Source organism: Streptomyces mayonensis (assembly GCF_018982965.1).
Classification (GTDB): Bacteria; Actinomycetota; Actinomycetes; order Streptomycetales; family Streptomycetaceae; genus Streptomyces; species Streptomyces mayonensis.
In genome coordinates, this window is record NZ_JACBYP010000068.1 from 1 (window position 1) to 43,475 (window position 43,475).

Annotated in this window: 31 protein-coding genes and 2 pseudogenes; 12 read left to right on the plus strand and 21 right to left on the minus strand. The window is 71.1% G+C overall.

The window, feature by feature from the left end; genetic code table 11:
• Together HZS56_RS23585 and HZS56_RS23590 are read left to right on the plus strand one after the other, a co-directional pair.
• On the plus strand, nt 1-1,662 hold a 1,662-nt coding region (locus HZS56_RS23585), incomplete at its 5' end, for a DUF4832 domain-containing protein (RefSeq protein ID WP_253914742.1).
• A 99-nt stretch (nt 1,663-1,761) separates the two neighbouring features.
• Nucleotides 1,762-2,157 (plus strand): GNAT family N-acetyltransferase, encoded by a 396-nt coding sequence (locus HZS56_RS23590; RefSeq protein ID WP_216722770.1) that lies wholly within the window; start codon nt 1,762-1,764, stop codon nt 2,155-2,157.
• Between the two features lie 129 nt (nt 2,158-2,286).
• Here the strand turns inward: HZS56_RS23590 and HZS56_RS23595 are convergent, their stop codons facing one another.
• The gene (locus HZS56_RS23595; RefSeq protein ID WP_216722771.1) at nt 2,287-3,243 is read right to left on the minus strand and encodes a MerR family transcriptional regulator; all 957 of its coding nucleotides are present in this window, start codon (nt 3,241-3,243) and stop codon (nt 2,287-2,289) included.
• A gap of 209 nt (nt 3,244-3,452) precedes the next feature.
• On the opposite strand from HZS56_RS23595, the gene HZS56_RS23600 reads away from it, so the two are divergent.
• On the plus strand, nt 3,453-3,827 hold the full coding sequence (locus HZS56_RS23600) for a VOC family protein (protein WP_216722772.1): 375 nt from the start codon (nt 3,453-3,455) through the stop codon (nt 3,825-3,827).
• 102 nt (nt 3,828-3,929) lie between these two features.
• Here the strand turns inward: HZS56_RS23600 and HZS56_RS23605 are convergent, their stop codons facing one another.
• The 9 genes from HZS56_RS23605 to HZS56_RS23645 form a co-directional block, all read right to left on the minus strand.
• Entirely contained in the window at nt 3,930-7,430 is a 3,501-nt protein-coding gene (locus HZS56_RS23605; RefSeq protein WP_216722773.1) for a glycoside hydrolase family 38 N-terminal domain-containing protein, read from the minus strand.
• 82 nt (nt 7,431-7,512) lie between these two features.
• On the minus strand, nt 7,513-10,560 hold the full coding sequence (locus tag HZS56_RS23610; protein WP_216722774.1) for an alpha-mannosidase: 3,048 nt from the start codon (nt 10,558-10,560) through the stop codon (nt 7,513-7,515).
• 89 nt (nt 10,561-10,649) lie between these two features.
• Complete coding sequence (locus HZS56_RS23615; RefSeq protein WP_216722775.1) at nt 10,650-11,471, minus strand: carbohydrate ABC transporter permease; 822 nt, start codon at nt 11,469-11,471, stop codon at nt 10,650-10,652.
• The gene (locus HZS56_RS23620; RefSeq protein ID WP_216722776.1) at nt 11,468-12,418 is read right to left on the minus strand and encodes a carbohydrate ABC transporter permease; all 951 of its coding nucleotides are present in this window, start codon (nt 12,416-12,418) and stop codon (nt 11,468-11,470) included. The genes HZS56_RS23615 and HZS56_RS23620 overlap by 4 nt, the downstream gene beginning before the upstream one ends.
• Complete coding sequence (locus tag HZS56_RS23625) at nt 12,415-13,731, minus strand: ABC transporter substrate-binding protein (protein WP_216722777.1); 1,317 nt, start codon at nt 13,729-13,731, stop codon at nt 12,415-12,417. The genes HZS56_RS23620 and HZS56_RS23625 overlap by 4 nt, the downstream gene beginning before the upstream one ends.
• 376 nt (nt 13,732-14,107) lie before the next feature.
• Nucleotides 14,108-15,091: a LacI family DNA-binding transcriptional regulator gene (locus HZS56_RS23630; RefSeq protein ID WP_216722795.1), complete on the minus strand. Its 984-nt coding sequence runs from the start codon at nt 15,089-15,091 to the stop codon at nt 14,108-14,110.
• 105 nt (nt 15,092-15,196) lie between these two features.
• A complete protein-coding gene (locus HZS56_RS23635) occupies nt 15,197-16,117 on the minus strand; it encodes an ROK family protein (RefSeq protein WP_216722778.1) in 921 nt (306 codons plus the stop codon).
• On the minus strand, nt 16,117-17,835 hold the full coding sequence (locus tag HZS56_RS23640; protein ID WP_216722779.1) for a class I mannose-6-phosphate isomerase: 1,719 nt from the start codon (nt 17,833-17,835) through the stop codon (nt 16,117-16,119). Before HZS56_RS23640 ends, HZS56_RS23635 begins: the two co-directional genes overlap by 1 nt.
• 191 nt (nt 17,836-18,026) lie before the next feature.
• Nucleotides 18,027-19,409, minus strand: a complete 1,383-nt coding sequence (locus HZS56_RS23645; protein WP_216722780.1) for a sugar porter family MFS transporter — start codon at nt 19,407-19,409, stop codon at nt 18,027-18,029.
• Nucleotides 19,410-19,698: 289 nt separating this feature from the next.
• Between HZS56_RS23645 and HZS56_RS23650 the strand changes: the two genes are divergently transcribed.
• Nucleotides 19,699-23,526: a glycoside hydrolase domain-containing protein gene (locus HZS56_RS23650; RefSeq protein WP_216722781.1), complete on the plus strand. Its 3,828-nt coding sequence runs from the start codon at nt 19,699-19,701 to the stop codon at nt 23,524-23,526.
• An 80-nt stretch (nt 23,527-23,606) separates the two neighbouring features.
• Here the strand turns inward: HZS56_RS23650 and HZS56_RS23655 are convergent, their stop codons facing one another.
• Both HZS56_RS23655 and HZS56_RS23660 read right to left on the minus strand, forming a co-directional pair.
• Complete coding sequence (locus HZS56_RS23655) at nt 23,607-24,968, minus strand: DUF3100 domain-containing protein (RefSeq protein WP_216722782.1); 1,362 nt, start codon at nt 24,966-24,968, stop codon at nt 23,607-23,609.
• A gap of 10 nt (nt 24,969-24,978) precedes the next feature.
• The gene (locus HZS56_RS23660; protein ID WP_216722783.1) at nt 24,979-25,185 is read right to left on the minus strand and encodes an aldehyde dehydrogenase family protein; all 207 of its coding nucleotides are present in this window, start codon (nt 25,183-25,185) and stop codon (nt 24,979-24,981) included.
• Between the two features lie 513 nt (nt 25,186-25,698).
• Here HZS56_RS23660 and HZS56_RS23665 point away from each other — a divergent pair.
• The 3 genes from HZS56_RS23665 (at nt 25,699) to HZS56_RS23675 (ending at nt 28,032) form a co-directional block, all read left to right on the plus strand.
• The gene (locus HZS56_RS23665; protein ID WP_216722784.1) at nt 25,699-26,700 is read left to right on the plus strand and encodes a DUF6192 family protein; all 1,002 of its coding nucleotides are present in this window, start codon (nt 25,699-25,701) and stop codon (nt 26,698-26,700) included.
• A 2-nt stretch (nt 26,701-26,702) separates the two neighbouring features.
• Nucleotides 26,703-27,122 carry a hypothetical protein gene (locus tag HZS56_RS23670; protein WP_019359427.1) on the plus strand — a complete coding sequence of 140 codons (420 nt, stop codon included), beginning with the start codon at nt 26,703-26,705 and terminating at the stop codon, nt 27,120-27,122.
• Nucleotides 27,123-27,186: 64 nt separating this feature from the next.
• On the plus strand, nt 27,187-28,032 hold the full coding sequence (locus tag HZS56_RS23675; RefSeq protein WP_308408141.1) for an IS5 family transposase: 846 nt from the start codon (nt 27,187-27,189) through the stop codon (nt 28,030-28,032).
• Nucleotides 28,033-28,738: 706 nt separating this feature from the next.
• Here HZS56_RS23675 and HZS56_RS23680 read toward each other — a convergent pair.
• Both HZS56_RS23680 and HZS56_RS23685 read right to left on the minus strand, forming a co-directional pair.
• Nucleotides 28,739-29,932, minus strand: a complete 1,194-nt coding sequence (locus HZS56_RS23680; RefSeq protein ID WP_150193614.1) for an alcohol dehydrogenase catalytic domain-containing protein — start codon at nt 29,930-29,932, stop codon at nt 28,739-28,741.
• A gap of 190 nt (nt 29,933-30,122) precedes the next feature.
• A complete protein-coding gene (locus HZS56_RS23685) occupies nt 30,123-30,680 on the minus strand; it encodes a type 1 glutamine amidotransferase domain-containing protein (RefSeq protein WP_216722786.1) in 558 nt (185 codons plus the stop codon).
• A 218-nt stretch (nt 30,681-30,898) separates the two neighbouring features.
• Here HZS56_RS23685 and HZS56_RS23690 point away from each other — a divergent pair.
• A pseudogene (locus tag HZS56_RS23690) lies at nt 30,899-31,336 on the plus strand (hypothetical protein); the annotation flags it as partial.
• A gap of 300 nt (nt 31,337-31,636) precedes the next feature.
• On the opposite strand, the gene HZS56_RS23695 reads toward HZS56_RS23690, so the two are convergent.
• From HZS56_RS23695 to HZS56_RS23725, 7 genes are all read right to left on the minus strand, one after another.
• Complete coding sequence (locus HZS56_RS23695) at nt 31,637-31,945, minus strand: putative quinol monooxygenase (RefSeq protein WP_007389165.1); 309 nt, start codon at nt 31,943-31,945, stop codon at nt 31,637-31,639.
• A gap of 307 nt (nt 31,946-32,252) precedes the next feature.
• Nucleotides 32,253-32,663, minus strand: coding sequence for a GlcG/HbpS family heme-binding protein (locus HZS56_RS23700; RefSeq protein WP_037766100.1), 411 nt, complete (start codon nt 32,661-32,663; stop codon nt 32,253-32,255).
• Between the two features lie 704 nt (nt 32,664-33,367).
• Nucleotides 33,368-34,201 carry an aldo/keto reductase gene (locus HZS56_RS23705; RefSeq protein ID WP_216722787.1) on the minus strand — a complete coding sequence of 278 codons (834 nt, stop codon included), beginning with the start codon at nt 34,199-34,201 and terminating at the stop codon, nt 33,368-33,370.
• A gap of 134 nt (nt 34,202-34,335) precedes the next feature.
• On the minus strand, nt 34,336-35,433 hold the full coding sequence (locus HZS56_RS23710; protein ID WP_216722788.1) for an NAD(P)/FAD-dependent oxidoreductase: 1,098 nt from the start codon (nt 35,431-35,433) through the stop codon (nt 34,336-34,338).
• Nucleotides 35,434-36,214: 781 nt separating this feature from the next.
• Nucleotides 36,215-37,615, minus strand: coding sequence for an aldehyde dehydrogenase family protein (locus HZS56_RS23715; RefSeq protein WP_216722789.1), 1,401 nt, complete (start codon nt 37,613-37,615; stop codon nt 36,215-36,217).
• A gap of 13 nt (nt 37,616-37,628) precedes the next feature.
• Nucleotides 37,629-38,486, minus strand: coding sequence for an NAD(P)-dependent oxidoreductase (locus HZS56_RS23720; RefSeq protein ID WP_216722790.1), 858 nt, complete (start codon nt 38,484-38,486; stop codon nt 37,629-37,631).
• A 131-nt stretch (nt 38,487-38,617) separates the two neighbouring features.
• The gene (locus HZS56_RS23725; protein ID WP_216722791.1) at nt 38,618-39,505 is read right to left on the minus strand and encodes a MurR/RpiR family transcriptional regulator; all 888 of its coding nucleotides are present in this window, start codon (nt 39,503-39,505) and stop codon (nt 38,618-38,620) included.
• Between the two features lie 244 nt (nt 39,506-39,749).
• On the opposite strand from HZS56_RS23725, the gene HZS56_RS23730 reads away from it, so the two are divergent.
• The 4 genes and pseudogenes from HZS56_RS23730 to HZS56_RS23740 all read left to right on the plus strand — a co-directional run.
• Nucleotides 39,750-40,676: an SDR family oxidoreductase gene (locus HZS56_RS23730; RefSeq protein ID WP_308408142.1), complete on the plus strand. Its 927-nt coding sequence runs from the start codon at nt 39,750-39,752 to the stop codon at nt 40,674-40,676.
• Between the two features lie 9 nt (nt 40,677-40,685).
• Nucleotides 40,686-40,921: pseudogene (locus HZS56_RS38425) on the plus strand (MFS transporter); the annotation flags it as partial.
• A 223-nt stretch (nt 40,922-41,144) separates the two neighbouring features.
• Entirely contained in the window at nt 41,145-42,278 is a 1,134-nt protein-coding gene (locus tag HZS56_RS23735) for a PQQ-dependent sugar dehydrogenase (RefSeq protein WP_216722792.1), read from the plus strand.
• 192 nt (nt 42,279-42,470) lie between these two features.
• On the plus strand, nt 42,471-43,475 hold a 1,005-nt coding region (locus tag HZS56_RS23740), incomplete at its 3' end, for a serine/threonine-protein kinase (RefSeq protein ID WP_216722793.1).

Below are 43,475 nucleotides of genomic sequence, written 5' to 3' on the forward strand. Positions count from 1 at the left end.
TGCGTCGGCGCGCTCCAGCGGGTGTGCCGGGAGGTTGTCAGGATGCGCACCTTCGCACGACGACGCCGCAGAAACATGCTGGTCGGCATCGGTTCGGCCGCCGCCGCGCTGGCCGCGGCCGTGCTGCCGGTCACCGCCCAGGCAGACCAGGGCCCCGGCCCGGTCGCCGGTACGACCGCCGGTACGACCGCCGCGGGCGCCCCCGAGCGCCCCGAGCCCGGCCCGGACCCCGATCCCTCCCTCCCGGCACACCCGCTGGAGCGCGCCGACGCACCGCTGGACAACCCGCTCAAGGGCTTCGCCCGCTTCTACGCGCCGGGCGCCGACCAGAACACGGGCTACCCGCACTCCCTCACCTGGACCTACTTCGGCCTGTCCGAGGTCATGACCGACGCCGCCGACTGCGGGGCGTACGACTGGGACCTCGTCGACGCCGTCCTCGACGAGGTCGCCTCCTACGGCAACCAGGCCGCCATCCGCTTCTACATGGAGTACCCGGACGACGCCGGCGGCCACCCCACCAACGCCATCCCGCACTGCTTCGACGGGCACGTCGACTACCGCCACAACGGTGAGTGGGACACCACCAGCCCGGACTACGACAACCGCTACCTGCTCGACGGCCTGAAGGACTTCGTGGCCGCCTTCGGCGCCCGCTACGACGGCGACCCGCGCCTCGGCTACATCCACATGGGCCTGATCGGGCTGTGGGGCGAGTGGCACACCTGGCCGTACGACACCGACACCGCCGACGGCTACCCGAACCTCATGCCCACCGACGCCCACGGCGCCGAGATCATCGAGGCGTTCAACGAGGCCTTCACGCACACCAGGGTCGAGGTGCGGGCGCCGGACAACGCCGGCGGTGCGGCCGACGCCCTGCCCGCCGTCGGCTACCACGACGACTCCTTCTGCTTCCGCGAGGGCGACCCCCCGGAGGGCGTCACCCTGCCGCAGTCGATGGGCGGCGCCTCCTGGTCCCAACTTCAGAAGGCCCTCGACCACGGCGTGGAGAACCGGTGGATCACCGCCTCCATGGGCGGCGAGGTACGTCCCGAGATCCAGGACCGGGCCTTCGACCACTGGCCGGGCGGCTCCGGCGACGTGGACGACATGCGGGCGTGCATCGAGCTGGAGCACACCACCTGGAAGATCAACGAGAAGAGCGCGGGCTACGCCGCCGACGATCCGAACGTGGCCGCCGCCGTCCGCACCATGGGCTACGACCTCACGGTCGACCACGCCTACTTCCACGACACCGCGCAGGACACCACGACCGTCGGCGTACGGATCACCAACGACGGCGTCGCGCCCTTCTACTACCCGTGGACCGTGAGCCTCGGCCTGAAGGACTCCACCGGCCGTGTCGTCAGGACCTGGGACACCTCCTGGGACCTGCGCAGGGTCATGCCGCAGAAGATCCGCGCCTTCCCCGACTGGAACGTGGGCCCCGACCCCGCCCACCTCGACTTCGGCCACCCCGAGTACTTCGACGCCGACCTCGACCTGTCCGGTGTCACCGCCGGTGACTACCAGCTGGTCATGAAGGCGAAGAACCCGCTGGAGGACATCAACCCCGACGCCAAGAAGCTCCGCTTCGCCAACGCGACCCAGAACAACGACGGTTGGCTCGGCCTCGGCGACCTGACCGTCGGAGGCTGAGCCGGGAGCCGCGGGCGCCGTGCCACGACGGCCCCGCGGCTGCCCGCCCCGGCACACACGCCGGCCACGGGCCCGGCGCCCCAGCCATACCATCACCGCATGGCGATCACTTATGAATGGCGAGGCGACGTCGACAGCGCGTCTGTCGAGGCCCTGCACGCCGAGGGCTTCGGCCACCCGCCCCAGGACGTCGACTGGCTCGCCCAACTGCGCCGGCACAGCCTGGGCTGGGTCTGCGCACGCGACGAGGGCCGGCTCGTGGGCTTCGTCAACGTCGCCTGGGACGGAGGCGCCCACGCCTTCGTGCTGGACACGACGGTGGCCCGGGACCGCCGCGGGCACGGAGTAGGAAGGGCACTCGTCGCGGCCGCGGCGGAAGGTGCCCGCTCCGCCCGCTGCGAATGGCTGCACGTCGACTTCGACGAGGGCCTCGAATCCTTCTACTTCGACGCCTGCGGATTCCGGCGGACCCCCGCGGGACTGATCGCCCTCTGACAGCGCGCCCCGGCCCGCCGCGCCCCGGCCCACCGCACCCCGGCCCACCGCTCGCCGGCGTACGCATGCCGCGAGCGCCACCACCCACCATTGCCGCCCGTTGCCTGGGCGCCGGTGCCCCGCGACGGGTCAGCGTCCGGTCGGCTCCGGTTCCGGCCGGGCGAGGGCCTCGGCCATCCACGGCTGGAACGGCAGGTGCCCGTCGACGATCCGCCAGTCGTTGACGGTCCACACCAGGCGCCAGTACCGCTCGACGAGCGGGTCGTGCGCCGCCTCGAACCGACTCGCCATCCACCGCCGCAGCTCCGGTCCGGCGGGGCGGCCGAGCGCGGCGGCGAAGCGTTCCACCACGGAGTCGACCACGGGCCGGGCGGCGGCGCTGTCCGGTTCGACGCCCGCCCGCCTCGCGTCGGCGACCGCCTCCCGGACGAAGGCCAGGAGAGCCGCCGCCGTCCCGGGAGCCACACCCGGCAGAGCGTCCGCGTCGACGGGCGGGAAGGGCGCGCGAACCATGCGCGCACGAAAGCCGTCGTCGGCCATCAGCCCGGCCAGCTCGGTCCACGCGGCGAGCTGGGCCTCGGACGGATCGTCGGGGAGGACGGGCAGAGCCGTGCGCAGCACGGCGGCCGCGTCGCGGGACCCGGGGTTTTCGGAGGCGAGGCCGGAGACGAAGTCGCCCACCAGGGCCTTCCGTTCGCCGGACGTGAGTCGGGTGAGGCGGTGCATGAGAACGGTCTCCTCGGGGCCGAGACCGCGCCGGGCGACGAGACGCAGCAGGCTCTGCCGCATCCGCAGCGTGCGGATCCGCAGGGCGGTGGCATCGGCGTGAGCGGCCGCGACGCCCGCGACGGAGAGGTCGCCGTCCAGGACGCGACGGATCGTGGTGAGACCGACGTCCAGGTCGCGCAGGACGCCGATCAGGTGGAGGCGCCCCAGGGCCGCGGCGCCGTAGCGGCGGTAGCCCGCCGGGGTACGGTCGGTGGGCGGCAGCAGCCCGGTGTCCGAATAGAAGCGGATGGTCCGTACCGGGACGCCGGTGAGGGCCGACAGGTCACCGATCGAGTGCAGGTGCTTCGCGCCGTTCATGTCGTCCACTCTCCGGTCTCCAGCCACTGGAGAGTCAAGCCGTGGTGCACAGGGCCCGCCCCCGCCCGCGCCGTCGCGGCACCTCGGCGGCCGAGTGGGCACGCGGGGCACGCCCGGCGTGTCGCCGCGCATGGCCCCCGTGGTGCCGGGTACCACCGTTGCGTACGGGACGCCGCGGGAGCGTCCGGGAGAGACGAAGGGTGCCGGAAGTGATTCGAAAGCTGCAGGCGGTCGCACTGGACTGCGCCGATCCGGTCCGGCTCGCCGAGTTCTACGCGCACCTCCTGGGCGGCCGGGTGGTCGCGGACCCCGACGACGCCGACTGGGTCGAGGTCCGGGGCTTCGAGGGAACCCCGCTGGCCTGCCAGCGGGTCGACGGCTACCGGGCACCGGAGTGGCCCGGCCAGGAGCGCCCGCAACAGCTTCACCTGGACTTCGACGTGGACGACCTCGACGGAGAGGAACAGCGGGCACTGGCCCTCGGCGCGACCGTGCTGGAACGGACCGACCAGCTCCGCCCCGAGGCCAACTGGCGGGTCTACGCCGACCCGGAGGGCCACCCCTTCTGCCTCTGCTTCCACTGACCTCCCGGCAGACCTCCCGGAGGCCTGGTCCTTGCCCGCGCGCGGCGGCCGGCGCCCGCACCCCGACCGCCACGCGCGCCGGCCCACCCCTGCCGTCCGGAACTACCGGGTCCCGCCGCCGCGGCGCAGGAACAGCTCCGTCATGCCGAAGCCGCTCAGGCGGGGCCTGATCCTGCCGTCGGCGGACGGCACCGCCCCGGCTGACTCCACCACCCGGAAACCGTCCGGAACACGCAGGGCGACGTCACGGTTCTCCCCGGCCCGCAGATTGGCGATGCGGACCGTGAGTCCGTCCTCGTCGCCGGACAGGAAGACCCTGCAGTCGGGCACGTCTCCCAGGTCGAGCAGCGCACCCCGCGCGAAGCCGGGCCGCCGGGTCCCGGTGAAGCGGTCCAGCGGGGTCACTTCCTGGGCCAGCGCACCGAGCCGGGCCTGCGCCCCGAACCGCGACGCCGCAGCGGGCTCGTGCCGGCCGACGGCGGCGAAGACGTACCGGAACCGCACCCGGCCCGGCTGCGCCGGCGGAGTGTTGCACGGCCAGAAGTTGTTCATCACGTACGCGTACAGGTAGCCGTTCTGCTCCGAGAAGCGCTCGGGCCACACCCCCCTGACCAGGTCCGAGGAGGAGAACAGCGGGCTGTCGGGGGCCGCCCAGACCACACCGGGCCCGTCCTGCGCCGTGACCGTCACGGCAGAGGTGGCGGACAGCCACTCGTTGGACGAACCGGGACCGTGGTCGGCCCGCGGCTCCACCCAGCCCAGCTGCCTGTCGTAACGCACCGTCGGTGTGTCCACGAGGAAGGGGAAGGCGATGGACACCGACTCCATGTCCAGCACCGCCAGTTTCGTCGCCTCCACGGCCAGCTCGCACTGGTCGGCGCCGTCGCGCAGCAGCAGTTCCACGGTGATGTCGGCGAGGCCCGCGCCCTCGCCGGCCCACCGCAGCCGGATGCCGTCCGGGGTGCGGCGCGCGCCGAGCAGCCGCATCAGGGGGCGCTCCTCGGCCAGCTCGGTGGGGGCGCCGGGGTGGAGCCGCGAATCGAGCTGCTTGATCATGGTCCGGTCGTGGGCGGCGCTCTCCCCGGCCCCGGCGGCGCTCAGCCGGATCAGCTCACCCAGCGCGAACGGCGCCCGAGGGTCGAGGAGTTCACGGCCGGTGGGCAGATGGCGCAGGCCGGCCGGGAGTCCGTCGCCCTCCCGGAGCCGGATCTCCCACCCTTCGCTCGTGATCGTCTCCCCGGCCGCGGCACTCCCCACCGGGGTCCGTTCGTCGTCGGGGTGCGACGGGGGCACAGCCGCGGCCGCCGGGGCCTGTTCCCCCGCGGGAACGGTGTCGTTGCGGTCACTCAGCGGGAAGGAGCGGTAGCCGAAGGCTTCCATCTCCTCGAGGACCAGCCGGACCCGGAGCATGCCGGCGCAGTCGCTCAGCACTTCCATCGGCACCGGCTCCCCCGACGCGTCCAGCGGTGTGCTGCCCCGCGGCAGATCGGCCTCGACGGTCAGCGAGGCCGGCCAGGGGTGCGGGTTGTGCACCAGGAGGCAGGGGCCGTCCAGTCCGAGGGACTCGGCCACCTGACCGAGCACCCGGCGGCTCTCGTCCAGGGAGATCCGCGCCGCGTCGTCGATGGCGCGGCGCTTCCAGTGGAGCTGGTCGTCGATCTGCGGAGCGTGCGGATGGGACACGGCACGGGCCCAGTTCCAGGTGTGCTCGCCGCCGGTGATCAGACCGTCCCAGGCACGGTCCAGGGCCGCACGGTTCGGGCGGTAGCGCCCGTCCATCAACTGCGAGACGGCACCGAGCGTCTCGGCCGCCGGCAGTACGGCCTGCGCCCGCCGGTAGGCGGCGGCGTCCGCGGCGGAGGCGGCGGGCCCGTCCTCCCAGAAGCTCCCGCCCTCCGCCCTGTGCAGCGGCAGCCGGTCCCGCAGCGGTGCGACGGCACTCAGGTAGTCGCCGAACGTGGAGACCCGCACCCTGGGATACGCGAACACCTCGTTCCACCGGTCGGCGAACCCGGCGTCACCGTCACCGAGGTCCTCGTTGTCGGCGTGGGTGCCGATCACCGCGAGGTCGGTGGGCAGGTAGTCGGTGCGTTCGTAGCGTTCGAGATAGCGTTCCAGGCCGTTGACCGCCCCGGCGACGGACTGCGGGTCGGCGGCGACGAACCGCAACTGCGAGTAGTGGTCGGCGAAGTGGGCCAGGACCTCGCTGCCGTCGGGCGCCCGCCAGCGCACCGGCGAGGCCAGGTGCACCTCGTCGCTGCCGGTGGTGGCCGCACGATGGTGGTTGGACATGCCCACGAAGGCGTCCACACCGGCCGTCCGGAGCACCGACGGCAGGACCCCCGTCCACGTGGGCACGTCGGTGATGTTGGCGTACCGGGGAACGGCTCCGGGCCCGGCGGGCAGACCGGCGCCGAAGTCCAGGGCGCGGCGCAGTTCCTCCAGGCTCGTGATGCCCGTGAGCAGGTTGCTGTGGAAGGTGTTGACGCCGATCACCCCGGCCGCGACGGCCTCCGTCAGACGGGCGCCGCGCTCCGGGGAGCGGGTGTCCAGGTACTCCCGCACCACCAGCGACCCGTCCACGCTGTAGCGGAACGAGGGGTCGGCCTCGTACCGGTCCAGGGCCTTGTCGATGTTGCGGCAGTGCAGCTCAAGGGACTTCGGCTGGGTGTCGGTGAAGCCGAGGTCCAGGTGCACGTGCGGAATCAGGTGCAGGGTCCAGCGGCGGGCCGGGGTCAGCCCGGCACGGTGCAGCAGGGTCTCACCGGTGTGGACGGCGAACTCGGCCGGCGCGTCGAAGCCGGGCGCGGGCAGCCGCCAGCGGACCATGCCGAAGTCCCGCGCCGGGGCCGCCGGAACGCGCAGGACCCGGCCCTGGTATCGCAGGGACAGGTCACCGGGAAGGGCGGCGCCCGCGGGAACCCGGGCCGTCAGCTCGACCAGCGGCACGGGCTCCGGGGCGCCGTGCAGGTGGAGGGGCGTGGCCCGAAGGGACCACGCGGGCGCCTCGGGCGGCGGCGTACTGCTCGACTCCAGCCGGACGGCGTTCCACCGCAGGTACGAACCGAACCACTTCCCGTAGTGGGCCCGTGCCGGAGGCAGCTCTTCCCCGGGACGGCGGGCGGGCGGACCGTCCTCGGCCCGGGGCGCGCCGGTGGCCGCCGGCTCGTCCAGCACGGTGGTGACGCTCAGTTCGTGGCGGCCCGGCGCGAGCCACGCCGCGGGCAGCGCGATCCGCAGCGTGCCGTGCCCGGAGGTGGGGCCCGGGTCTCCGGTACGGGAGCGGTCGGCGCGCTCGACGGCGAGGTGGTGCAGCGAGTGGCGCGCGCCGTCCAGGACCACCTCGAGATCGGGGCAGGGGCCGCGCTCCGCGGCGTACGCGAGGTGCAGGACGGCGTCCTCGGCGCGTTCCAGGGTGAACGACGCCACGACGCGGTGCGCGCGGTGGCCGCCGTCGGCGTCGTGGATGCCGGGGTGCACCTCGGGCCACACGGCGTCGGGGCGGTCGAGGTCGACGTGCAGGGTGGGCGTGCCGTCCACGACCGGCCAGGAGCCGGCGTGCGGGGCAGGAGTCGCTGTCCACAGGGAGCGGTCGGAGGTCATGCGGAGTGTTCCTCTGGAGGCCGGGCGGCGACAGGGCCGCGGGCGTGCGGGATGGGCGGGCGGCGCCGGGGCACTCGGCCCGTCAGACGTGGTCCTTCCTGGCGAACCGCAGGGTCACGATCTGGAACGGCCGCAGGGTCAGGCGAACGGAGTTCCCCTCGGCCGTCATGTGCGCGGGCGCGTCCACGGGCCGTTCGAGGAGGTCGACCGCCGTGACGCCGGCGACGTCGAAGCCCGCGGTGACCGTGGCCGAGGCCCGTCCCCCGAGCGCCTCGTGGAAACGTACGACCACGTCGCCGGTGGCGTCGTCGGCGAGTTTCACCGCGGTGACGACGACCTGCCCGGTGTCGACGGAGACCAGGGGCACGGCGCCCACGGAATCCGGGGCGCCCGTCACCCGGCGCTCGGGAAGGTTGATGCGGTGCCCCTCGCGGACGGCGTCGGCCAGCCGCGCGCCGGGGACGAGCGAGTAGCGGAAGCGGTGCGTGCCCTGGTCGGTCTCCGGGTCCGGGAAGCGGGGCGCACGCAGCAGGGACAGACGGACCGTGGTGGTGGTCCCGCGCTCCGCACCACCGCGTACCGCACGGGTCACCTCGTGACCGTACGTCGAGTCGTTGACGAGCGCCGCACCCCAGCCCGGCTCCTCCAGGTGCACGAAACGGTGCGCGCACGCCTCGAACTTCGCCGCCTCCCAACTGGTGTTGGTGTGGGTGGGCCGGTACAGGTGCCCGAACTGCGTCTCCGCGGCGTACCGTTCGGCGTGGACGTCGAGCGGGAAGGCCACCTTCAGGAACTTCTCCGTCTCGTGCCAGTCCACCTCCGTCTCCAGGCCGATCCGGCGCTGCCCGCGTGCCAGCGTCAGGGACTGGACGGCCCGCGAACTCCCGAAGGAACGCACGACCCGCACCGTCGCCGCCTCGCCGCCGTCCTGTTCCAGGGTCAGCTCCCGCACGTCGTCGAGGTCCGTGACGACATTGCGGTAGAAGGCGTCGACGTCCCAGGCGTCCCACCGGTTGGGGAGGTCCGGATGGATCTGCAGGAGGTTCCCCGCCGCGTCCGGGGCGATCGCCTCCCGGCCCGTCTCCCTGTCGAGGACCGAGACCACCAGGCCCCGGGCGTCGACGCGTACCCGCAGCAGCCCGTTGTCGAGGACGTGGCCGCCTTCGGCGTCGGCCTCCGCGGTGACATCCGCGCCGTCGACCGAGGGCGCGCCCAGCGCACCCGCCGCCACCCCGTCCCGCGCGTGGGGAGCCGAGTTGGCCAGCAGCGCGGTGTCTCCGGAAGCGGTCAGCGCCCCCAGCGCCGCGCCGATGACGCCCTCCAGTTCACGAGCGACTCCGGCATAGGTCTCACGTGCCTCGCGGTGCACCCAGGCGATGGAGGAGCCGGGCAGGATGTCGTGGAACTGGTGCAGCAGTACCGTCTTCCAGATCCGGTCCAGAGCGTCGTACGGGTAGGGGAACCCGGCCCGCACCGCCGCCGTGGCCGCCCACAACTCCGCTTCCCGCAGCAGGTGTTCACTGCGCCGGTTGCCCTGCTTGGTCTGGGCCTGGCTGGTGAGGGTCCCCCGGTGGAGCTCGAGGTAGAGCTCGCCGACCCACACGGACGGATCGGGGTACTCGGCCTCGGCCTTCTCGAAGAACGCCTCCGGCGACTCCCAGGTGACGCTGGGAGACCCCTCCAGGTCGTGCGTCCGGGCCGCCTTGGCGACCATCTCGCGCGTCGTGCCGCCCCCGCCGTCCCCCCAGCCGGTCGGTGCGAGCGAGTGACTCGCGGCGCCCTGCTCCTTGAAGGAGCGCGCGGCGTGCGCGAGTTCACGGCCCAGCATCGAGCAGTTGTAGGTGTCGACCGGCGGGAAGTGCGTGTAGATCCGCGTCCCGTCAATCCCCTCCCACCAGAAGGTGTGGTGCGGAAAGGAGTTGGTCCGGCTCCACGAGATCTTCTGCGTGAGCAGACGCCTGGCGCCGGCCGCCGCGATGATCTGCGGAAGGCCCGCCGCGAAACCGAAGGTGTCGGGCAGCCACACCTCGTCGCTCTCGACACCGAACTCGTCGAGGAAGAACCGCTTCCCGTGCACGAACTGCCGGGCCATCGCCTCCGAGCCGGGCATGTTCGTGTCGGACTCGACCCACATCCCGCCGGTGGGCACCAGGCGCCCCTCACGGACCGCGTCCTTGACCCTGCTGTACACCTCCGGCCGGTGCTCCTTGATCCAGGCGAACTGCTGCGCCTGGGACATGGCGAACACGAACTCGGGGGAGTCCTCCAGCAGCGCCGTCATGTTGGCCGCCGTGCGCGCGACCTTGCGCACGGTCTCGCGCAGCGGCCACAGCCACGCCGAGTCGATGTGCGCGTGCCCGACGGCGCTGATGCGGTGCGCCGACGCGTGGGCCGGCGCGGCCAGCACACCGGCCAGCTCCTGCCTGGCGGCGGACGCCGTGCCGTTCACGTCCTGGAGGTCGAGCGCGTCCAGGGACCTGCCGACGGCACGCCGTACCTGGCTGCGGCGCTCGCTGTCGAGCGGCAGCTCGTGCATCAGCTCGTCCAGCACCTCCAGGTCCTGCACCAGCTCCCACACCTGCCGGTCGAAGACCGCGAGGTCCATCCGGGCCAGCCGGTACAGGGGTTCCGTACCGGCGGTGTGCCGGTCGCCGAGTGCCGTCGGCAGGAACGAGAACAGATCCAGGTCCGGATTGGAGGCGGCCTCCAGATGCCACTCCACCACCTCACCGCCCCGGACCGGGCTGCCCACACGGACCCACTGGTTGCGGGGGTTGATGCCCTTCACCGGAGTGCCGTCCGGGGTGTAGACCAGCGCCTCGCACTGGAAGCCCGGCCGGACGCCGTCGAAGCCCAGATCCAGCACGGCCTCCACGGTCTTGCCCGCCCACCGAGGGGGCACCCGGCCGCGTACCCGGAACCACGTGGTGTCCCAGGCGGCGCCCCACCGCGCCCCGACGGCGGCGGGCTCGTGGACGGCCGCCAGACCGTCGGCCACCGGCACCGGCTCGCCGGGCGAGACCCACGCCCCGACCTCCATCGGCACGGAATCGGGATACACGGCGGGGCGGATGCGCTGGTCGAGGACCCGGCGCAGTCGGGCTTCGGTCAGTTCACGGTCGTCATGCATGACAGAGGGCTCCGGGCGCAGTGGGGCGGGTACGGGACGGGCGTGGGAAGGCCGGTGCGGGTGGACGGCACGGAAACCGGTGGCCGGGATCAGCGCGTGAGCTTGAGGTTGTTGACGAAGAAGCGCTGGGCGGAGAAGAAGAGGACGAGCGTGGGCAGCGAGACCAGGAGAGCGCCCGCGAGGACCACGGGGGGCCCGACGGCGGAGTAACTGCCCTGGAGTTCGGAGAGCGCGGCGATGGCGGGCCGGATGTTGTCACTCGTGCTGAAGGTGATGCCGAACAGGAGGTCGTTCCAGATCGCCACGAACTGGAACGAGAACGCGGCCACCATCGCCGACTTCGACAGCGGTACGTGGATCTGCCAGAACATCCGCCACCACGACGCGCCGTCCATCCGCGCCGCCTCCACGACCTCCCGGGGCACCGTGGTGGCGTAGTTGCGCATGAGGAAGAATGCGAACGGGATGGAGATGGTGGCGTACACCAGGAACATGCCGATCTGCGTGTCGTACAGGTCGAAGCGCGCGTAGGACAGGAACAGCGGACGCAGGAAGACCTGGAGCGGCAGCAGCGTGCCCGAGTAGATCAGCCAGAACCACAGGACGCGCCGCCGCACCGGCATGATCACCACCGCGAACGCGGCGCCGGTGGCGATGAGCACCGCGACGAGGGAGCCGACGACGGCGTACAGCAGGCTGTTGCCCATGGCCGGACCCAGGTCCGCCTCGTTCCACGCCTGCGAGAAGTTGTCGAAGAGCCCGAAGCTCCCCGGCAGCCAGTGGGGCGTACCCGTGTACTCCTTCGCGGGGACGAACGCGTTGACCAGCAGCAGCCAGGACGGGACGGCCCACAGCAGGGACAGGAGAATCAGCACGGTGTTCCGCAGAACTCTGCCGAAATGCATCGTCATGCGCCTTTCTCGTCGAACTGGCGCCGCAGGTACAGCCAGGACGCGCCGAGGACGATCACGGTGAGGACGACCGCGATCGCCGAGCCGGCCCCGGGCCGCTGGAGCAGGAAGGTCTCCTGGTACATGGAGACCGCCAGGGTCTCCGTGGCCCGCCCCGGGCCGCCCCGGGTGAGGACCCACAGGAGGTCGAAGGACTTCAGTCCGTTGGCCAGGCTCATGCCGATCACGATGATCGACACCGGGCGGAGCTGCGGCAGCACGACGTGGCGGAAGCGCTGCCAGGGACCCGCGCCGTCCAGGGAGGCCGCTTCCAGCGTCTCGGGCGGAATGCCCTGCAGTCCGACGAGGATCAGGATGACGGCCACGCCGGTCGCCTGCCAGGCGTTGACGCAGATGATGACCAGGGTGTTGCCCGGCCAGTCCAGCAGCCAGCTGGTGCTGAGGGACTCCAGGCCGACCGCCGACAGCAGCTGGTTGAGCGCGCCGTCGGTGCTCAGGACGAAGTTCCACACCACGGCGACGGCGGCACCGGACAGCGCGTAGGGGATGATGACGCACAGCCGGGCGAACCGGGACCAGCGGGTGGCGTCGGTGAGGCAGGCGATGAGCATCCCGAGTGCGAACGGGAGCGCCACCGTCCCCACCACCCACAGGAGCGTGTTCTCCACGGAGCGCAGCAGCGCGTCGTCGGTGAGGAAGAGCTGGTAGTTGTGCAGTCCGGCGAATCCGGAGTGCCGGTGGTCGTCGAAGAAGCTCCGGTAGACCGTGGTCGCGAAGGGCGCGAGCAGCACCACACCGACCAGCAGGACCGCGGGGGTCATGAAGGCGCCGGCGGCGAAACGCTCGCGTGCCGCCACACGGCGCCGGGCGGGGTCCGGCCGGAGCGGGCGCGGCTCGGGCGAGGGCGGCCGGTGTCCGGCGGAGGGTGGCGCGGTAGTGGTTCTCATGCCTCGTCCTGCCTCCACGTCTTCCATTCCTCGTCGGCGCGGTCCGCCATGCTGCGCAGCGTCGCCCCGGGCGACATCTGCCCGGTCATGAACGCCGACAGGTCCTGGATGTTGCCCTGGATGAGGCTGGGCGGGCTGGCCTCGCTGTAGCGGACGAGACGCGCCCGCCGGTCCTTCGCGATGTTGTCCCGGAGACCGGCCACCACGGGGTTGCCCGCCCGTACGACGGGATTGGCCGAACCGTCCTGCAGGTAGTCCGTCCACGCCCGCTGCACGTCCGGGTGCAGCCAGGCCCCCACGTTCGCCATGCCGGCCTCGTGACTCGCGGCGCGGCGCGGCACCGCGAGTGCACTGCTCTCCGTGATCACCGACTTCTTGGTGGACCGCCCCACGGTGGGCAGGACGAAGGCGTCGTAGTCCTTCAGGGGCTCCATGTCCGCGCCGCTCAGGTTCTTCGTGTGCCAGGTCGCGTGCAGGAACATGCCGACCCGGCCGTCGCGGAGTTCGGCGGCGCCCTTGCCCTGGTCGTAGTCGGGCGGGGTCATCCAGCCCTTGCGCATGAAGTCCTGCCAGACACCCATCGCCCGCACCGCCGGCTCGTCGGTGTAGCGGGCCTTCCCCTCGACCAGCGCCGTGTAGAAGTCGGGATCGGTCTTGCTGATCAGCTCCTGGAACCATTCGTAGGCGGGCCAGCCGCCGTACTGGGTGCCCACGAAGGGCGTGGCGCCGTTGCGCTTGAGCACGGTGGCGCAGTGCAGCAGTTCGTCCCAGGTCTCCGGCACGCGCAGTCCGAGCCTGGCGAAGACCGGCCGGCTGTAGAACACGACGTAGTACGACTCGTGCATCGGAATGCCGTAGACCGCGCCGCGGTACTGCATCGCATCGCGCTGCGACTCGCTGATCCAGCCGCGGTCCGCGTACGCGCCCCACAGGCCGGAGAGATCGGTGAGCTGTCCGCTCCGCGCCAGCTTCTTCAGCTCGTAGCCCGACGTCCACTTGATGATGTCCGGCGCACGCGAGGTCTGCAGGGTCATCTGGGCGACCAGTTTGTAGGCGACCGCCTCAGGGACGGACAACGGGCGCAGCGCGTACCCGGTCAGGGGCTGCAGTGCCTTGGAGGCCAGGGCGTAGCCGTCGTCCCAGCTGGCGTTGTCGTTGCTGAAACTCGCCGTGCCCTCGACGGCGGCCGTGCTGTCGCCGCGGGCGCAGCCGGCGAGCGCCAGCCCCGACAGGCCCGCGCCGAGACCGGCAAGGAAGCGGCGGCGGGTGGGTCCCGGCCGCCCGCCTCTTGCCGCCGTACCAGAAGAGTTCATCGGTGCCCTTTCGCCGGAGTGTGACGGACGACGACCGCATGCCTGTACAGGCAGGGCGCCTCGGACGGGGGAAATCAGGCCGTGGTGCCGCAGATGCCTCCGCCGGCCACTCCACGTGGCCGGCTCGGCCGAAAACGCGGTGGCTGACACCGGCGCATGACGAGAACGTTAACGACACCATGCGGTGACCACAAGGTTCTCCAGGGCCTGAATTGCCCCTGCCGGAAAAGGCCCAGGTGGCAGGGGTTGCTGTCCCGGCTGCACAGGGTGGCGGCGGGTCACTCTGTGAGTGGTAACGTTAACGTAGGGTTCCGCATCTCCCCCGCCCCGGCCGGCAGCCGCCCGCCGGGGCGGGATGGGGCGGGCGCCCTGCTGCTCAGCGGCCGTACACGGCCAGCAGGGTGGGGATGACCGTCCTGCGCGGCGGACCGGTCGGCCGTGTCGCGGACCCGGCCTCCAGCCGGTCCACGAGCAGCTGGGCCGCCCGGCGGCCGATCTCGTCCGGCGCGTACGAGGCCAGGGTCAGCGGAACCCCCAGCAGGTCGGCGGACTCCACGTCGTCGAAGCCGGCGATCGCGGCGCCGGCACCGAGACCGCGCACCGCACGGCAGGCCCCCAGGGTCAGCCGGTTGTTGGCGCAGAACAGTGCCGTGGGCGCGTCCGCCTGCTCGAGCAGTTCCAGCGCGGCGGCCTCGGCCGTGACGACGGTGTACGGGCCCCGGCGCACCCACTCCTCGCGGGGCCGCAGCCCGGCCTCCTCCAGCGCGGACCACCAGCCGCGGAAGCGCTCGGCACCGGTGAAGAGGGTGGGAGGGTTGCCGAGGAAGCCGATCCTCTCGTGACCGTCCGCGACGAGCCGTGCGGTGGCGGCTCGCGCACCGCCGAAGTCGTCGACCAGCACGGTGTCCGCCTCGATGCCGGCCGGTGGCCGCGCGGCCAGGACGAGCGGAGTGCCCTCCAGCTGTGCGGGGGACAGGTGCCGCTGGTCGGAACCGGCCGGGACGACGATCAGCCCGTTCACCTGCCGGGCGACGAGGTCCTGGACCAGGTGCTGCTCCTGCGCGAGCTGTTCGGCGGTGTTGCCCAGCACCAGCCGCAGACCGTAGGACTGCACCACTTCCTCGGCACCGAGGGCGAGTTGGGCGTAGAACGGGTTGGCGAGGTTGGTGACCACGAGCCCGACGAGGCCGCTGTGGCGGCCGAGCCGCAGATTGCGTGCCGTCTCGTTGCGCCGGTAGCCCAGGTCGGTCACGGCCTGGAGCACGCGTCGACGGGTGGATTCGCCGACGCCCTCGTTCCCCTTCAGCACCCGTGAGACGGTCATCGCGCTGACTCCGGCGCGTGCGGCGACGTCCCGCATCGTGGGGGTGGGGCGAGGCGGCTCTCCGGCGGATTCGGACCCGGACACTGCGTTGCTGCTCCCTTCGGGCACCGGCAGCCGCTCACCGTCTGCCCGGACCCACCATCATAGGCGGACGCCCCGGCTGCCCTCCTCGCCGGACGCCGCGGACGCGGCCCACCGTGCCGCGCCCAGCAGCGAGGCCGTGTCGGGCAGGAGGGCGGGCTCGACGCGCAGCCCCGGCGCCCCGCCGTCCGACAGACCCTCCCGCAACGGCGCCACCACCAGGTCCCACGACGCCGAGATCGAGCCGCCGACGACCAGCACGTCCGCCCCGAACCGGGCGGTCCAGGGGGCCATGGCGGTGCCCAGCGCGCGGAAGGCGTGGGTGAGCACCGTGCCGGCCGGGGCGTCCCCGGCCCGCGCGCGGGCAGCGATGCCCCGCACGTCGGGCACGTCGTCCGGGTCGCCGTCCGTGGCCCGCGCGTAGGCGGCACGGATCGCGCGGCGGGACACCGTGTCCTCCAGCGGGCGTCCGCCGACGACGAGCCGGTGGGCACTGCCCTCGGGCGGCACCCGCGGACCGTCGTTGACCGGCATGCCGTCCGCCAGGAAGGCGGAGCCGACGCCGCTGCCGAGGGTCAGGCACACGGCACGGGCGTGTCCGGCGGCCGCTCCGCCGGTGTGCTCGCCGATACCGAAGGCGTCGGCGTCGTTGACGAACCGGAGCGCGGCGGGCGCCGGGCGGATGCGCGCGCGCAGCGCCGCACCGACGTCCGTGCCGTACAACGAGTCGAACTTCCCGACCCCCTCGAACAGCGCCACGCCGGCCGCGTAGTCGAAGGGGCCGGGCACGGCCACGCCCCAGGTGGCCGACGGCGGCGCCGCCAGGCGGGAGGCGGCGCGGGCGAGCCGTCCGAGGATCTCCCCGGCCCCGCCCTGCGGGGACAGCGGCTCCCGGGCCGGCCGCCCGTGCACGGCCCCGGCCGACAGGTCCACCAGGGCGGCGGTGACATGGGTGCCGCCGATCTCCAGCACCGGCCGCATCACCTGTCCTCCCGGACCAGGGCGGTGACCACGTGCACGGGCCGGGAGCCGAGCGGGCGCAGCCGGTAGGCACCGACCCCGGCGGGGACCGTCAGCGTCTCGGCGTGCACCAGGTCGTGCGTACGGCCGTCGCCCCACTCGATCACGACGCCGTCCCCACCGGAGACGTTGAGGATCCGGAACCGGCCCGCGGTGTCCATGGCGGCACCCGTGCAGGACGGTTCGAGCACGACCCGGCGCACTTCGTAGAACATCTCCGGCAGCGCGCCGAGCACCTCCTCGCGCCAGCCGTCCCCCTCGCGCAGCAGGCGCGGCTCCTGCATGAGGTCGCGGCTCACGGCCTCGCCCCGCCGGGCCCCGCCGAGGTTGGCGAACGCGTGCTCGTAGGGCAGCGGGCGGGGAGCTCCGCCGGTGCCCCTGCGGAGCCAGTCGTAGAAACGCAGGGAGTACAGATACGGGGTGGCGCTGATCTCCAGGACCAGGTTGCCGGTGCCCGAGGCGTGCGGCGTCCCCGCCGGGATCATGTAGAGGCGGCCTTCCTCGGCGGGGTGGCTCTGGACGAACCGCTCGACGTTCATCTCCTCGCCGTTCTCGATGGCGGCCACCACCTGCTTGCGCATCAGATCAAGGTCGGCGTCCTCCTGCAGCCCGAGGTAGACGCGCGGGTCCGCGCCGTCCGTGGCCGTGAGGTAGTAGGTCTCGTCCTGGGTGTACGCCCAGCCGAAGTGCGCGCGCATGTACTCCTCGCGCGGATGCAGGTGGATCGAGAGGTTGCCTCCCCGGACGGTGTCGAGGTAGTCGAAGCGGATCGGGAAGGAGGTGCCGAACTCCGCGTGCACCGCCGCCCCGAGGAATTCCTCGGGGTGCAGGACGCAGAGCAGCTGGAAGGGTACTTCGACCTCGGCCTCGGGCCCGTCACCGACCAAGATGCCGGCCTCGGGCGCGATCAGCTCGTAACCGAGTGCGGTGTTGCCGCCCCGCGGTGTGAAGCCGAGTTCGGTGGCGGCCCACTGGCCGCCCCAGGGCGTGGAGTTGAACCAGGGCCGGGTACGGACCGGACCGCCGGCCAGGTGCGCGAGGGTGGCGCGCAGGGCGGCGCCGTCGATCGAGGCAGGACGCCCGGTGTCCTGGAGGTCCAGCCAGCGGTCGACACCGGCGGCGTGGGCGTCGCGGTGGGCGTCGAGCACCGGCCAGTCCGCGTAGAACAGGCGGCGCAGGTCACCGGGCACGCCGTGCCGTCCGAGGTTGACGCCGACGGCCGGGTCCCCGGCGGTCACCGCCGCCTCGGCATGGCGTTTGGGCAGGTCGGCGTACCACAGCAGGTCGTGCCGGACGAGCGCGGCACCCGGGCCGAGGACGACGAGCAGCCCCTGGTCCAACGGCTCGGTCCGGGGCAGCGTGGTGTACGCCGCGGCGACCGGGGTCCGGGCGAGCGGCAGGTAGTGCGGATCGGCGCCGGGGCCGTCGCCGGTGCGCTCCAGGACCGTGTCCCAGTCCGCCTCGTACTCCCGCAGGTCCACGAAACGGGCGGGTGTGCCGTGCACGTCGAGCGCGCCGGACAAAAGGCTGTGCACGGAGCTCCAGTCGAGTGCGGCCGGACCGTCGACGGCCAGAACGGCGGGCCCGGCGGGCAGGGTCCGGACAGCGGCGTCCCACCCGCGGACGACCGTTCCGTCGACGGCCGGGTAGCGGGGGTTGCGCTGGTAGGGGCGGGTCACGGCACTCTCCGGGGGTCGAAGCTGATGTTATCGTTAACTGTACGGTGAAGGGGTCGGCCCGAGTCAAGGCGGCGCGGGACCGGGCGCCGGACGACGGCGGGCCGGCGGGACCGTCCCGGAGCCCGGCCGGTCGACACTCGGGCCCGGGTGCAGTCCCCGCGCCCGGGGCCGGATGTCCACCGGTGCGGGGATCAGGCCGACCGGGCACGCAGGGCGAGCTCGATGTCCTCCAGGCTGCGCCCCTTGGTCTCCACGACGAACCGTGCCGTGAACACCCGGGCGAAGGCGCAGATCACCGCAAATCCGAGGAACAGCCAGCCGATGCCCACGGCGTCGAGCAGCACCGGGAAGCTGAGCGAGACGGCGAAGTTGGCCGTCCACAGCAGCATCGTGCAGAAGCCGACCGCGGCGCCCCGCACCTGCAACGGGAACACCTCGCTGATCACCACCCAGCAGACGGCGCCCCAGGACGCGGAGAAGCTGACGATGAACGCGGCGAGGCAGGCCAGCGTGACCACGCCGACCAGACCCGGGCCGTCCGGCTCCGGCAGCAGCAGCGAGGTCGCCGCCAGCACGGTGAGGCTGGCGCACATGCACACCGCCCCGGTCAGCAGCAGCCGCTTGCGGCCCGCCCGGTCGATGAGCCAGATGGCCACCAGCGTCATCACCATGTTGACCGCGCCGATCCCGGTGTTGGCGTAGATCGCGGCCGAGTCGCTGAAGCCGACGTTGGTCAGCGTCGTGGGCGCGTAGTAGATGATCGTGTTGATGCCGACGACCTGATTGAGCACGGCGAGCCCGATCCCCACCACGAGCGCCGGACGCAGCCAGGGCGCGAACACCTCGCGCAGCCCCGCCCGTTCCCCGGACGTGGCCTCCACCTGCCGGATCTCGGCGAGTTCGCCCTCGACCTCCGCCTCGCCCCGGGTGCGTGCGAGTACCTCGCGGGCCTCCGCCTCCCGCCCGCTGCGCAGCAGCCAGCGCGGGGTCTCCGGCATCACGACCAGCCCCGCCAGCATCACCAGCGACGGCACGAGGGCCAGGCCGAGCATCCAGCGCCACGCCTCGGCGGGAGCGAGCAGCGAGTTGGTCACGTAGGCCACGAAGATGCCCGCGGTGATCATCAGCTGGTTCAGGGACGACACCGCCCCGCGGCTGCGCGTGGTGGCCATCTCCGACAGATAGAGAGGGACGACGACGGAGGCCGCCCCCACCCCGAGGCCCAGCAGGACGCGGGCGGCGACCAGCAGCGCGGTGTTGGGCGCCAGCCCCGCGGCCAGGGCGCCCGCGCCGAAGGCGACCGAAGCGGCGATGCCCACCCGTCGCCGGCCGAGGCTGTCGGCGAGCCTGCCCGCCGCGGTCGCTCCGGCCATCGCGCCCACCAGGAGGGAGCTGACGACGATTCCCTCCGTCAGGGGGGTCAGCCCCAGGTCGTCGCGGATGTAGAGCAGGGCGCCCGCGATGACGCCGGTGTCGTAGCCGAAGAGCAGGCCGCCGAGGGCGCCGAAGAAGTAGATCCGTCTGCTGGAGGACCTGACCGCGCTGGTCGCGTCTGGTGTCGCCGCCTTGGACACGAAAGACCTCCGATGTAGTTAACGTTCACACGGAAGTTAGCGACGCGCCGCACGGGCGTCAACGGATGTGCCGAGGCTGAATTCCGCATACCCGGGCCCGTGGTGGCGGCCCTGCGCCCGACCTGCTGGTGCCAGCGATGGAGCAGAGTTCCGGAGGGGTGCGTGGGGTTCCGTGACGGGACTCCCGCAGCCATCCGGTCGTGTCCGCGTCATTGACACGGCCGGGTGAAGCCGGGACGCTCCAGGCCTGGATTCTCACGTTAACGCTAACTAGGAAAGGGAGAGTTCCATGCCAGGTCGTCCCAGAGGGGGGCGGGCCGGTGGGGCCACCGCGCCCCGGCCGGTCCGCCGCCCGACGTTACTGCTGAGCACCCTCCTGCTCGTCCTGGGAGTGCTCGGTGGCGGCGTGCAGGCGCCCGTCGCCGCGGCCGCGTCGTCCGCCGGTGCCGGACGGAGCTACGTGGACCGGGTGAACCCGTGGGTGGAGGCCGACATCGGCCGGTACTTCTTCTTCCAGTCGGCCAGCAGGCCGTTCGGCATGGTCAAGCTGCGCCCGGACACCAGCACCCACAACTCCCGCGGCACCGGGTACCGGCGCAACGAGGACCAGGTCAAGGGCTTCAGCCACCTGCACGACTGGCGGCTGTCCGGGGTGCAGGTCATGCCCACCAGCGGCACCGACGTGTCCAAGCTGGAGGGCGACGAGGGCTGGCAGTCGCACGTCGACCACGACAACGGCGAGGTCGCCGAACCCGGCTACCACAAGCTGCACCTGGACCGGTACGGCATCGACGCGGAACTCACCTCCACCGACCGCGTCGGCATGCACCGCTACACCTACGACAAGGCCGGGCCCGCGGAGGTCCTGGTCAACCTCGGCGGCCACCTCGGTGAGGCGATCATGGACGACGCCCACGTGACCAGGGTGGGCGACCGCGAGATCGCGGGCTACGTCGTGCAGTACGGCGAGGGCTTCGCCGAGAACGACCCCGACCACAAGGTGAAGCTGTACTTCGACATCCGCTTCGACAAGCCCTTCGACTCCCTGCGCGGCTGGTCCGACGGCAGGCTCACCGACGACGGAGCACCCGTCGACGAGGTCTCCGGCGACAACGCGGGCGCCTACGTGCGCTACGACCACCTCGAGGCGGGCGAACAGGTCCAGATGAAGGTCGGCCTGTCCCTGACCGGCACCGCGGGAGCGGCGAAGAACCTGCGGACCGAGCTGCCCGGCTGGGACTTCGACGCGGTCAGGGCGGACGCCCAGAAGCAGTGGAACCGGATGCTCGGGCGCATCGACGTCCGCGGCGGCACCGACCAGCAGCAGGAGAAGTTCTACACCGACCTGTTCCACGTCCTGTGCGGACGCAGCACGGTCAGCGACGTCGACGGCGCCTACCTGGACAACACCTGGGGCAGGAACCGGGTCGCACGCGTACCGGTCGGCCGCGACGGCCGGCCCGAGTTCGCGATGTACAACTACGACGCGCTGTGGCTCACCCAGTGGAACCTCAACAGCGTCCTCGGTCTCGCCTATCCGGAGATCTACAGCAGCCTGGTCAAGTCGCAGCTGCAGATGTACAAGGACGGCCAGCTGCTGCCCCGGGGACCGGTCGCCGGAAACTACTCGATGGTGATGAGCGGTTCCCCCGTGACGTCCTTCATCACCGGCGCCTACAACAAGGGCATCCGCGACTTCGACACGGACCTGGCGTACGAGGCGATGATGGACGCCCAGTCGGTCGGCGGACTGTTCGACAAGGCCTGGTTCGACTACGCGGGCTGGGGCAACGGCGGCAACCGCGAGTACCTCGACCTGGGCTACGTGCCGAACGGCACCACCGGCCAGGGCGCCGGCCAGACCCTGGAGTACGCCAACCAGGACTGGGCGCTGGCGCAGTTCGCCGAGCAGCTGGGCAAACGCGGCATCAACGCCGGCCAGTACGCGAAGGCCACGGCCTCCTCCGAACTGGACAAGGCGCACGTCGCGGCCCGCGCGGTCGACGGCCGCCCGCTGCGCGCACCCACCGACGTCGAGTGGGCGTCGGCGGGGGAGCAGCACCCGTGGATCGAGCTGACCTGGGACAAGCCGCGCACCCTGCGGCAGGTGGTGCTCAGCGACCGCGCCGACACCGGCAGCAACGTCCGTTCCGGACGGCTGGAGTTCAGCGACGGGTCGACCGTGGACGTGAAGGACGTCCCCGCCGGCGGGGCCAAGAAGACCGTCCGGTTCAAGGAACGGACCGTCACCTCGGTGAAGTTCACCGCCACCGGCGGCGAGGGCGAGAATGTCGGCCTGAACGAGTTCGAGGCCTGGGACGACACCGACACCCACCAGTACCTCCAGGACCGTTCCCGCAACTGGCGCAACCTCTACGACGAGGAGACCTCCTTCATCCGCCCGCGCAACGCCGACGGCAGCTGGCGCGCCCCCTTCGACCCGCTCGCGCCGGACGACTTCGTCGAGGCGAACGCCTGGCAGGCGACCTGGTTCACCACCCACGACGTGATGGGCCTGGCCAACCTCATGGGCGGCGAGACCGCGTACGCGGACAAGCTCAACTACGCCTTCACGAGGGCCGAGAAGCACAACTTCATCGGAGAGTACGGCGAGGGCCACGTCTCCTACGGCAACCAGCCCGGCCTGGAAATGGCCCATCTGTTCAACTACGTCGGCAAGCCGTGGCTGAGCCAGTACTGGGTGCGGCAGGTCAAGGAGAAGACCTACGGCTCGACCGCGACCGACGACGGATACGGCCACTACGACGAGGACCAGGGCCAGATGGGCGCCCTCAGCTCCCTGATGGCCATGGGGCTGTTCGAGGTCACCGGCGGCAGCCTGCGGGACCCCGTCTACGACATCACCTCCCCGGTCTTCGACGAGATCACGGTCAAACTCGACCCGCACTACAACAAGGGCAAGCAGTTCCGCATCGTCACGCACCACAACTCGGCCGAGAACATGTACATCCAGCGGGCGAGACTGGACGGCAAGCGGCTGGACAACGCCTGGTTCCGGCACGACCGGCTGGCCGACGGCGGAACGCTGGAACTGTGGATGGGCGCCGAGCCCAACAAGAAATGGGGCACGGAGCACCTGCCGCCGTCCCGGTCGAAGTCCGCGGGGCACACACCCACGTTCGTCGAGGACATCACCCTCGACGGCCCGGACAAGGTCGACGAACCGTACGGCGACAGCCGCTTCGAGGCCGCCGTCGCACCCGGCGACGCCACCCTCAAGGAGGTCTTCTGGTCGGTGACCGAGCCGGACGGATCCCCCACCGAGAAGGCGGAGATCGACGACGACGGCACCCTCACCGTCAACCACCGAGACGGCCGGGTGCGCGTCACCGCCGTCTCCGCCGACAGCGGGGACGCCACCGCCTCCAAGCTGGTCGACATCGGCCTCGACAAGGCCAAGCTGCGGGGCAACGCCGCCTGCTGGCCGGGCGTCGAGGCCACGGCGTCCTCCGTGTACAGCGCCGAATACCCGGTCGAGAACGTCTTCGACGGCTGTACCCCGGGCGGTGCCGACGGGGGCGCCGACTGGGCCTCGCGCGGAGAGCTCGACCCGTGGGTGCAGCTGAACTGGCCGCAGGAGATCCGGGCCGACCGGATCGTGCTGTCCGACCGGACGACGAAGGACGACGTCAACGGCGGCGTCCTGACCTTCTCCGACGGCAGCAGGGTCGAGGTGGAGGACATTCCCGCCAAGGGGCCGATGACGGTCGGGTTCCCCATGCGGACCTTCGACTGGGTGCGCTTCCAGACCGAGGGCGGCACGGGCTTCAACAACGGACTGAAGGAGTTCGAGGTGCACGCCGTGCCCTCGGCCCCCGAAGCCCCCGGGGCGGTCACGGCGTCGGCCGGTGAGGGCGGTGCCACCGTCCGGTGGAAGCCTCCGGCGTTCGACGGCGGCGTACCGGTGACCGGCTACCTGATCACGCCCTACCGGGACGGGAAGCCGCTCCCGCCGGTCGAGGCCGGTGCGGGGGCCACGCAGACGGAGGTGAAGGGCCTCACCGCGGGCGAACCGTACACCTTCACCGTCACCGCCGAGAACATGGCGGGACGCGGGCCCGAGAGCAGCAGGAGCGACCCGGTGCGACCGGAGTAGGAGAGCACGGGCAGGCACGGGAGCGACAGGGTCTCACCGCCCCGTCGCTCCCGTGCCGGCGTTCACCGGGCAGGAGACGGTCAGCCCCACGCCCCGAGAGTGAACTCGGCGATGACGACCGAGAGCAGGAACGAGGCGGTGATGGCCACCAGGCCCACCGGGACGATCTTCCAGCCGATGCGGCGCAGCAGCGGAAGGTCCTTGCCCAGCGACAGACCCGCCAGCGTCAGCATGATCGTGGCGATGGAGAGGAAGTCCACCGAGCCGACGAGACGGTTCAGCGTGCCGGAGGCGAAGAACCAGGGACTGGATACGTACGCGCCGACCGTGGTGATCCACACGATGGCGGACACCTTCCGGCTGACCCTGGCCAGGAAGAGGCCGGACAGGACCAGGGCGAGCAGCACGCCGTAGCCGCCGACGATGTCCCGGCCGACGTGCCCGGCCGCGACGGAGGCGGTGCCCACGCCCAGTACGGTCAGAGCGCCGAGCGACAGCGGCAGCGGGATCCGGACCTCGCCGGAGGCCGCGGCGACGTCCTCGCGGAAGGCACGGTTGCCGGCCGCGCCGTCCTCCTGACGGCTCCCCGGGGCACCGCCCCCGCCCGGGGTGTCCCCGGCGGGTCCGCCCTCGCGCCGGCGACGCGTGAGGAAGCGGTAGAACCGGTCGGCCAGCGGCAGCGCGACGTAGATGCCGGCGTAGACGCCCAGGATCGTGGTGATCAGGTTCGAGACCGCGGCCATGCCGAGGATCGCCTGCTCGTCGCCCGGATGCGCGGCCACGATGCTGGCGGACGACGCGGCCATCATGGACCCGGAACCGACGCCCGCCCCCATGGCCAGCGCGAGCGGGTCGAAGATGTTCCAGTTCGCGACCAGCGAGGTCAGGAGCGTGATGAAGACCGCTCCGAACATGGTGCCGAAGACGTACATCGCCAGCACGCCCCGGTACTGGTCGGAGTCGGGCCCGTACTTCTCCGAGACCATCGCGAAGGACGGCTCGCGGTCCAGCGAGAAGGTCGCGCCGACCGTGGCGCTTCCCATGCGCAGGGCGACCGCGAGCGGCAGTGCCACGGCGACCGTGCCGAGCAGGTGCCCGATCTCCTGGAGGAGCAGCGCGGGTCCGGCCTCGGCGAGGGTGGGCAGGCTGGGCCCGATGTTGAAGGCGAGCCGGGCGACGAGCAGCATGACGGCCACCCCGACGAGCGCCGCCGCCACCTTCTGGAGAGGGAGGCCCAGCGGCCGGACCCTCTGCAGGGAAACCAGCAGACCCAGCAACAGGCCCCACACCATGGGGAAGACGATGACGGAGCCGACGCCCAGATCGATGTCCAGCTCGCCGAGGAACTGCACGACCAGGGCGATGACCAGTGCCAGGCCCGCGATCGGCAGCGTCTGCCGGGTCCGGGTGCCGCCGTCCTTCCGCGTGAGGAGGGTGGTCATCGGGGCCTCCTCAGTAGCTCAGGGACGGGAACGGCGAACCCGCGGCCCGGGTCGGCGTCCACACGGCTTTCGTCTGGGTGTACTCGTCCAGCACACCGGGACCGGAGGACCGGCCGTGCCCGGAGTCGCCGAACCCGCCGAAGGGCACCGCCACGTGAATGGTCTTGTAGGAGTTGATCCAGAACGTGCCGGCCCTGAGTAGCTGTTTCCGATCCAAGGTTCTGGGTAGATTTGCCCCCTAGCCTGGACCGGTGTCTGAGGGGGCCGAGAGGGCCAGAGTGAGGGACTGTCGGGCTTGTGGTGAACGGCTGAGGCCGGACGCCCGGCCCGAGGCGGTGTTCTGCTCGTCGGTCTGTCGTTCCAGGCAGTGGCGCAAGGAACAGCGGCTGCGGAAGCGGTTGGCAGCTGTCCGGGACAAGGTCGGCCTGGTCGAGTGCCCCGAGTGCGGGGCCCGCTGGGTGGCGGGTGTCGACCGTCGTTCGGACGCCCGGTTCTGCTCGCGGCGCTGCGTCGTGGGGGCCTGGCGGAAGCGGAAGGATCCGTACGCGGATCGTGCACAGTGACCACTGAGCGAACGCATCCTTGGACCAGTTTCGTTCACGGAACGGTCAATTGCGGTCATTCCTTGCGATCTTCGTATTTACGGTCTGACTCTCGGAAACAGATGCGGTCCCTGTCCTGTCACGGCCCGAAGTGCCGTGACAGGGAGCGCACTTGGATGGTGAAAGCCATGTCCGAGGAGAACGAGACCATCGGCGCCGTCAGCCAGTCTCGCTACGAGCAGATCGTGGCCGAGCTGCGGGACGTCGTTGAACAGCAGACCCGCGGCCAGTTCACGATCGGGGACCGGGCCCTGGAGGTCGAACCGATGCGGCAGCGGGGCGGCGAAACCGGGGACAGCGAGTACACGGTCGAGGAATCGCTGACGCGCCTGGCCGAGGACATCGGCCTGAGGTTCTCCACGGTGAAGACGGCCAGGTGGGTGGCGTCGCGGTGGCCGAAGGAACGACGCCGTCCCGAGCTCGCGTCCTACACGGTCCACCGGTCGCTGGCGAGTATCGAGGACGAGGAGAGGCGGTTCGCGACGATCCTGACGCTCCCGGAGGGAAAGGCCCGCTGGACCAAGGACGACGCCAATCGACAGGTCGGCCAGCAGGTCGAGACGCCCATCACCCCGCAGGAGAAGGTTACCGCGATCCACTCGCTGGCCCGGGACGCCGAGGTCGCGGCTGCGGTGACCACCGACTTCCTGAAGCGTCCCCAGGTCGCGGCCAAGGTGTCCTCGGAGGACAAGGTCCGGGTGGTGGAGGAATTCACCCGCGACGAGCTGGTCGCGACGACCGCCGCGACCAGCCTGCTCCGCAGGCCGGACGTCGCGTTCAAGGCGATGAGCGATGACACCGCCCGCTTCCAGGTCAACTCTGCCCAGGCCGAGCGCAGTCGGCAAGCCCTTGACCACTTCGAGCGCACGAACCCCGTCGCCCCGGCAGTCCGCAACATCGACCGGGCGGTGGAGTTCCTTGACCTGGTGACCGCCTTCCACGCGTTCGTCGCCGCAGCTGGCCGGACCGTCCCCGGCCTGCGCGACCGCCAACTGTCGGAGGACGAACGCACCATCGTCCACCAGAACGTAGCCAAGGTGAAAGCGACTCTGGACTGGATCGAAACGGCGGTCGACACCGGCAAGGTCGACATGGACGACGAGCTCGCGGCGATCCTGCGGGGCGAGTAGTCGTGCCCCGCGCCTCCCGGCGCAAAGGGGACGCGGCCAGACGGCACGCGGACACCGTCCGCTTCGTTCTGTTCGAGGCTCGCCCGGCCGGGCTGGAGTTTCACCAGCTGGTCCGTGCGAGCGCGCTCTCCCCGCACCAGGTCCGCTCCGGCCTGGCCGCGCTGAAGGACGAGGCCGCGTCCAAGGGCTGGCCTCCGCTGATCTGGAACCGTCTCGACGGCTACCAGCTCGGAGCGGAGCGGGCCGCGCTCGAAGCCTACGAGCGGCAGGTCGTGGGCGAGAAGCTGACCCAGTTCCGGCGGTTCATCACCGGCACGGTCGCCCCGCACGCCGCCGCCCACCCGAACGACAAGTGGGTACGGCACATCGTCGCCCAGCTCAACTCCATCGAATCAACCCTCGACCTCATCGCCAGCGCCTGACCGATCCACGGGGCCGACCGGCGAAGCCGGCCGGCCCCGCAGCAGGTCACAGACGGGAGGGGAAGTGCGTCAGCGCCGCTATCCGTCGGACATGACGGATGACGAGTGGGCCCTGATCGAACCGCTGCTGCCGCTGCCGGCCTGCGACACCGCCCGCGGCGGCCGGCCGGAGAAGCACCCCCGGCGCGAGATCGTTGACGCGATTCGATATGTCGTGGACACCGGCTGCAAGTGGAGGGCCCTACCCGCGGACTTCCCGCCCTGGAGGACCGTTTGGGGGTTCATGGCCCGCTGGGCTGCCCGCGGTGTCATCGGTCAGATCCGTGACGCCCTGACCCAGCGGATCCGCCGCGAGGTGGGCAAAGGCCCCAGAGCCGTCGCGACGATCATCGACTCGCAGTCAGTCAAAGCGGCATCGACCGTCGGCAAGGACTCCCGCGGTTACGATGCAGGCAAAAAGATCAATGGCCGCAAACGGCATCTCGTGGTCGACACCCGCGGCCTGCCGCTGCTGGTCATGGTCACCCCGGCCGATCTGCATGACTCCGCCGCGGCCAAGGAAGTCCTCTTCCGTCTCCGTCTCATGCACCCCGAGATCACCATCGTCTGGGCCGACCGCGCCTACGCGGGCAAGCTCATTACCTGGGCGAAGAAGCATCTGAACCTCACGATCAAGACCGTTTCCCGCCCGAAGGACTCCTCCGGGTTCGTCCTGCTGCCCCGCCGCTGGGTCGTTGAACGCTCGCTGGCATGGATGATGAACGCTCGCCGGCACGCGAGGGACTACGAACGGCTCGTCCAGCACTCCGAAACACTGATCACCTGGGCGGCGATCACGCTGATGACCAAGCGTCTGACCTGCAACGGTGCGGGCTCCGCCTGGGCCAGCAAGCCCAGTACGTGCGCCTGAACTGGTTATTCGCCCGGCTCCGGGCCGGGCCACGCGTACAGGTCGAAGGCTGCTGATCAAGGACCGCCAGGGGCATCTGGGTGGAGGAAGCACGGTCCGCAGCCTGCGCCTTGGCTGGCCGGGTGAACGTGCCGCTGGCCCGAGAGACCGCAAGCTCTTTTCGGGGCCGGAGCACCGGTAGCGGTCAGCCATGAGGTCGAGGAGGGCCAGTGTGCTTGCACGCCCGTCGTGTCCGAGCTCATCCACCGTCCGCGGTCCGCTGCGCCACCGGGGTACGGCAGAACCGGCGCCAGCGCAACGAGTCGGCGTTTAGTAACACAGTCGGTGCGGCGCTTGAGATACAGCAGTCGCAATCGCGTCTCCCGCCGTACCGACGACCGACGATGAAGCGCTGTCCAAGAAAGCATGGACCCCAGTCAGCTCGGCGGATAACGGCCGCTCGCTCCGGCAACGTCTTCTCCCAGGAGTCCTGCACTGGCGCGAGGCACAGCGCCGCCCACACCTCCCGCCCACCTGTCGCGGTCGGCGACTGCGCTGCGGCGGCACGACCTTCTTCCAACCGATGGCTGATGCGCTGAGCGCCTACGGCGTCAGCGTGTACTAACCGTCCCTTGGGGCACCTGGGCAGTCCGTCGCGTTGTCGGGGGTGACGGACTGCCCACTACGCCGTCGCTTATGAGTTCGCAGGGACGGATGAGGGCGGGCCTCAGGCGGGAATGAGGCCGTGGGGGTCGATGATGAACTTTTCGGACACTCCTGTGTCGAAGGTCGCGTAGGCGTCGGGGGCGTCGTCGAGGCTGATCACCTTCGTGTTGAGCATGGCACTCAGGTAGGGCAGGCGGTCCCACAGGATCGCCATCATCAGCTCGCGGTTGTAGTGCATGATCGGTGCCTGCCCGGCGGCGATCCGCGGCGATTTGATCCAGGCCTTGCCGAAGTCGAGCGGGTACGTTCCCTCCTGCTCGGCCTTCGACTTCGCGAGCGGGTCGGCGCCGTAGACGCCGATGACTCCGGTGGCCCCGCCCGCGCGGGTGGCGTCGAGCACCTGGTTGAGGGCGTAGGCCGGGTCCATGTCCTCGGCCTCACGCCCGATGCCGTGTGCCTCAGTGCCGACGTAGTCAACTGCGCAGTCGACCATGGGTTCGCCCAGGATGGCCTCGATCTGGTCGGTGAGCGCTGCGTCCTGGCTCAGGTCGATCGTCTCGCAGCCGTTCTTCTTCACCAGCTCCAAGCGGTCCTTGTGGTAGTCGCCCACGATGATGCAGGACGCCCCGAGGAGCCGCGCCGCTGCTGCGCCGCAGCGGCCGACCGGGCCGGCGCCGGCGATGTACACGGTCGAGCCCGGCTTGGCACCGGCCTCCATGAGACCGTGGAACGCGGTGGGCAGGATGTCCGAGAGCAGCGCCAGGTCACGGATCTTCGCCATGGCCTGGTCCCTGTCCGGGAAGCGCAGGAGCTGGAAGTCGGCGTACGGGACGAACAGGTACTCGGCCTGGCCGCCGGTCCAGTCGCCCAGGTTGAAGCCGTACGCTCCGCAGGACACCTTGGGGTTCGTGGTCTCGCAGACTTCGGTCCGGCGCGCCCTGCAGTTGCGGCATCGGCCGCAGGCGACGTTGAACGGGACGGAGACGAGGTCGCCCTCACTGAGGAACTCGACGTCGGGGCCGACCTCGATGACCTCCCCGGTCATCTCGTGCCCCATCACCATGCCCTGGGGCACGGGGAAGGACCCGCGGTAGATGTGCAGGTCGCTCCCGCAGATGTTGGTGGCGACGATCCTGAGGATGACTCCGTGCGGGGCCTTCTTCCCGTTCGGCATCTGAAGCTTCGGGAAGTCGAGCGACTCGACGCGCATGTCTTTCGGGTTCTGAAAGGTGACAGCGCGGTTGCTGCTTGCCATGACGATCTCCTCTGCTGATTCACGGTGACTCGGCCGAGTGAGTGTCGGCGGTCATTTGGGCGACTTTGCGACGTCGGCTTTCCTAAACGTAGGGCTACACCCGAGGTATGCAGGCCAGCGCCACACCCTCTTGCGTGCCATCGCACTAACGCTGCGTGCCACGCGCCCGGTCAAGCGCGTCTTCTGCCGATCAGGTGGGTTGCGGTGCGTTGGCGAAGTGTTCGATGATCGCCGCGCAGAAGGCGGGGAGGTCCTGCGGGCCGCGGCTGGAGATCAGCTGGCGGTCGATCACGACCTCCTCGTCGACGACCTCGGCGCCGGCGTTGCGCAGGTCAGTACGAATGCTGGGCCAGGAGGTGAGGCGGCGACCGTGCAGCACGTCAGCCTCTGCCAGGGTCCAGGGTCCGTGGCAGATGGTGGCAACGGGTTTGCCGGTCTCCACGAACTCCCTCACGAAGGCGACGGCGTCGGGGTCGGTTCGCAGTTGATCGGGGTTCATGGTGCCGCCGGGCAGCAGGAGCGCGTCGTAGTCGCTCACGCGTGCGTCGGCGACCTTCTTGTCCACGGTGAAGGTTCCGGCCGGGTTGATGTCCATCTGGCGCGCGTTGATTTCGCCGGTGTGGAGGGAGAGGAGTTCGGCCTGTGCTCCGGCGCCCAGCAGTGCGCCGAGAGGTTCTTCGAGCTCGACGCGCTCCACGCCGTCGGTGGCCAGGATGGCGACCTTCCTGCCGTGCAGTTTGTTGGTCATGGTGCTGTTCCTTCCGGTGATCGGCGGAGGACCGGTTCGGGTCCGTGCCCTCCGCTCAGCTGCCGTCGGGGAGGAGGACCTTGGTCCTTGCCCTGCTCGATCAGCCTGGTTGGCCTGGCCCGTCCCCATGTCTGGTGGGCACGTCACCCACGGAACGACCTCACCACTCCCACTGTCCCACCCTCACAAGACATGTCAAAAGGTGCGAGTTGTCTCGCTTGGCCGGTGACGCGCCGGGAACCCGGCCTGCCCGGCCCACGACAAACCACGGCAGGAAGGGAGATGCGGCCAGACGCCGCGGTGACACCGTCCGCTTCGTGCTCCTCGAAGACCGCCCGGACCGGGCTGGGCTTCGGCCAGTTCGTCCGCGCGAGGGACCTGTCCGCCTACCAGGTCAGATCCGGTCTCGGAGCGTTGAAGGACGAGGCCGCTGGCCGCCGCTGATCTGGACTCGCGAGGTCGGCTACCGGCTCGGCGCTGACCGGGCTGGAGGCATATGAGCGGGCTGTCGTCTCGTAGAAGCTCAACGAGTTCCGCCGGTTCATCACGGGGACCGTCGCCTCGGACGCCGCCGTCCAGCCGAACCACAAGCTGGTCAATCACATCGTCGCCCAGCTCAACTCTTTCGAGCGACCCTCGATTTCATAGCCGGTCCCGGAGATCTTGTCCGCAAGGGGACCGTCCGTCGCCGATCGGACGGCCTCCGTCACATCGCTGGGGCGGCCGTCATGCGTCATCCTCGCTATCCGCCACAGCCACCACGGACACCTCTGCGACGACGCCACCACCGTCCTCCTCCAGTGGCACGGCCCCCAGCCCTTCGCCCCACCCTGAAGCCCTCGTCGGACTCCCCACATCCGGCACCGCCCCACCAGAACGTCAACCAAGCCCTGGCTCTCCACCAACTATCCGCGACAGCTACGGCTGACCACGCCGCCCCGCGGGCAGCACCTGCTCTAGGCGGGCGGCTTCTCCACGAGGACATCGATCTGCTCGATCGTGGGCTCCTCGAAGAGCTCACCCGTGTTCTCAGCGAGCGCTTGCGCGACCTCGCCCGACAGATGCGCCTGGCGTCCGTCGTCGTCGGGAAAGGCGTCGAAGATTCCGAACGACGAGGGTCCGAACTGGATTCCGAACCACCTGACGGTCTTGGGTTCCCCCTCGACGATCGACAGCCCCTGGTTCAAGAAGTCCTGGACGTCGTCCTCCCTGCCGGGCAGTGCTTCGAGGCGTACCAGAAGTGCTTTGCTGACCTGTGTTGCCATCTTGGGTCTCTCCTCTTCCTTTTCCTTGGTTCGCGTCGCCGCGATCATCAGAACGCCGCTATGGCCGCCTCGGCGACCGTCTGATCTTGCTCGCCGCTGCCCCCCATCACTCCTACCGAGCCCCAGGACCTGGCCGTCGTGGGGGAGCGGGATGCCACAAACGAAGATCATCATCAACGTCGGCCGAGGTGGCGGCACACCCGCGTTTGCCCGTCATGACGACTCCTCTGCTCTCCTACGCGGCTTTCGCACGACTCCTGTGCTCTCCTGCGCGGTGCGGGACGCGGGCGGGCGGGATACGCGGGGGTTACAAGCCTGCGGCAGCCGCCTGAGCGACGCTCTGGTCTTGGTCCCCTGACCCTCCGCTCACCCCGACGGCGCCCACCACCTGTCCGTTGCGGTGGAGCGGCAGGCCGCCGGCGAAGATCATCACGCGGCCCTGGTTGGAGCCGCTGATGCCGTAGAACTGCTGCCCGGGAGCGGCGTTCGCGGCGAGGTCGGCGGTGCTGATGTCGAAGGCGCGGGCGGTGAAGGCCTTGTTGATGGAGATGTCGACGCTGCCGAGCCATGCGTCGTCCATGCGGGCATGGGCGACGAGGTTGCCGCCGGCGTCGACCACGGCGATGTTGCTCGGCTGCCCGAGCTCCTGCGCTCGTTTCTCTCCCGCGTCGATAACCCGCCGAGCGTCCTGAAGGGAGATGCTCTCGATGCTGGTCATGGTGCGAGCTCCTTCTTGACGTCGTTTCCGGGGTTATGGGCCAGCGCTTCAGCCGCAGTCGGGGTGGAGCAGGACCTTGGTCCAGCCGTTGTCGCGCTGGTCGACGTCCTGGTAGCCCTCGGGGGCTCGGGGAGCCGTCCGTTCGCAGAGACTTCGTTCGGGGGACGGTTGATCGTCACCGTGCGCCAGCGATCGCTGTGCCCGCTGGCGGCCCCGCTCGACTCACCCTTCCACCGGCGGATCATCACCGCTGCCCCGCCGCCCACAACCAGGCCGCACAACGTCAGTGCCTTGCCGTTCATCGCGTGCTCCTCTCCGGGGGCGAAGCCGGATAGCCGCCGTGGAAGTGTTCGAGCTATCTCCACCGTCACCTGGCTTCGCCTCACGTGCAAACGCAGTCCCCGGGTGACCCGCGTCCGATTCGTGGACCAGGCGGCGACTCTCTGGACTCCGCTCTAACGGCCGGGCCGACCCCGAACTTGACTTGACCAAGTTCTGTGGGTGTTCGGGGCCAGATGCGCGTCAGATCCTTCGGCTCGATCGTCCAGCCCTCCTCCAACACCTGGCGGACGATCTCGGCGATGTCCAGGGCGTTGTGGAAAATGCCCGCGTTTTGCAGGAACAGTACGACGCCCTCTGCCGCCATCGGTGAGGTCGGACCACCCGGCTCCTGGCGGAGCCCGGTCGGGCGCGCTGCAGGGGTGTCACAGCATCTCCAGCGGCCGTTTGCTCCCCGGCGGCGGGAACGCCCGGTCCAGGGTCGCGAGGTCCTCGGCGGTCAGGTCCACCTCCAGAGCCGCTCTGTTCTCCTCGACGTGCGCGCGGGAGGACGCCTTCGGGATCGCGATGACGTCCTCGTGCCGCAGGACCCAGGCCAGGGCGATCTGCGCGGGCGTCGCACCGTGGGCGGCTGCCACGTCCCGCAGCGCCGTGTGGCCGAGCAGACGGCCCTGCTCGACCGGCGAGTACGCCATGACGGGGATCGACAGTTCACGGCACCTGGGCAGCAGACTGTACTCAGGCCCTCGACGGCTGAGGTTGTACAGCACCTGGTCGGTCTGCGGCCCGGCTCCGGGCGGCAGGTCCGCGAGATCATCCACATCCAGGTTGCTCACCCCCCAGGAGCGGATGGCACCCTCCCGCACCAGGGACTCGAACGCCTCGACCGTCTCCTCCAGCGGCACGGCTCCACGCCAGTGCAGCAGGTACAGATCGATCCGGTCCGTGCGCAGACGACGCAGGCTCCCCCGGCATGCCTCGGCCACTCCACCGGCGTCCGCATGGGAGGGGAGGACCTTGCTGACCAGGAAAACCTCGTCCCGCCGTCCGGCCACCGCCTCGGCAACCACTTCCTCCGCCGCGCCGTCCCCGTACATCTCCGCGGTGTCGACGAGGGTCATCCCCAGGTCCAGCCCGGCGCGCAGGGCCGACACCTCGGCCGCGCGGCGCCCGGCATCCTCCCCCATCCCCCAGGTGCCCTGACCGAGCACCGTGACCGCAACCCCGCAAGGAAGGACGACCGTCCGCAGATCCGCCATGGCTCCTCCTGGATGTAACGGTAGCCAAAGACTGCTAACCGCCAACAGCACCACGATCGCGCATCGGATGGCACCGCGATCACCGACGTAGCTACCAACGTCGTCGGAGCACAATGCGCCGACTGCTGGGGCTTTCAGCGGGGCTGGCCAAGTGCTGCCGCCGGCCGCAGGTTCTCCTCGAGTTCACCGCCCATGGCCGCGCAGGCCAGTGCCCGTCCCAGTCGAGGTGCCTGTTTGAACAGGTTGTGCCCGGCGGCGAAGAAGATTCTCTCGGCTTCCCAGACCGCCATGCCGTCCTCACTCCACGGCAGGCTTGTCACCCAGCAGTTGAGGCGCTCCACGGGCTCGGGGTCAAGGCCGGGCAATGCGCGGGAGACGTACGCGCGGGCGCGGTCACTGAGTGCCGTCAAGGCTTCGGCGTCCGCGAAGCTGCCGTCCTCGCGCACCTCGACCGTTTGGCTGAGGCCCACCGCATACCGGCTGTTGCCCGGATAGGGGGCGGCGTAGACACCGACCTCGCCGAAGTCGCCGCTGCTGTCCTGCAGGCAGGCGACCCGTTCCGGGGGCGCTCCCCTGACCTGGAAGGTGAGACGGACGTGGGCTGCCGGCTGTACCGGCAGCGAAAGCCCCACGTTGCGCGCCAGCCGCGCGGTGCAAACGCCCGCGCACACCACGGCCGTCGCGTACTCTTCGCGGCCGACGCTACTGACCACCTCCACCGTGCCGCGGCCCGTCGGATACAGCGAGATGACTTCGTCGGTGACCAGCGAGTCACCCAGCGCATCGGCCAGCCGCTCGACCGCGGCACGGGTGCGGATGGCACCGCCGCCCTCATCGAGCATCGCGGGACCGCGGTAGTCGGCGAGCAGCGGCATGCGCGCGTGAAGCTCGGCGCTGTCCGCCGTGCGGGCCGGTATGCCGGCATCCTGCAGAATGCGCAGTCTCCCAGGAACGGTACTGCCCAGTGCGACCACTCCGTCCCGGGAGACCAGTTCGGCGCCCAACCGGTCGGCCCACTCGTCCCAAACGGCGCGGGCCTCCCGGGTGAATTCCACCAGGCGGGCGTCGTCGTGCGCGTGGCGGAATATGCGGGACTGGCCACCGGATTGCCCGTGGCCTGGAACGCCGCTCTCGTAGACCCGCACCGCCGTTCCGCGTTCAGCCAGTGCGTAGGCGGTGCAGAGTCCGACGATGCCGGCCCCGACCACGGCCACCTCTGGAACCTGGTCCATTCGATCGCCTCACTTCGCGTCCCGGAGCTGTCCCCCTGCGGGCCAGGGACTAAGTTCATCTGTCGCCGCCGCGAACTGGTGGGTGACTGGACCCCATGAGCATTGCCAGTTCTACGTGACTCGGCGGCGCAACCCTGCCTCCTCCAGCCTCACACCGGTACGAAATATGTCAACCGGTCACCTCGGACAACGATCGTGACCCACCGGCGGAGAGCCGCGGGTCGGACGTCCGGTCAAGGCACGGCAGGAGGGGTCTGAGCAGTACATCAGCCGGCTGGCGATTCCGTCGCTGTCCAGACCAGCGGGCAGCAGGGGTTCCGCTCGGCCGAGATGTCGACCCGCCGGACGTGGTGACGGCAATCGGAGCGATGGGTGCGGGATGACCTTGCATCATGATCGGCCTGGCAGCTTCCGCAGCCAGGACATCCTGCACATCGGAGTCCAGGCTCATCGTGTCGTTCCCCGTGCTCTGGCCAGCCCGTACGGTGCGCGAGGGGGAGGCCCTTGCACGCCAGTCACCGGCCAGGCGAAGTCGTACATCAGGACGGGCAAACGACAGAGTTCAGGGCTACCGGCAGGACCAGTGCGGCCTCGGTGGCCTGGTCCGGTCCAGGGTGGGCGTGACATGCCGAGCCCCACGAGGCCCGGGGCGGCCAGGTGCCAAGTCGCCCACTCCCGGCCTACGCCTCGTCAGATCACTCAGGACGACGTCAAGCGGGCCATCGCGCGCTCTGCGCCCAGCTGGCGCGATCAAGGGCCAGCTATCGCGCTCAGTCACACCTCAGACGCTCCGAGATCGAAAACAACTTCTGACGGCACGCGCCACGTGGTGGGCGCGGGCGACGTCCTGCGTCCAGACCGCCCCCGCCAGCCCGAAGCCGGTGGCGTTGGCGCGCGCGACGGCCTCGGCCTCGGTGTCGAAGGCGTCGGCCCCGACGACCGGGCCGAACACCTCGGTGGTCTCCAGCGGGTTGGCGCTGCTCACCCCGTCCAGCACCGTGGGCACCACCCAGCGGCCCGCGGCCAGCGGGGAGCCGGCGACGCTCTCGGGCAGGGCCGCGGCCGTCGCCCGCCGCGCACCGCTCTCGAGCCCCGCCTCGATCAGCGAGGTGACGGTCGAGAACTGCGGCTCGGTGATGATGGGGCCGATCTCGGTCGCGGGGTCCAGCGGGTCGCCCAGCCGCAGGCGGCCCGCACGCTCCGCCACCCGTGCCACGAACTCGTCGTGGACCGCCCGCTCCACCAGCAGCCGCGACCCGGCCACACAGGACTGCCCCGCCCCGGAGAACACGGCGGACACGGCGCCGTCCGCCGCCCGGTCCAGGTCCGCGTCGGCGAACACGATGTTGGCGCTCTTCCCGCCGAGTTCGAGGACCGTGGGGATCCCCGCCGCGGCCGCCGCGACCGCCACCCGGCGACCGGTCCCCACGGAACCGACGAAGGACACCTTCCCCACGCGGGAGTCGCCGGTGAGGGCGGCGCCGACGGTGGAGCCGAGGCCCGTGGCGACGTTGAAGACGCCGTCGGGAAGCCCCGCCCCGTGCGCCAGCTGGGCCAGCCGGAGCGTGGAGGCGGGGGTGAACTCGCTGGGCTTGACGACGACGGCGTTGCCCGCGGCGAGCGGTGCGGCGGAGTTCCAGCCCCCGGTGAACAGCGGCGCGTTCCACGGGGTGACGGCGACTACGACGCCCCAGGGGACCCGCTCGGTGTAGGTGTGCCAGTTGCCGGGGACGGGAATCGTGTGGCCGAGCAGCTTGTCGGCCCAGCCCGCGTAGTAGCCGAACATCTCGGCGACCTTCGCCGCCTCGCCGCGGGTGTCCCGGATCGGCTTGCCGGTCGTGGCGGACTCCAGCGCCGCCAGCTCCTCTGCGTGCGCGGCGACGGTGCGCGAGACCTCCCGCAGGATCGCCGCCCGCTCGAAGGGGTCGGTGGCGGCCCACACCCCGGCTCCGCGCACCGAGCTCGCCAGCACCGCGTCGGCGCCCTCCCGCCCGGCGTCGGCGTAGTCGGTCACCTGCTCCGACGTGGCGGCGGACGACAGGGTCACGGTCTCGCCGCGGCCGGCGACCACGCGCCCGTCGACGAACGAGCCGAGCCCCTGCGGGAAGTGGGCGGCCAGGACCGTGCGGGCCGTGGCGGCGCCGGACGTCGCGGCGCCGGTCGGAAATGTCGTGCTGCTCATGCCGTTTCAGTCCTTAGGAGGTGAGGGTCGGTGCGACGGTGCGGGCTATTTCGGAGAAGTCGGCGGCCGGGCCGAGCTCGGCCAGCGCCTCCTGCCAGCGCTCGCCGGCCGCGGCCAGGAGCCGCGGGCGCTCGCCGCGGCGCTCGGCGGTCTCGACGGCCAGTGCGGCGTCACGAGCCATGAGCCCGAGGGCGAAGCCCGAGTCGTAGGTGCCGCTGAGGACCCAGTCCGGATACATGCTCGCGGAGGCCCTGCTGCCGCCCGAGGCACCGCTGATGCCGGCGGCCGCCGCGGCCGGGTCGACACCGTGGGCCCGCGCCTCGCCGACCGCGACCAGATTGACCGCGGCCAGCACGTTGTTGAGGAGCTTGACCACGTTGCCGGCGCCGGGACCGCCGAAGTGCCGGTACTGCCCGCCGGTGAGGTCGTCCAGGACGGGCCGTGCCGCGGCGAGGGCGTCCGCGGTGCCGCCGACGAAGGCGGTCAGGCGTCCGGCCTCCGCGCCGGTACGGCCTCCGGAGACGGGCGCGTCGATGAAGGACACGCCCTGTTCCGCCGCCAGGGCGGCACAGGCCGCCGACGTGTCCGGCTCCGAGGTCGTCGTGTCGACGACGGCGAGCGTGCCCGGCCGGGAGAGCAGGGCGGGCAGCGTCGACTCCACCACCCGGGCCGACGGCCACGACAGCACCACATGGGGCGTACCGGCGAGCAGGCCGACACTGTCGACGGTCTCCACGCCCGCCTCGCGGGCGGCGGACCGGGCGTCCGGGGAAGGGTCGAACCCGCGGACCTGCCGGCCCGCCCGGAGCAGGGCCGCCGCCATGGCACCCCCCATCGACCCGAGGCCGACCACGGCTGTGCACTTGCTCATCGAAACTCCTTGAGACGCAGGGGAAAGGAGGCGCAGGGACAGGGGGAGAAGGCGGCCGCGGGGACAGCGGACGGAGAGGAAGAGCGAGGCGCGGGGCGGAGCCCCGCCTGCCCCCATCCGGCCCCCGGCCCTCAGTCGAGATAGATGTCCAGGTCCCGCCAGAGCTGCTGGGTGCGACGGATCGCGGCGCGGCTGCGCTCCGGCTGTGCCTCCTGCATGCCGGCCAGCAGCCCGTACACCACCGAGGTCGCGGCGGTGACGGACTGGAAGAACGAGATGCCCTCCGACGGCACGATCAGCAGGTGGTCGGCGATCGAGGTGGCCAGCCGTCCGCGGCGCATGTCGGTGATCGCGACCACCGTGGCGCCCGCCTCGCGGGCGGCCGCCGCGGCGGCGATGACCTGTTTCGTGGAGCGCCACATGTTGACGACCACGAGCACGTCGCCCGGGCCGACGGTGTTCACCGCCGTGGCCAGGTGCACTCCGGCCCGGTTCTCCAGCGTGACGGGATAGCCCAGCGTCGAACCGAGGTGCGCCATGACGCCGGCGGGCCCCGCGAAGGAACCGACACCGACCACGAGAATGGACCGGGCCCCGGCCAGCGCGTCGATCGCCGCCCGGGCCTCGGCCGCGGAGTTGCTCTCCAGGGTCTGGCGGAGGTTCTCGACGTCGTGCGTCAGGGCGTCGTGCAGGGGGCTGCGGTGCTCACCGTGCTCGGTGAGGGTGTCCTCGGTGGAGATCTGCACCAGGTAGCGCGCCCGCAGCTCCCGCTGCAGGTCGGGCCAGCCCCGGTATCCCAGGGCCTGCGCCGCCCGGACGACCGTCGAACTGTTCACGTCCGCCCGCTCCGCGATCTGGGCGATCTCCGCGTACGAGGCCAGCTGCGGGTTGCGGACGATGACGTCGACGACCCTGGCCTGCGCCTTGGACAGCGCCACGTCGGGCAGGGCGTCGCCGAGCCACCGGCGGTCGGCGTCCTCGGAGCCGCGGCCCTGCTCGGGATGCGTGTCTGTGGGCATGGGGGTGCCTTCCGTGAGGACGGACGCGGTGCAAGCGCGGTTGCAGAACCGTACATGGCAATCTGGATTGCGAAAACCCTCTGTGCGCCGGCCCCGCGGGGCCGCCCCTCCGGGCGAGCACCTGACGCCGGCCGGTGACCGGTCCGCCCGGTTTGTTTGAGTGCCCGGTGTCGGGACACGCGGTCGATGAGTGCCGCCTGCTCCAGGACACGGGCGGCGGACGGAGGAGACCAGGAGGCCAGGAGTGCAGAGCAACGAGTCGGGCCGCGGACCGCTCGATCGCCCGGCGATGCCCCAGGAGGAGGCGGAGCTCGCTCCGCCCTACCGTTTCGAGCGCCAGCGGCGCCCGGGAGTCGAGACGCGCATGCGGACGCGCCCCCGCTACCTCGCCCCTCACTACAGGGGCTCGGGGAAACTCGAGGGGAAGGTCGCGCTCGTCACGGGCGGCGACTCCGGCATCGGACGCTCGGTCGCCGTCCTCTACGCCCGGGAGGGCGCCGACGTCGCCGTCGTGTACCTGCCCGAGGAGCAGGAGGACGCCGAGGAGGCCCGGGAGGCGGTGGAGAAGGAGGGCCGCCGGTGCCTGCTCCTGCCGGGGGACCTGTGCGACCCGTCGTTCTGCCGGACCGTCGTGGAGCGTACGGTCGACGAACTCGGCGGACTGAACGTGCTGGTGAGCAACGCCGCGTACCTCAACAGCCAGAACAGCCTGTCGGACCTGACGGCGGAGGACTTCGACCGGGTCTTCAAGACCAACGTCTACGCCTACTTCCACCTGGTGATGGCGTCGTTGCCGCACCTGAGCCACGGCGACGCCGTCATCGCCACGGCCTCCGAGGAGGGGCTCAAGGGCAGCGCCATGATGATGGACTACGCGGCGTCCAAGGCGGCCGTGGTGACCTTCACCAAGTCCATCGCCTCCCACCTGGCCGAACGGGGGGTCCGTGCGAACGTGGTCTCCCCGGGGCCCACTTGGACGGTGCTCAACCTCGCCGGGCAGCGCTTCCCGGACGACTACCTGACCGACCTCGGCAGCTCCTCCCCGATGGGCCGGGTCGCCCAGCCGGAGGAGGTGGCCCCCGCCTACGTGTACCTGGCCTCCGACGCGGACTCCAGCTTCACCGTCGGCGAGGTCATCGCCGTCACGGGCGGTCTGACGGACACCCGCTGACCGCGGCACCTGGCCGGCATGCCCGACATGGGAACCGGCATGGGTCTGTCGACGACACCCTCCACCGACGCCGTCACCAGCTCGCTGCCCCGCGCCGAGCAAAACGTCGCCTCTCCGCGCTCAACGACGTCACCCGCGGGCTCGGCACCGCCCTCGGCGGCACCATGCTCGGCGCGCTCCTGGCAGGCGGCTACCGCAGCGCCATCGGCGGCAGGCCCGACGGGGCGGCGGACACCGCTCGCGAACCGCGGCTCGGAGAAGCGGGACCTGAGAAGGGGGAGCGAGGAGGGTCGTGAGAGAGGCGTGTATTGGTCTGGGCCGGGCCTCACCCGCCCTCGTAGTCTCTTCGGTGGCCGGCGGCACGACCAATCCCCCACCCGAGTTGTGAGCCGGCTCGGGCGGCGTCCCTCCACCCCGCCCCGAGCAGCCGGGTGAACTCCCCCCACTCACCGCCTCCGGGAGGCCTTGGTGAAAGTTCGCAGCAGAGCGTCGGCGATCACCGGCGCGCTGATACTCGCAGGATCCCTGGCCGTCGCCACGGCGTCCGCCGAACCCACGACCCGTCGGGGCGCGGCGCAGATCGCCCTGACGGAAGTGGCCAGTGCCGAGAACCCGACGGCCGGGGCCGCGGGGCCGGGAGCCACGGTCTGGATCGCCGAACGCGCGGGCACGGTACGGGTCCTGGCGGACGACGGACTCGGCGACCCCGTACTCGACATCTCGGACGAGACCACGACGGACGGCGAACGGGGCCTGCTCGGCCTCACGTTCGACGAGGACTTCGCACACCTCTACCTCTCCTACACCGGCCTCGACGGCACCAGCACGATCGACGAGTTCGCCGTTCAGGACGGGACGGTGCAGCAGGACACCAGGCGGACCGTCCTGACCCAGGAACAGCCCGAGTCCAATCACAACGGCGGCGACATCGCATTCGGCCCCGACGGCCACCTCTACGTCGCGTTCGGCGACGGAGGAGGAGGCGGCGATCCCGAGGGCAACGGTCAGAAACTCGACACCCTGCTCGGCAAGCTGCTGCGCATCGACCCGCAGGGAGCAGAGCCGTACGCGATCCCCGAGGACAACCCCTTCGCCGGCGACCCGGACGCCAGGGGCGAGATCTGGTCGTACGGGCTGCGCAACCCGTGGCGGTTCTCCTTCGACGCCGGATCGGGCGACCTGCTCATCGGCGACGTCGGCCAGAGCGACTGGGAGGAGATCGACTGGGCGCCCGCCGACAGCAAGGGCGGGGAGAACTACGGCTGGTCCCGGATGGAGGGCAATCACCCCTTCGGCGGCGGCAGCGAGCCCGAGAACCACGTCCCGCCGGTACACGAGTACGACCGCACCGGCCCGGGCTGCTCGGTCACCGGCGGGTACGTCTACCGCGGGAAGGCCGTCGGGGACCTCGTGGGACAGTACGTGTACAGCGACTACTGCGACGGCACGCTGCGCTCCCTGGAGATCGACAACGGCGAAGTGACCGGCGAGAACGACCTCGGCGTGAACGGCGGCCAGGTGGTGTCCTTCGCCCAGGACGCCGACGGCGAACTGTACGTCCTCGCCTCCGACGGCACGGTCTTCCGCATCGGCCCGGCGTGACCGCGGCAGCCGGCTGACCGTCACCGCGGCCCCCTCTCGGCTTCCGTTGCGGTGGGGGCCGTGCGTCTCCGGCATGACCGGTGCACGGCCCGAGGATCTCGGGCACGGGCCTGTTGCACCGCGCCGCCGCCCGCCCGATATCTTGACGGAGCACGGCTCACGAGGGCCGCCGCAGGAACGGGAGGTCGTGCCATGCCGGCCGGAGGGACTCCGCAACAGCCCGGCGGCACACGGGCTGCGGAACACGATCGCCTGATCGCGGGGCGGTACCGGCTGCACCAACTGCTGGGCAGCGGCGGCATGGGGACGGTGTGGCGCGCCGAGGACGAACTGCTCGGCCGGGACGTGGCGTTGAAGCGCATGCACGTCCCGCCCCACCTCTCCGACGAAGAACGCGAGCGGCTCTACGAGCGCACCCGCCGGGAGGCCCGCAGCGCAGCGCGGATCACGCACCCGGGCGTCATCGTCGTACACGACGTCGTCGACGACGTACCGGGCGCCACCGACCCGGCACATGCCGCCGGCTCCGCCCTGCCGTGCATCGTCATGGAGTACGTCCGTTCCCGCACCCTCGCGGAAGTTCTGGCCGAACAAGGGCCCCTGCCCCCGGCCGAGGCGGCCCGGATAGGCCACCGGATGGTGGCCGCGCTGAGCGCCGCCCATGCGGCGGGCGTGCTGCACCGCGACGTGAAACCGGGCAACGTCCTGCTCGCCGCGGACGGCCGGGTGGTGCTCACCGACTTCGGCATCGCCGTGTCCACCGGCACCTCCACCCTCACGAGGACCGGCGAGATCGTCGGCTCGGTCGGCTACCTCGCCCCCGAGCGGGTCCGCGGCCGCACCCCCGGTCCCGCCTCCGACCTGTGGTCGCTCGGCGCGACCCTCTTCGAGGCCGTCGAGGGGTACAGCCCGTTCCGGCGCGAGACCGCCATGGAGACGGTGTACGCGATCGGCGTCGACCCGCTCCCGCCCCTCGCCGCGCAGGGCCCGGTGGCCGATCTGATCGCCGAACTCCTCGCCAAGGAGCCGGAGTCACGGCCCGGTGCCGCCGAGGCCGAGCAACGCCTGGGCGCTGCAGCCGTCTCTCCGGCGACGGCGGCTGCCGACACCGTGCGGTTCCCCGCGCCCGGCACACATCCCGAGGTGCCGCCGGCCCCCTCCGTGACGGTACCCGCGGTGCCCGCCCCCGACGCCGCC

Excerpts from the sequence above, each read along its gene's own strand:
- HZS56_RS23590 (WP_216722770.1), top strand. The coding sequence starts at position 1,762 with ATGGCGATCACTTATGAATGGCGAGGCGACGTCGACAGCGCGTCTGTC.
- HZS56_RS23595 (WP_216722771.1), bottom strand. The coding sequence starts at position 3,243 with ATGAACGGCGCGAAGCACCTGCACTCGATCGGTGACCTGTCGGCCCTC.
- HZS56_RS23605 (WP_216722773.1), bottom strand. The coding sequence starts at position 7,430 with ATGACCTCCGACCGCTCCCTGTGGACAGCGACTCCTGCCCCGCACGCC.
- HZS56_RS23610 (WP_216722774.1), bottom strand. The coding sequence starts at position 10,560 with ATGCATGACGACCGTGAACTGACCGAAGCCCGACTGCGCCGGGTCCTC.
- HZS56_RS23615 (WP_216722775.1), bottom strand. The coding sequence starts at position 11,471 with ATGACGATGCATTTCGGCAGAGTTCTGCGGAACACCGTGCTGATTCTC.
- HZS56_RS23620 (WP_216722776.1), bottom strand. The coding sequence starts at position 12,418 with ATGAGAACCACTACCGCGCCACCCTCCGCCGGACACCGGCCGCCCTCG.
- HZS56_RS23625 (WP_216722777.1), bottom strand. The coding sequence starts at position 13,731 with ATGAACTCTTCTGGTACGGCGGCAAGAGGCGGGCGGCCGGGACCCACC.
- HZS56_RS23630 (WP_216722795.1), bottom strand. The coding sequence starts at position 15,091 with ATGCGGGACGTCGCCGCACGCGCCGGAGTCAGCGCGATGACCGTCTCA.
- HZS56_RS23635 (WP_216722778.1), bottom strand. The coding sequence starts at position 16,117 with ATGCGGCCGGTGCTGGAGATCGGCGGCACCCATGTCACCGCCGCCCTG.
- HZS56_RS23650 (WP_216722781.1), top strand. The coding sequence starts at position 19,699 with ATGCCAGGTCGTCCCAGAGGGGGGCGGGCCGGTGGGGCCACCGCGCCC.
- HZS56_RS23655 (WP_216722782.1), bottom strand. The coding sequence starts at position 24,968 with ATGACCACCCTCCTCACGCGGAAGGACGGCGGCACCCGGACCCGGCAG.
- HZS56_RS23665 (WP_216722784.1), top strand. The coding sequence starts at position 25,699 with ATGTCCGAGGAGAACGAGACCATCGGCGCCGTCAGCCAGTCTCGCTAC.
- HZS56_RS23680 (WP_150193614.1), bottom strand. The coding sequence starts at position 29,932 with ATGGCAAGCAGCAACCGCGCTGTCACCTTTCAGAACCCGAAAGACATG.
- HZS56_RS23685 (WP_216722786.1), bottom strand. The coding sequence starts at position 30,680 with ATGACCAACAAACTGCACGGCAGGAAGGTCGCCATCCTGGCCACCGAC.
- HZS56_RS23695 (WP_007389165.1), bottom strand. The coding sequence starts at position 31,945 with ATGGCAACACAGGTCAGCAAAGCACTTCTGGTACGCCTCGAAGCACTG.
- HZS56_RS23700 (WP_037766100.1), bottom strand. The coding sequence starts at position 32,663 with ATGACCAGCATCGAGAGCATCTCCCTTCAGGACGCTCGGCGGGTTATC.
- HZS56_RS23705 (WP_216722787.1), bottom strand. The coding sequence starts at position 34,201 with ATGGCGGATCTGCGGACGGTCGTCCTTCCTTGCGGGGTTGCGGTCACG.
- HZS56_RS23710 (WP_216722788.1), bottom strand. The coding sequence starts at position 35,433 with ATGGACCAGGTTCCAGAGGTGGCCGTGGTCGGGGCCGGCATCGTCGGA.
- HZS56_RS23715 (WP_216722789.1), bottom strand. The coding sequence starts at position 37,615 with ATGAGCAGCACGACATTTCCGACCGGCGCCGCGACGTCCGGCGCCGCC.
- HZS56_RS23720 (WP_216722790.1), bottom strand. The coding sequence starts at position 38,486 with ATGAGCAAGTGCACAGCCGTGGTCGGCCTCGGGTCGATGGGGGGTGCC.
- HZS56_RS23725 (WP_216722791.1), bottom strand. The coding sequence starts at position 39,505 with ATGCCCACAGACACGCATCCCGAGCAGGGCCGCGGCTCCGAGGACGCC.